Genomic DNA, 57,671 nt, shown 5'->3' with positions numbered 1-57,671 from the left:
TATGGAGAATTCATCCGTGTAGATTTTAATGGAAATTATGGCGGACTTGGTTCTGCAATGCAGGCTGTTGAATGGACATACTATGGAAATGATGGTACTTATACAAATCCGGTAAGAGTATTTGGAACGAAATTTGCAGCAGATAACTGGATGCATAAATCAATGGGGATCCAGCTTGGACTTACTGATTCTTTAAGATGCCAGCTGCCGGAAAATACAGATGGAACCGGTTACTGGAAGATTACGATTTATGGACTTGGTTATGCTGATTACAGCTATAATTTTGAGGTTGGAACAGAGAATATTGCCACATTAAAAACAGCAAGTGCAGAAGAAATAGCGGCATTGCAGGCCAAGATCGATGAAGCAAAAGCCTTGAATCAATCTGCGTATACTACTGATAGCTGGAAGAAGATGCAGGATGAACTGGAAGAATCAGAAGATCTCCTTAAGTCAGAAAATCCATTGAAGTCAGAAGTAAACGAACAGGTTAAACATCTGACAGATGCAATTGGCTCTCTTGTGAAAGCGCAATATGTTCTCATGAACATCCCATACGCAGAATTCTACAAAGCTGAAACAACAGGTAATGATATTGCGGTAGATGCATTTACTTCTGCGACAAAGAACAAGACCAGAACCAAAGGTCTTGCAGGTGGATCATACCATGAAAATGCAGATGGATCCAAGATTGATGGCATCACTTATGCTGTAAAAGTAGACCCTTCGGTAGATCTTTCAAAATATAAAGAAGTGAAAGACAGTGATTCCGTAGAAATTACAGTTACAAACAGAGGACAGACAACTACCACAACACTGACTGGAAAAGACACATTATTTGAGAATGCATCTTATGCATACTATCCACTTACAGAAGCACCGGCAAACTATAAAGAAGCTTCTGTCGATGCAGATGGAAATCTTGTGTTCAGTGAAGTAAAAGGTCAGGAAGCAACGAAAGTAGAAGGAGTTACAGCTGAACTTTCAACCGAAACATCTTATGGAGATTATGAGCTTGATCTTGCTGGACTTCCAGAAGAAATCACATCAGATAATGTAAATGCAGTTGTAGTAAAGACAACAGACGGAACCGCTTATGGTATGCGTCATCTGGAAAATATCTGGAGAGGTAATGAAATCGCATGGAGTACCGGATTTACAAGTGAAGTACATGGTTGCCCGACATCTTCTGAACACTATAAATCTATGATGGGTAAGACGATTGACAGCATTGAGTATTATACAACAAATGGGGTATATACAATGGATATCGAAGATATCTATGTTCCTGTAAAATCAGAAACTACAAAAGCAGAAGTTGCAGATGCAGATATTGAAGCAGGCAAGACTACAATCAATGTACAGCTTCCGGATGGATTTGATCCGGAATACAGTGTGGCTGGACTGGATGTGTCGGTAGAAGGTAATGTGCTGACTTTTAAAGCAGCGACAGAGAGCAGAGCAGCAGCTTCTGTAAAACCTGGAAAATATACTCTCACAATTAAAGATAAGAACAAGAAATATGCAGATGTTGTTACAACATTTACATTGACAACAAAAGATATGCCTGCAGCATATGATGCAGAGAACAAGAAACTTGTAGAGGCAGCAGGATTTGACACAGATGCGCTTAAAGCTTATCTTGGAAATATTACTTCTGTAAATGTAAATGGTAAAGATTATGCAGCAAGTGGAAGAGGCTCCGTAGTTATTATCAATAAGGATGGTACGATCAAGACAGATGCAGATCCATTTAAGGATGCGGTAGCTGGAACGGAATTCCAGATTACAGTAGCTTCAACAGGTTATACAACTCCGCTTACATTTACTTACAAGATAGCAGAGACTCCGGCACCGGCAGAGGTTGATACAACAGCACTGGAAGCTGCAATTGCAGAAGCTGATAACCTCAAAGAAGCAGACTACACAGCAGAAAGCTGGAGTGTATACCAGGCAGCACTGCAGAGTGCACGTACTGCACTGGAAGCAAAGGAAAGTCAGGATGCAGTTGATCAGGCACTTGCTGCTTTAAATGCAGCAAAAGATGCACTGGTTAAAGCTGAAGAAGAACCGGTTGCAATCAATACTGCTTCTCTTGAAAAAGCAATTGCAGACGCAAAAGCGCTTAAAGAAGCAGATTACACAGCAGATAGCTGGAAAGCACTGCAGAGCGCACTTTCAGATGCCCAGAAAGCACTGGAAGCAAAAGAAAGCCAGGAAGCAGTAGATAATGCAACAAACAGCCTGAACAAAGCAATCAAGGCACTTGCAAAGAAAGACAGCTCATCTGTAAAGAAAACAGATGGTACAACAAATGGATCAAAGACAAGCGGAAGCGATTCTGTGAAGACCGGAGATCCGGCAAACGTACTTGGCTGGTTAGGACTTGCAGTTTCTTCGCTCGGAGTAGGTATGGGCGGCTTTGCCTGGAAGCGCAGAAAAAGAAAATAATGCAGATTCAGTAAACTGAAAAAATCAGCAAAGGGGATGAGCAGACAGAATGCTCATCCCTTTTTAACAGAATACTAATAGAAAAATACAATTTATTTTATAAATGGAATTGATATCTTAATGCTTTAGTGAGATAATAGAGCGATGTGAAAAACATAAATAAAATCAAAGGAGTGGAAAAATGCATTTAGAATTAAGAAAAATCAAAATTCAGAATATTGCATTTGGAGAGGAAAACGTAATTCGGGATCATGTTCTTTATCTGAACAAAGAATCATTGGCCGAAGAAGTCATGAAAGATAAGAGAATTAAAAAAGTTGATTTCGATATTGCAAGACCGGGGGAATCTGTGAGGATTATTCCGGTAAAGGATGTAATTGAACCACGTGCCAAACTGGAAGGAGATATTTTCCCGGGAATTTTCAAAGAGACAATGGAAGAGGGAGGATATGGCGTTACCTATGCACTGAAAGGGTGTGCAGTAACAACGACTGGACCAATCGTAGGCTTTCAGGAGGGACTGATCGATATGAGTGGACCGGCGGCAGAATATACACCATTTTCAAAGCTGAACCATTTGGTTATGGTGATCGAAAAACAGCCGGAATTTGATGCCCATGAACATGAACAGATGGTCAGAATGGCAGGAATCCGCCTGGCAGCATTTGTGGGACAGCTTGCAGTTGGACAGGAAGAGTATGAATCAGAAGAATATACATGGGACAGCATTGGAGAGAAATATGCACAGTATCCGGATCTTCCGAAAGTAGTCTATGTCTATAACTGCATGAGTCAGGGACTTCTGCATGATACATATTTCTATGGAAGAGATTCCAAGCAGATGGTTCCGACGATGATCACACCGCTCGAAGTGATGGATGGAGCACTGGTAAGCGGTAACTGTGTATCTCCGGGATCCAAGACTACGACCTGGCATCATCTGAATAACGCTGTGATCGAAGAATGTATGAAAAAGCATGGAAAAGAAATCAATTTCATGGGAATCGTGCTGAATCCGTTGATGGTAAGTCTGAAAGAAAAATACAGAGACTGTATGCTGACAGTCCGGATGGTTGAAATGCTTGGTGCGGACGGAGTCATTATTTCGCAGGAAGGATTTGGTAATCCGACAACGGATCTGATGCTTGTATGCCAGGGCCTTGAAAAGCGCGGAATCAAGACAGTGATCATTACAAATGAAGATGCCGGTGTCGATGGAATGTCAGAATCTCTTCCGGACAGTGTCACAGAGGCAGATGCAATTGTTTCAACCGGTAACAGTAATGCAACGATCATGCTTCCGAAGATGGAGAAAACAATCGGCGTATTAAGTGATGTTGCAAAGACAACAGGTGGTAATGTAGATTCTATTCAGGATGACGGAAGACTTCTGATTGAGATCCATGGAATCATGGGTGGTCACAATCTGCAGGGAAATACTTACCTGGGAGCAATTACAATTTAAGGAGCCGTAGAAAGATGAAGAAAGTTTTATTTTATACAAACCAGTTTTTTGGTCAGATTGGTGGAGAAGCAGAAGCTTATCAGAAGCCATTCATAGAGCAGGGAGCAAGAGGAAATGCACAGGCTTTTGTTCCGCTTCTCGAAGATGCCGAGATTGTGGCAACGATCGTGTGCGGAGATAACTATTATGCCGAGAATATGGATGAGGTAAAAGCGTTTGTTGAAGCGCAGATTACGGAACTCAGCCCGGACCTTATCATTGCGGGACCGGCGTTTAATGCAGGTAGGTTTGGAATCGCCTGTGCAGATATCTGTAAGGATGCCGTGCAGAAGATGCACGTAGAAGCAATCACAGGTCTTTATGAAGAGAATCCGGCAGTTGAGATGTACCGGAAAGATATCTATATTCTGAAAGTTGGTAAATCGGCAGCTGCAATGCGTAAGGCAGTAAAGCTTATGGCAGGATTCGCAAATAAGCTTCTTGCAGGGAAAGAAATTGGTCTGCCAAAAGAAGAAGGATATTATCCAAAAGGAAAGAGAGTGAATGTATTCCGTCAAAAGAATGGCGCTGAGCGTGCGATGGATATGTTGCTGAAAAAACTGAAAGGTGAACCATATGAAACAGAGCTGGAAATTTCTGTTTATGAAAAAGTAAAACCGGCAGAAGGACTGGATACTCTTGCAGGAAAAAAGATCGCACTTTGTACTTCCGGTGGAATTGTCGCATTTGGCAATCCGGACCATATGCCTGCTGCGACAGCAAAATTTTTCAAACAGTACAGTATTGAAGGCATGGATGGCTTAAAAGCGGGAGAGTTTGAATCTGTCCATGCAGGATACGACCCGGTCTATGCAAACCTGGATCCAAACAGAGTAGCACCGCTTGATGTGCTTCGCATGATGGAAAAAGAAGGAAAGATAGGAAGTATTTATCCATATCTGACTACAACCACCGGAAATTCAACTTCAGTAGCAGATGCAACCCGCATGGGAATGGAGATTGGTGCAATCCTGAGTAATGCAGGAGTAGATGGTGTAATTCTCACCAGTACCTGAGGTACCTGTACACGTTGCGGTGCAACGATTGTAAAACAGATTGAAAAAGCAGGAATTCCGGCAGTTCATGTATGTACAGTAACACCTATTTCCAATACAGTTGGTGCAGCAAGGATTTCCGGTGCAGAAGCAATCCCTTACCCAACAGGAAATCCGAATCTGACACCGGAAAAAGAACTTATCAGAAGAAGAGAGATTGTCGAGACAGCATTGGCAAAATTATTAAAATAACGGGGGGAAAAAAGATGGACTATGGTATTTTATCTTTAGCACCGGCGATCATTGCGCTGGCACTGGCATTTGCAACAAAGAATGCGTTGTTTTCTATATTGATCGGAGTTGTAGTCGGAGTTGCGATCACCGGTAATAATTTATTATTCGGATTTTCGGATCTGATGCAGAATGCACTTGGAAATGCGGATTTTATCTGGATCCTTGCACTGGAAGTATTTGTAGGAATCCTGGTGGCATTATTTCAGAAATCAGGTGCGATCCAGGCATTCTCGAATGTCGTTGGAAAAAAGAACCTGAAGCAGAGAGGAGCACAGTCTCTTGCGTTTCTGCTTGGTATTTTTATTTTCTTCAGCGATTACTTCAGCCCACTTTATGTAGGAACTGTTATGAAAGGAATTACAGATAAAGCACGCGTGTCAAGAGAAAAGCTTGCATACATCTGTGATTCGACATCAGCACCGGTTTGTACAGTTATTCCATTTTCTTCATGGGGAATTTATATGGCAGGTCTTCTGGTTGCACTTGGAACCAAGAATATTCCGGATACAAATGCAGCACAGAAAGTGATCATCCATATGGTGCCATATAACTTTTACGGAATTGCAGCTGTTCTGATGTGCGGACTGATCGCAGTGGGAATTATCCCGGATTATGGTCCTATGCGTAAAGCAGAAAAAAGAGCAAAAGAAGAAGGAAAAGTAATCAGCGATAAAGCAAGGCCAATGATGAGTGATGAGCTTGATAAAATCCAGTTAAAAGAAGGATGCAAGCCGAATCTGTTTCTGAATTTTCTGATGCCGGCGCTCATCATTATCGCAGTTACGATCGGAACTTATGTGTGTATGGGAAGTGCCAAAACACTGGAAGCATTTATCGCAGCCGTTGTATACCAGTTCATTGTAATGCTGATCCAGAAAATGGGAACGGTGAATGAACTTGTTGACACAGCAGTAGAAGGAATTAAGAGTGTTATGTCTGCGATGCTGATCCTTGCAATGGCATATTGCCTGAATTCTATCAGCAGCACACTTGGAACTGCAGATTATGTAATTTCTATTACAGAAAGCTGGATGACACCGACGATCCTTATGACATTGACTTTTGTAGTATCTTCTTTTATAGCATTCTTTACAGGAACTTCATGGGGAACCTATGCGATTGTTACACCGATCTGTGTACAGATGGCTCTGAATATATCGGGTGGAGCTTTAACACCGGTCGTATATGCTACAATAGCAGCTGTAATGGGTGGAGGATGCTTTGGTGATCATTGCTCACCGCTTTCTGATACCACGATTTTATCATCACTTGCAACCGGATCTGATCATATCGATCATGTAAAGACGCAGCTTCCATATGCACTTACGGCAGGAGTAGTTGCATGTATCGGTTTTCTGATTATTGGAGTGACCTGTGCATAGTTAAAAGTTGAATTTATAGAAAGTTGTTACTTGTACAAATTTGTAGAAGTAACGGCTTTTTTTAATTTCTTGCTATTTATTTTTCTAAAATGTATAATTTTTGGTAAAAGTATGATTTTTTGCATCGGAAGTATAGTTTTTGATAAATTCTTTATCATGTCTTATCTAAAATAAGAAGTAGGAAGATTATCAGGAATGGGGAAAAACGGTATGAAATTATTAAAACTTGTGATCGTAGATGACGAACCAATCCTTCTGCAGGGACTGGTTAAGACGTACAACTGGAACGAAATGGGATTTGAAGTTGCCGGTCAGGCACAGAGTGGGGAGCAGGCAATCGAAGTGATCAAAAAAGTGAAGCCCCATGTAGTACTGACGGATATCCGGATGAAACAGATTTCCGGTCTGATGGTGATGGAAGAGATCCAGAAGACAGAGCTGGATCCGGTTTTTATTGTACTCAGTGCATACCGTGACTTTAATTATGCACAGCAGGCGTGTGATCTTGGTGCATATGCATATCTGCTGAAACCAATCGAGGAAAATAAACTACAGGAGACTATGCAAGGTGCATACCAGACCTGTATGGAGAAACTGGAAAGCGAAGAGCGTTATGAAAGCTGGGAAAATATGGTCCGAAAAGATTCCACCAGTTTTCTCCAGGTTGTTGTACAGAAATATTTACAGAATAAAATTTCCTATGAAAAGATGCAGGAAGTATTTGCAATCCTGAAGGATGTGATCGAAGAGGGCGACCGTTTTATCGCAATATGTGTGGATCTTGATCTTACATATAAGATTACGGATGCACTGAATTACGAAGCAGCCAGGCTGGAATTGATACAATCTCTGGAAGAAAAGTTTTCAGAGCGGTATTTTTTCTGGCATTTTGAAAAGGCAGAAGGCTGTCATGTATTTCTGATCAAGACAAAGGAAAATGCGACGGTGCGCGAGATTGCACAGATTCTGGATCAGGTTAAGAAGGAACAGAAAAGCCCGGTTACTGCGTCGATTTCCAAACCGTATAAAGGACTGGATGGAATCCGCCGGAGTTACGAAGAGGCACAGGGACTTTTCGAGCCAATCTGCAACAGAGCCACAGATGAGAATACTTTTTCCATACCTGTGAAAAAGGAAGAAAAAGCGGCAAAGAGTGATTGCGAAGAGGCAGGCCTTACGATCGTCAATGCTGTACGGAAGAATGTGTTTAAAGAGTTAAAACAGGCTTTTATTGCGTTGATCTACGCACTTCCACATGAGGAAGAGTTACAGATCCGTTATATACATAAGGTTATGCTACAAGCGGAGATGATGCTGAACGATACTTACGGAATGACGGAAAAACTGCAGAAACAGTTCCGGAATTATTATTCTAATATGGAGAGTCTGACAGCGGCACAGGCGGTAGATGTCAGTTATAGGATCCTCGGAGAAGCAATTGAGGAACGGGAAAAATACGCAGAAAGCGGAGAAAATAAATGTGCAAAGGAATACATGACAGTGGCACTTTCTTATATCAGTGAGCATTTGCAGGATGAAGAACTTTCTATTGTTCATGTGGCAACGCAGATTTACCTGAATCCGGTATATTTCGGCCGTGTATTTAAAAATACATTTCATATGACCTTTAAAAAGTATCTCTTGCAGCAGAGAATGGAGAAAGCAAAGCGGCTGATCCAGGATGGATGTGAGAGTATAGGAACGGTATGTGAGCAGGTGGGAATCAGCAATGCATCCTATTTTTCGCATTTATTTAAAGAATATACAGGAAAATTACCGAGTGAATACAAAAAGGATTACGAAGAATGAAGAATTGGGTGATTAAATCCGGAATACAGAAAAAATACCTTCGATATACGATGGGGCTTCTGTTGCTGGCAATTTTGCTGTCAAGCATCGGTGTCTGGATCTATGTAAGGCAGAGTCTGACCACAGAGGTTACAGATAAATATGAATTTTTAAATGAGAAGATGGGGCTGGCTCTGGATACACTGTCAAAAGAGGCGGATGAAGGGACGGCAGAATGTATTACTTACGATCTGGTTCAGGAAAGTCTGAAAAAAGCTTCACTTGCAGATGTGGAAAAGAACTCACTTCAAAAATATTTTGCCTATATGAATCTGGATCATGTGGCAGAATACTGTTATGTGGACAATAAAAATAATGTTTATGCCAGATCCTATTCTAATATAGATTATGAAGATTTTTTAGACAGCCATCTGGAAGATTACATGGGAGATTCTTATGCGAAAACACAGTGGTTCTGGGCGAAGGATACTCTGTTTGGAACGGAGAAAGAAACATTGTTTATCGGAAGATATGTACACAGTATGGAATACGCCAGCAAACCAGGGCTGTTGCTTATCAAGATGAATGACAGCTTTCTGGAAACGATACTTGGAAAGGATCGGAGTATGACAGATGACGTGCAGATCGGAATTCTGGATAAGGAGGGGAATTTATGCGCTGCCTGGTGCCCGAAAGGGACGAAGATTGCGGATGCGGTAAAACAGGAAGTCTATAGGATCAGCGCACAGGAAACAAGCGGTATCCTTGCAAAGAGCCGGAAAGTAAGCGGTGGTGTTTGCTCGGTTTATAAAGAGAGCGGATCGGGAATGACCGTTTTTACAGTTGTTCCATCGAGTATTATGACACAGGGGACTATCCGGGTAATTACGGTGCTGGCAGGGATCTATTTGTTTGTAGCGGTTGTGGCAGTGGTACTGAGTATTTATTTCTCCAAACGTTTTACCAGTCCTATCCGGGAAATTAGCGAAGAAATGACGCAGTTTGATGGGAATGATTTCAGCCGTCTGATCGAATTGAATACGAATACGGAGCTGGATCAGATCGGTCATTCGTATAATAAGATGCTGGAAAATATTGAGAATCTTCTGGCGGAGATCAAAGACCAGGAGGGGGAACTCAGGAGAACTGAGCTGAATATGCTTCTGGCGCAGATCAATCCACATTTTCTTTATAATACGCTGGATACGATCTATATGCTTGCGCGGATCAATGGCGAAGAGACGACCATGAAAATGATTCAGGCACTTTCCAGATATCTGCGTCTGTCACTCAGTAAAGGCAGCGATATCGTAACGGTAGAAGATGAACTGGAAAATGTAAAAAGCTACATGGAAATCCAGCAGATCCGGAATGCAGATCTGTTCCATTATGAGATCGCGTGTAGTGTAGAAGAAAAAAATACATGGATCCTGAAGCTGATCCTGCAGCCACTGGTGGAGAATGCGATCAAGTATGGATTTTGTGAAATCTATGAAAATGGTCTGATCCGGATTGAGATTTCAAGGGAGGATCAGCAGTTGAAGATCGTGGTATTTAACAATGGAAAGCCGATTGACCGGGAAATGATGGAGAAGATCAATGCCTTAAACGGGCAGTCGATCCTTAAGGCGAAGAAATGTTTCACGGACAAAGAGCATGGATATGGTGTGGTGAATATACTGACCAGGCTGCGGCTGAAATATGGGGAGGATGTGTTGTTTTATTATGAGGCAGAGGAAAATGGAACCCGGTGTACGATCAGGATTCCGGATGACGGAAAGGAGAACCGTGATTTATAGAAAATATATGCGATCTGTGCTATGTATTGTTCTGATTCTGACACTTTTGTCCGGATGCGGCAGGGATACGGATCGGACCAGTCAAAGCGCGAAGAAGAAAGAAATTGATATACCGATCATTCTGACGGTAGACCCGACTTCTGGAAAGAAAACGGAACAGGATGTGATCGATGCATTTAACGAAGAGTATGCCGGCACTTATCATATGAAAGTGGAATGGATCATGGAAACGGAAGAGGAATATCGTAAGAATCTGAAACGATTAAATGTAACGGATGAGCTTCCGGCAGTCATCTATGATGTGCGCACTCTGCCGTCTTTTTATCAGATGATGGTTGCCGATGGCAGGATTGAGAATCTGACTCCTTATCTGGAAGCGGATGAAAAGTGGAGAGAGATGATCGAACCGGCAGTTATGGAAGGCTGTACGGATGAAGATAGCAATGTCTATCTTGGACCGATCAGTACCGCAGCGTTTGCCTGTTCTGGTATGTTCTGGAACCCGGAACTTTTCGAAGAGGCAGGAATTGATAAATTTCCGGAGACCTGGGAAGAATTCTGGGAATGCTGTGAAAAGCTTCAGGAACATGGGATCATACCGCTTGGCCTTCATACAGAAGGAACCGGATGGGCACCAATGCTGATCGCAACTGCGGAAGCGGCATCCACGGAGGAAGGATACAATTTTATGAAAGAACTTCTGCCGGAGAGCTATGCTAATGATACTGGTCTTGAAATCGCAGAGACACTTCAGAAATTATTCCAGTATACAACGGAAGATGCATTTCATGCAGACTATGATGTGGCATACAATAATTTTGTTTCCGGGAAAGTAGCCATGATTCCAAACGGGTACTGGATGATCAACCAGCTTCCGGAAGAATGGCAGGAAAAGATAAGATTTTCCGCATTTCCGGAAAATAAACTGATCGCTTCGCCGGAAACTTTTGGCTGGGCGGTAGTGTCTACATATAGTAGAGAAATCAAAGAAGGAGCTGTAGAATTTCTGAAATTTCGCACCAGATTCAACCAGGAAGAGAAAAAGGAACTGATGGATAAGAACGGGCGGAATGGCAGCAGCCAGCTCCTTCAGGATTATGTAAATGCCTATAATAACAATCCGCAGATCGTTCCGAACTATCAGGTAAAATGGAATTCCATCCTCCAGGAAGAAACACTCGGGGAGTGCCTTCCGGAGCTTGCCGCAGGGAAAATAACACCTGCACAGGTTGTGGAGGCTGCAAATGAGAGTATCCGGGAGTATGAAGCGGAGAGGTAGGAGAAGACGGACGCGACCGCCCTGAAGTCTTGGCGTCCCTTTATCAATAACAAATTTTTTACATACCCCAAAGTATATTTTTTGGTATATGAGGTTTTCTATTTGCTACATCCTTTGCCTGGATTCTTGCTATTATCTAAGCATAGAAAAGAAATCCAGACGAGGAGGAACGGAAATTATGAAAAACAAAAAAAGATGGCTGGCACTGGGGCTGGTAGGAATCATGACACTTGGATGCTTTGCAGGATGTGGAAGCAAGAGCGATGACAAGAGTGCAGACAGTAAAGGGGACAGCAGCAAAGGATCTGTATATTATCTGAACTTCAAACCGGAGCAGGATGAACAGTGGCAGCAGCTGGCAAAGGATTACACAAAAGAGACAGGTGTAGATGTAACGGTTGTTACAGCAGCTTCCGGAAACTATGAAACCACTCTGATGAGTGAAATGGGAAAGAGCGGAGCACCAACATTATTCCAGGTAAACGGACCTGTAGGACTTGCAAACTGGAAAGATTACTGCTACGACTTATCAGATTCTGATATTTACAAAGAACTCACAAGTGATGATTATGCACTGAAAGATGGAGATTCTGTAGCGGGTATCGGATATGTTATTGAAACATACGGAATTATCACAAATAAGACATTATTAAAAGAAGCAGGATATACACCGGATGACATCAAATCCTTTGCAGATCTGAAGAAAGTAGCAGAAGACATTACAAAGAGATCTTCTGAACTTGGATTCTCTGCATTTACTTCAGCAGGTATGGACGGATCTTCAGACTGGAGATTCAAGACACACCTTGCAAACCTTCCAATCTACTTTGAATATCAGGATGAAGGAATTAACACAACAGATGCAATCAAAGGTACATATCTTGACAATTACCGTGATATGTGGGATCTGTACATCAACAACAGCACATGTGCTCCAAAAGATCTTGCTGCAAAGACAGGCGACGATGCAAGAAATGAATTCCTGAATAAAAAAGCTGTATTCTATCAGAATGGTACATGGGAATATACACAGCTGATCGATGGCGGTCTTACAGATGATGATCTGACCATGCTTCCGATTTACTTTGGTGTAGGCGATGAAGCAAACCAGGGACTCTGCACAGGTACAGAAAATTACTGGTGCGTAAATAAAGACGCAGACGAAGCTGATATTCAGGCTACATTAGATTTTATGGACTGGTGTGTAACTTCAGATGAAGGAACAAAATGTATGGCAGACGATATGGGATTCAATATTCCGTTTAAGAAAGCTCAGGAATCTCAGAATCTCTTTATCAAAGAAGACAAACAGATGACAGAAGACGGAAAGACTCCGGTAGCATGGAACTTCTCAACAATGCCTTCAGAAGAGTGGAAAAATGGTGTTGGATCTGCACTGACAGCTTATGCAGCAGATCAGACAGATGCTAACTGGGATGCAGTAGTAAGCGCATTCGTAGATGGATGGGCATCAGAATACAAGCTTGCAAATGAATAAATAAGTTGCATAAAAAGAACTGACCTAGGGGCAGGCGGTCTGCCTGCCCCTTTTTTAATTTCATAGGAAATTCCAAAGGAACTTCCTATGAAATTAAAGGCACTGCGTGCCGGAGATGCGCACTCGCACGAAGATGAAGAATGTCGCAAGCGGTCTACGCTCCGCTTCGGTCGTTGCTTAACGAGCGCCACTGGCGCTCAGCAACGCGCTCGGCGCGAGAATGTGCTGAGGCACATTCTTTCTTAAAATGAAATGAGAGTTAACCTGGTAGGGAGATCCTTCCGGGCAAAAGGAAAAGAGGAGGATTTCTATGGAAAAGGCACTGAAAAAACATGCACCAATATTTGTTCTCCCAACATTTCTTGCATTTGTGATCGGATTTATCATTCCGTTTGCACAGGGATTTTATCTTTCTTTCTGTAAATTTACAACAGTAGGAAATGCAACATTTGTTGGAATATCAAATTATACAGCAGCGATCAAGGATACATCATTCACAAGTTCATTTAAATTTACAGTATTATTTGCGATTGTATCGATCTTACTGATCAACGTACTGGCATTTGGTCTGGCACTGCTTCTGACACAGAAGTTAAAGGGAACCAATATTTTCAGAACTATTTTCTTTATGCCGAACCTGATCGGTGGAATCGTACTTGGATATATCTGGCAGATCCTGATCAACTGTCTTCTTACGATCATCGGCCAGCCGCTTCTGGCACTGAATTCTTCAGCCGGTTACTGGGGACTTATCATTTTGATGTGCTGGCAGCAGATCGGATATATGATGATTATTTACATCGCAGGTCTTCAGAATGTACCGGATGATCTGATCGAAGCAGCAGAGATTGACGGAGCAGCAAAGTGGGATATCCTCTGGAAGATCAGAGTTCCGATGGTAATGTCTTCCATCACGATCTGTGTCTTCCTGACACTTACCAATTCATTTAAATTGTTTGACCAGAACCTTGCTCTTACAGGTGGAGATCCAAACCATGCGACAGAAATGCTGGCACTGAATATTTACCAGACATTCTACGCACGTGCCGGAATGCAGTGGAAAGGTTATGGGCAGGCAAAAGCAGTGATCTTCTGTGCTCTGGTTATCATTATTTCACTGGTACAGCTGAAAGCAACAAGATCTAAGGAGGTGCAGCAGTAATGAAAAAGAAGAAAAGTATTGCAAATACAATATGGACAGTTATTTTAACAATTGCGGCACTCGCCTGGATTTATCCGATCATTATGATCCTGATGAACTCTTTGAAAAAAGAATCAGCGATCAGTACAGGAACTGCATTTAAACTTCCAACTGCAGATGCATTTGCAGGAATCACAAACTATGTAGATGCCATTGCTTCAAAAGGATTTTTAAGCAGTCTTGGATACAGTACATTTATTACGATTACTTCTGTGGTTGCTATTCTTGTATGCTGTTCAATGTGTGCATGGTATATAACCCGTGTAAATAGTCCGATTTCAAAGATTTTATATTATCTGTTTGTATTTTCCATGGTTGTTCCTTTCCAGATGGTTATGTTCACCTTGTCACAGACAGCAGATACCTTACATCTGAATATGCCATGGAATATCTGGGTGATCTATCTCGGATTTGGTGCAGGTCTTGCGGTATTTATGTTCTGCGGATTTGTAAAATCCATTCCGGTAGAGATCGAGGAAGCTGCGATGATCGATGGATGTAATCCGCTGCAGACTTTCTTTTTGATCGATATCCATATCCTGAAGCCTACCATGATATCCGTAGGTATTCTGGAAGCAATGTGGGTATGGAATGACTACCTGCTTCCAACTCTTGTACTTGATATTAAGAAATATAAAACGATTCCAATGCTGATCCAGTATTTCCGCGGAAGTTACGGAAGAGTTGAAATGGGACCGATGATGGCAAGCATTATGCTTACAGTAATCCCGATCATCATTGTATATCTGGCAGGACAGAAATACATCATCAAGGGTGTTGCTGCCGGAGCTGTAAAGGGATAGAAAAATATAGTATAAATTTGGCGGACAGGTTGCTTGTCCGCTTTTTTTATATTGACATTTTGTTTGAAAAAATTAATATTTTTACAAAGTGATTGGGGACGAAATGACAGGGAATAAATAGAAAAAGCTTGCAAATTTTGAGAGTTTCCGTTAAGATATTGCGAAAATGGTAGAAAACATTGAGAAAGGAAAGAAGGTATGTTTCAGAAAATTATTGGGGCGGTCAGTTCATTTATGTACAGCAAACTTCTGGTGATTATGCTGATCGGAGCAGGTTTATATTTTACAATCCGGACAAGATTTCCACAGGCGCGTTTATTTAAGAGAGCTTGTGAGTCCGTGATGGAGAAGCCGGACGACAAAGAGGCAATCTCATCATTCCAGGCGCTTATGGTTTCAACGGCATCGAGAGTAGGAACGGGAAATATTGTCGGGGTGTCATCGGCAATCTGTATTGGGGGATTTGGTTCTGTATTCTGGATGTGGGTGATTGCGATTATCGGAAGTGCGTCTGCACTGATTGAAAGTACGCTGGCACAGATTTACAAGAAAAAGGGAGAGGATGGGAAATGCTATGGTGGTCCGGCTTATTATATCGAGGCGGCGCTGCATTGCAGACCACTGGCGATCGTGTTCTGTATTGCCATGATCATGACTTATGCGTTTGGATTCAATATGCTGGCATCCTACAATCTGCAGTCTACATTTTCCGGATTTTCTTTTTATGATCCGAAGATAAGCCCATGGATCATTGGCGGGATTCTGGCAGTTATGACCGGATGGTGTCTGCTTGGCGGCGGAAGCCGTATTGTAAAGGTGACATCGACGCTTGTGCCGGTGATGGGACTTGCATATATCGGGATTGCGCTGATTGTGGTTATCATCAATATCCGCAATGTACCGGAAATGTTCCTCCGTATTTTTGAGGAAGCGTTTGATTTCAAAGCAATTTTCGGAGCATTTGCAGGCTCCGCAATGATGCAGGGAATCCGCCGGGGGCTGTATTCCAACGAAGCCGGAATCGGTTCGGCGCCGAATGCATCCGCTTCTGCAAACGTCAGCCATCCGGTCAAACAGGGACTGGTTCAGATGCTGTCTGTCTTTATCGACACGCTGTTGCTGTGTACAGCAACAGCGATGATGTGTATGTCATCCGGCATTGATCCGACAAAAGAAATGCAGGGCGCGCCATGGGTTCAGGCTTCCCTTCAGGAGTCACTGGGAACAGTTGGACCGGTATTTATCACGGTGGCTATGGTATTTTTTGCGTTTACAACGTTGCTTGGAAATTGCTTCTATTGCGACAACCTTCTGACCTATATCCATAAAAAGGAACCAGACAGAAATTTTATGCGAGGGTTCCGTCTGGTATCGGCATTTGTTGTATTTCTGGGGGCAGGTATGGAAATGTCGCTTTTGTGGGATCTTTCGGATGTGCTGATGGGCGTGATGGCTCTGATCAATATTCCGGTGATCCTGATTTTGTCCGGGACGGCATTTAAGGCAATCCGGGATTATGAGGATCAGTTGAAGCGGGGAGTTAATCCGGTGTTTAAAAGTGCAGATATTGAGCTGGAGCAGAAGACGGATTTCTGGAATTAGGGAATCTGCGAGAGTGGTTCGGAAAATGATGGAAGGCTGCGAATTGGATTTGACAAAAGTTGTTTTGTGATAATTTGGTATGAAATCCGGCTTGACAAATTTTGAAGGATACGGTAGTATGACAAAAGAAGAGAAAATTACAGGCTATGAAGAGAACAAGTAGCAGATGACAAGGCTCAGACAGAAAGTAACCGGTTGATGAGAGGTGCACGAAGAGTCAGATGCGAATACATCTTGGAGCTTCACACCGAACGCGCGGAAGCGCAAGTAAGCTGTGACGGAGTGGCGGACGTTATACCTGCTGCGGTAATGTTAGTTACTGACTGAGGCATTCGGTGCGAGCCGGGTGTGAATTAAGGTGGTACCACGAGAGAATATACCTCGTCCTTAAAGGCTGATTGGCCGGAGGACGAGGTTTTTTTATTGGAAAAATTGAAGGGGTTCAGGACGGACGCTTTTTGAAGATTTTTCCAATTGTCTGCGGTTTCGGGAGCTGATACTTCTAAGTTTCTGAAGATTTGCTAAAAGCATCAGTGAAAATCCATAACTCGCTGCGCTCAGACAGATGGATTTTTACTGATAACGCAAATATTCAGAAACTAAAAAGTATGAGGCAACTCCCTGCAAAGGCAGAGCAATTGGAAAGATCTTCAAAAAGCTGACAGTCCAAAATACTTCAAAGAGTTCCAGACAGGAATACCGCCTCCGTCTCCGGGGGAGAAGATTGGCTGTGACTAAGATATAGGTTTTGAAAAAGAAAGGAAAGATTAGAAATGGGTATTTATGAAGAGCTGCAGGCTAGAGGATTGATTGCACAGGTTACGGATGAGCCGTTAATTAGGGATCTGGTGAATAATGGGAAGGCTACGTTTTATATTGGGTTTGACCCGACGGCGGACAGTCTGCATGTTGGACATTTTATGGCACTTTGTCTGATGAAGAGACTGCAGGAGGCTGGAAATAAGCCGATCGCTCTGATCGGGGGCGGTACTGCTATGATCGGGGATCCGTCTGGCAGAACGGATATGCGTCAGATGATGACTCCTGAGACAATTCAGCACAACTGTGATTGCTTTAAGAAGCAGATGAGCCGTTTTATTGATTTTTCAGACGGGAAAGCACTGATGGTAAACAATGCAGACTGGCTGATGGATCTGAATTATGTGGAAGTACTTCGTGAAGTCGGAGCACACTTCTCCGTAAACCGTATGCTGACAGCAGAATGCTACAAACAGCGTATGGAAAAGGGACTGAGCTTCCTTGAATTCAACTACATGATCATGCAGAGCTATGACTTCTATATGTTATACCAGAAATACGGCTGTAACCTTCAGTTTGGTGGAGATGACCAGTGGAGCAACATGCTTGGTGGTACAGAACTGATCCGTCGTAAGCTTGGTAAGGATGCAAGTGCAATGACAATTACTCTGCTTCTCAACTCAGAAGGTAAGAAGATGGGTAAGACACAGTCCGGTGCTGTATGGCTTGATCCGGAAAAAACGTCTCCGTTCGAATTCTACCAGTACTGGAGAAATGTGGCAGATGCAGACGTTCTGAAATGCCTGCGTATGCTCACATTCCTTCCACTTGAGCAGATTGATGAGATGGACAAATGGGAAGGTGCACAGCTTAACACAGCAAAAGAAATCCTTGCATTCGAACTGACAAAACTGGTTCACGGCGAAGAAGAAGCTACGAAGGCACAGGAAGGTGCACGTGCACTGTTCAGCTCAGGAAATGCAGCAGATATGCCGACCGAAGAGCTTTCTGATGAAGATTTTGCAGATGGAACTATCGATATCCTGACACTGCTTCACAAGAGTGGACTGGTTGCTTCCAAGTCAGAAGCACGCCGTGCTGTACAGCAGGGCGGAGTTGCTGTTGACGGAGAAAAGGTTTCTGATATTGCAGCAACATTTGCAAAAGCAGACTTTGAAGGTGACGGAAAGGTTGTCAGAAAAGGAAAGAAGAACTTCCGTAAAGTAATCGCAAAATAAGAGGGAAAAAGAATGAGTTTTGTAGAAATAAAATCAGAAGAAGTAAAAGAGAATCCATTTGATCTGATCGGAAAACAGTGGATGCTCATTACAGCAGGAAATGAAGAAAAATGCAACACCATGACTGCAAGTTGGGGCGGTGTTGGAATCATGTGGGGAAAACCAACTGCAACAGCCTATATCCGTGATTCCCGTTATACCAAAGAATTTGTGGACAGAGAAGATTATTTTACACTGGCATTCTTTGGAGAAGAGCAGAGAGAAGCATTAAATCTCTGTGGAAGAGTTTCCGGAAGGGACGAAGATAAGATTAAGGAAGCCGGTCTGACACCATATTATGTAGATGGAACAGTTGCGTTTGAAGAAGCAAAAATGATCTTTGTATGCAAGAAGGTTTATGTACAGCGCATGGGAGAAGAAAATTTTGTTGAGAAAGAGAATCTTGACAAATGGTATGCTGACAAAGATATGCATAACATGTATATGGGAGAAATTAAGAAGATTCTTGTGAAAGAGGATTAATCTATGTGTAGTAGAATACAGAAGCTGACTGTAGTTCTGGCCTCTGCATCACCGCGCAGGACAGAACTGCTGGAACAGGGAAATATAAAGCATGTAGTCATGCCGTCACACAGTGAGGAAGTAATTACATCCCAGGTTCCAAGCCAGGTTGTGGAAGAACTTTCTGCGCAGAAAGCAGAAGATGTCTACCAGCAGTATGAAAAGAAAAATGCAGGGGATTTTCTGGTGATCGGTTCGGATACGGTGGTTGCAGCAGATGGAAAGATTCTCGGAAAGCCAAAGGATAAAGAAGAGGCATATCAGATGATTTCCATGCTTCAGGGAAAAGCGCATCAGGTTTACACCGGTGTTACACTTCTGATAAAGAAGGATGGGAAAAAGATCCGGAAGACATTTCATGAATGCAGTGATGTGCATGTATATCCGATGTGCAAGGAAGAAATCCGGGAATATATTGCAACAGGAGAGCCGATGGACAAGGCAGGAGCCTACGGGATCCAGGGTGCATTTGGCATGTATATCCGTGGGATTGAAGGCGATTATAATACGATCGTGGGTCTTCCTCTTGCGAGAGTTTATCAGGAAATGAAGGAATATATTTATTAAAAAAGAAACTGGGAGAGATGACTTGTTGGAAAAGTCATCTCTCCCGGTTTTTTAGGAAGAAAAAGTTTTATTTCAGATACTGCACACTGTATGGTGGTATTTCGAGCTGTCCGTTCATCTGGATTTCATTTCCGGTGAGCAGGTCGGTCATTGTGCCTCCGAGTTCTCCATTGTGCGCAGTAAACGGTGCGTCCGATGCATTGATCGCAACCAGCATCCGTTCATCATCAGTCCGACGCTCAAAGATGAGCTGATGGTTGGTCAGGACAACATTACGGTAGCTTCCGTGGCAGAGTGCATTGCTTCCGGTTCTGACGTGGATCATTTTTTTGATCTCTTCGGTCAGTTCATTTGGCTTTGGTTCTTCAAAGCATGGACGAAGGGCGTAGTCATTATTTGGTGCTTTTACCCCTTCCTCACCCCATTCACTTCCATAATAAATACAAGGAACACCCGGCATACCAAGAAGAAGTCCGTAAGTCAGCGGCAGGTGGTTCTTGTTGGTCAGGATACTTGCAATTCGGGTTACATCGTGGTTGTCAACAAAAGACATCAGATGTTTTCCGCGGTAAATGCACCATTGTTCCGGTCCGTACTGACGATTCAGAGAGTGCGCAATCTCAAACATGTTCATGCTGTTGAAGCTGGAATAAATACCTTTATAGCATTCATAGTTGGTGCAGCTGTGCAGCAGTTCGTCATTGACGATCTGATTGTAGTCCCCGAAGAGAACCTCTCCGATCAGGGCAAAGTCAGGTTTTAATTCCTGGCAGAAACTGCGCAGACGTTTCATAAAATTGCGGTCCAGGCAGTATGCAACATCAAGCCGGAGACCGTCGATGTCAAATTCATCGATCCAGCCTTTTACACATTCCAGGAGATAATCTACAACAGCAGGATTGGCAAGATTCAGTTTGACCAGTTCAAAATGTCCTTCCCATCCCTCATACCAGAATCCATCATTATAACAGGAATTACCGTCAAAATTGATGCAGAACCAGTCCTTGTATGGAGAATCCCATTTCTTTTCCTGTACATCCTTAAATGCCCAGAAGCCGCGTCCTACGTGATTAAACACACCGTCAAGAACGATTTTTACATTGTGTGCATGGAGATCTTTGCATACTTCTGCGAAATCTTCATTGGTTCCGAGACGGCAGTCGATTTTTTTATAATCCCTGGTATCATAACCATGATTGTCTGATTCGAAAATTGGATTTAATAATATAGAAGAGATACCTAAGGATTCCAGATAACTGCTCCAGTCCTTTAATTTTAAAATCCGGGATACGGTTTTGCCGTCATTTGCGGTCGGAGCGCCACAGAATCCAATTGGATAGATCTGATAAAAAATTCCTTCATAAGCCCACATATTTTAGTACCTGCCTTTTAGTCAAAATTTGGATAAAAATCCCATACATCTATTGTATCAGATAGAATCAAATGATGGTATACTATTTAAAGCAAAAGTGGAATTTGTAAAAAATGTAATGATATGGTAATGTTTTTGAAAAAAGGGGAAAGGGAAGACATTTTTTGGTTGCAATTTATAGTAGCTTTTATTATAATTTAGAGTGCGTGAAAAGGTATTTGTGCATAATAATGCACAAATCATGGAGAGAAAAATGTGGCAGTTTATACTAGGAAGTACAGGATTTATTCTGTATTTTATTTATGATATCAACAGTGTTCGGATGAAGAATGCAGTATTACAAAAATTTTTTGCAGCTGGGAGTATTCTCGTTGTAGTATCGCTGATTGCAGAGCTTTATGCAGCATGGGGGAGCTGCCATCGAAAGATTGGAACAATGATCGGATTTGGATTAGGAGGATTCCTTTTCCTTTGTCTGCTCATTTATACGTTGTTTTTTGCGCTTCCCTTTGAAGAAACCTATTGTGAAGAAAATAAACTGCGTGCGGCTTATACGGAAGGTATGTATGGATTATGCCGCCATCCTGGTGTTTTATGGTTTGCAGGAGCGTATCTGTGCATGTGGGGAATGGTCGGTGGATGGAAGCATGGGATTTATTTTTTACTCATGATTTTCTGGAATTATCTGTATATTATTTTTCAGGATCTGTGGACATTCCCACGGACATTTTTTAACTATAAAGAATATCAGCAAAGTACGCCGTTTCTGATACCGAACAGAAAAAGTATACTGGTGTGCCTGCGTACTATCAGAAAAAATGATTGATCTGGAGCGGACAGTCTATGAATTTAAAAGAAAAATTAAAAAAACAACAGTATAATGAAATATGGCAGCAGTACTGTGGATTTCTGGATCTGTCGATGGACGGTTACATGAAAATCCAGCGGCGGCTGATGGAAGAACAGATCCAGCTGTGGAGTAACTGTGGACTTGGACAGTCGATTTTGAAAGGAAAACATCCCCGAAATCTGGATGAATTCCGCAAAATGGTACCGCTGACGGAGTATGAAGATTACGCAGACATTCTTCTGACCAAGCAGCCTGATATGCTTCCGGGGAATCCGGTGATCTGGATTCAGACAACCTGGGAAGGCGGGAAACATCCGATTAAGGTTGCACCATATACAAGAAGTATGCTGGATACCTACCGGAATAATGTGACAGCATGTCTGATTTTATCGACCAGCAGGAAAAAGGGTTCTTTTGATGTTGCTTCTACGGACAAATTTCTGTATGCGCTGGCACCGCTTCCGTATGCTACCGGACTTTTCCCACTGGCACTCGGGGAAGAAATCGATATCGAGTTTCTTCCGGCAGTAAAAGATGCTGTGAATATGAGTTTTAGCGAACGAAACAAGCTGGGATTTAAAATGGCGATGAAAAAAGATCTGGGATTTTTCTTTGGTCTTGGAAGTGTGGCTTATGCGGTAAGTCTGAGCCTTTCTTCGATGACCGGTGGCGGCGGTATCCAACTATCAAGTCTTCTGAAATGCAGACCGCATATGATCTTCCGTATGATACAGGCAAAATACCGCTGCAAAAAGGAGAACCGGCAATTACTCCCAAAGGATTTATTCCATTTGAAAGGGTTCATGGTAGCAGGTACGGACAATCAGTGCTATAAAGATGATCTGGAAGAACTCTGGGGAATCCGGCCGATGGAATTGTTTGCCGGTACGGAACCATCTATAATGGGGACGGAGACCTGGACGAGAAAAGGAATGTATTTCTTCCCGGATACGGCATTTTATGAATTTATCACAGAGAAGGATATGTTGAAAAATCATGAAGATCCGTCTTATATTCCGCCGACATATCTGATGGATGAAGTCCAGCCGGGAGAAAAATATGAGCTCGTATTTACGATTTTGAAAGGCGGTGCATTCGCGAGATATCGCTGTGGTGATATGTACCGGTGCGTTGGACTGGAAAACAGGGAAGATGAAACACAGATCCCACGTTTTGAATATGTGGACCGGGTACCATGGATTATTGATATAGCAGGATTTACAAGGATTTCAGAAAATGGGATCCGAAATGTCATTCGTCTGTCAAAGCTCCCGATCACAAACTGGGTTGCGGCAAAGGAATATAATGAACAGAACCGCCCATATCTGCATATGTATGTAGAACTGGAACGGGAATCCTTGCTGAACAGTGCCATGAGCGCCGATATTTTAAAAGAGTTACTGAGTACATATTTTAAATATATTGATCAGGATTACCGTGACTTGAAGAAAATCCTGGGAATGGATCCTTTACAGGTTACAATTTTTACGTGCGGAACATTTGAAACTTATGAAAAAAAGACTGGGAAAAAACTGCATCAGATGAATCCTTCTTATTATGATTTGAAGGCGTTGCTGGAAGTGCAGGAATGTTTGAACAAAGTGAGATAAGAGGGAATTATGGGAACCTATGGATATATTTCAATCATAGCAATGGTGTGCTATGGATTTATGCTGCTGATGTTTCTGACAGCGAAGCGAAATAAAATTGTAAATAGCTTTCTGGTAGTGCTGGTTGGACTACTTTTCTGGGCTGGAGGATCGGCATTTATGCGTGTCCATCTGTGGCCAAGTTATGAATTCTGGTATCAGGTTTCCCTGCTTGGAATTTTACTACTGCCGTATGCATATTATTGCTTTATCCTGGCATTTGGCGGGGTGAAAAAAAGTCTGCCAGGGAAAATATATCTGGCTGTTATGCTGATCTGTTTTGTGGTAAATATCCGGCATGGGGTATTCCTGGGATGCCCGAATGTGGTGGAAAAGAATGGGCTTCCTACTTTTGTGTATGAGATTAAACCTACTATATTAGTACTCTTTTTCCCGGCGGGTATTTTTTTGATTTATCTTTTTCTTATTCTTGTGCGGATCTGCAAAGCGAATCCCAATATGAAAGTACAGTATGAACCGGTCATGGCAGGGGTTCTGGTGTTGTTTGCAGGGAATATGTTGCTTGGAATACCATTCTTCAGTGGATTTCCGATTGATATTTTAAGTGGCATTGTAAATGTATTTTTTCTGTTTTATGCACTGATACGCAGACGTCTGTTCCGATTGCAGATGCTGGCATCGCCCAGTCTGTGTTACGGTGTAGGATTCTTATTTTCTGTTATTGTATTTTTAAATATAATTCCATATTTGCAGAAAATCTTCCATATACAGATGGATAAGAATACAACGCTTTATGCCCTTGTTTTTGCAATTGTGTTTCTGGTGATTTATGCGCTGTTTACTTTTTTGTGGAAGCTTCTGGTACGCAGTGTGTTTGTCAAGGAAGAAAATTATCAGACAGAAAAAATCAGGGAGTTCAGCTCTGCAATTTCGAAGACGCTGGATTTAAATGAAATTCTGGATAAAACGATCAGTGTCATGAAAGAACTGATGGATGTTGGAAATATCTATATTTGTATGCAGGATGCACCAGGACAGCCATATCGGGGAGTGGCAAGTGATCAGCCACTGAATGATCTGACATTTACGATGGAAGAAGAAAACCCGATGATCCAGTGGCTGAAAGAACATGAAGAGCCGATCATTTACCGGGATTTTCGTTATACTGTGGAGTATAAGTCGATGTGGGAGAGTGAAAAACACCGGCTGGATAAGACGCATATCCGTTACTGTGCAGGACTGAAAGATGGAGAATGCCTGGTTGGTGTGATTCTGATCACAGATGCTTCGGCAAAAAAACGGCTGGTATATGATGAGGTGCAGCTGATCTCATCTGTTACGTCGGTTGCATCGATTGCGATTAAGAATTCAAGATTGTAAGAGAGAGCCCGTCAGGAAGCCAGAACAGATGAGATGACCGGATTACTGAACCGGAAGTATTTCTACGAAGTGCTGAATGAAGAGCTTGAGAAAAACAGGGAGGCATCGCTGGCACTTGCGATCATCAATGTAGATGATTTTAAATTGTATAATCAGTTGTATGGGGTGAAAGAAGGAGATCTGTGTCTGCAGCGGATTGCAGATATCATCAGAAGCAGTGTCGGAGAAAGTGGATACACCGCCCGCTATGGAGGAAAGGAATTTGCGGTTCTTTTACCGGGATATGATCTTTTTTCTGCCAGAAATATGGTGGAATCTATTGCAAAACAGATTTACGTTATGAATAACCGCAGAACGGATATGAAGCTGAAAGCGGTAACTGTGAGTGCCGGTATCAGTGCGGCTCCTTATGCGGCAAGGAATGTGAAAGAGCTGATGGAAAATGTAGATCTGGCAGTTTATCATGTGAAACATAATGGAAAAAATGGGATCCAGGTCTTTGATATGATGTTCCAGAACAACAGTGTGGGGAACAATACAAGGAATCGTACCCATATTTATCAGGAGTATGAGTCTACGATTTATGCGCTGACGGCGGCAATTGATGCGAAGGATCACTATACGTTCAGCCATTCCAACAACGTAGCTTATTATGCAACGGCACTGGCATCTGCCCTTGGAATGAACGAAGATATGATAGAGATTATCCGGCAGGCAGCACTTCTGCATGATGTCGGTAAAATCGGCATTCCGGAGTATATACTCAATAAAGAGGGAAAACTGACAGATGAAGAATATGAGGTCATTAAAGGGCATGTAGAGGCATCGATCGATATTATCCGTCACCTTCCATCGCTGGATTATGTAATTCCGGCAGTCATCGGTCATCATGAGCGGTATGATGGAAAAGGATATCCACGCCGGATCGCAGGAGAAGATATTCCACTGACTGCGCGGATTTTGTGCGTGGCAGATTCTTTTGATGCCATGACATCCGAACGATGCTATAAAAAAGCATTTCCTGTTGGAGTGGCACGGGAGAAGCTTCTTCAGGATGCAGGCAGACAGTTTGATCCTGACCTGGTATGTAAGTTTGTTGAATGCCTGGATCATGGCAGTATTACACTGGTGAAGGCAGAAGAAACTGTGGACAGTCTGAAAGAAATGCTGTAGAAAATTCCTACAAAAAAGTGACGAAAACCAGCAAGAAACAGTTGACAAAAGCTTGTCAGTATAATATAATATGCAAGTATGACGTGAGAAGAAACAGTTTGCACCAAAGCCCCGGAGTGAACTTGTTTTCTATAGAATCTACAATGAAAATAATTAGTAAACCGAAATTCATAGGAGGTCAACCAATGAAAACTTACATGGCTAATCCAGATAAGATTGAAAGAAAATGGTATGTAGTTGACGCTGAAGGACAGACACTTGGACGTCTTGCAGCAGAAGTCGCTAAAGTTTTAAGAGGAAAAAACAAACCGGAATTTACACCGCACATTGATACAGGTGACAACGTAATTGTTATCAACGCTGAAAAGATCAAAGTTACAGGAAAGAAATTAGATCAGAAAGTATACTATCATCACTCAGATTATGTAGGAGGAATGAAAGAAACTACATTAAGAGAAATGATGGCAAAGAAACCGGAACAGGTTATCGAACTTGCTGTTAAAGGTATGCTTCCAAAAGGACCTTTGGGAAGAACAATGATCAAGAAACTTCACGTATATGCCGGAGCAGAACATGCTCATCAGGCACAGAAACCAGAAGTTTTAACATTTTAGTCAGAGGTTTGAAAGGAGGAAATAAAAGTGGCAACAGCTAAATTCTACGGAACAGGAAGAAGAAAAAAATCTATCGCAAGAGTATACCTTGTACCAGGTACAGGTAAGATCACAATCAATAAAAGAGATATCGATGAATATTTAGGACTTGAAACTCTTAAAGTTGTAGTTCGTCAGCCATTAGTTGCAACTGAAACAGTTGATAAATTTGACGTTCTCGTTAACGTACGTGGTGGTGGATACACAGGACAGGCAGGAGCAATCCGTCACGGAATCGCAAGAGCACTTCTTGAAGCAGATTCTGATTACAGACCGGTGCTTAAGAAAGCCGGATACCTTACACGTGATCCACGTATGAAAGAACGTAAGAAATACGGTCTCAAAGCAGCTCGTAGAGCACCACAGTTCTCTAAACGTTAATTTGGAGCAAAGTGTCAGCGAGAAAGACGAAGTTTTTCGAGTTCATTTTCAAAAATACAAACCTCAGAAACCTTGTGTTTCTGGGGTTTTTTGTCTGCTTATATTGAAAGAACATCAGTTTCCACATATAATAAAAGACAATGTGTAAAGAAATGAATCAGGGAGAATAATAAAATATGAGTATATTAAATGTAGAACATCTGACACACGGTTTTGGTGACCGTGCCATTTTTGATGATGTATCGTTCCGCCTTTTAAAAGGGGAGCACATCGGTCTTGTAGGAGCAAACGGAGAGGGTAAATCCACTTTTATGAGTATCGTTACCGGGAAACTTACGCCGGACGAGGGAAAGGTAGAATGGGCGAAGAATGTACGCGCAGGCTATCTGGATCAGCATGCAGTCCTTCAGAGCGGGATGACGATCCAGGACGCACTGAAAAGTGCATTTGATCCGCTTTTACAGAAGGAGCAGCGAATGAACGAGATCTGTGAGAGGCTTGGCGAAGTAGACGAGGATGAGATGAATCTTCTGATGGAAGAGCTTGGAACGATCCAGGATGAGTTGACACTGCATGATTTTTACACGATTGATGCAAAGGTAGAGGAAGTGGCAAGGGCACTGGGACTTCTGGATCTGGGGCTTGACCGTGATGTTACAGATCTAAGCGGAGGTCAGAGAACAAAGGTCCTTCTGGCAAAGCTTCTGCTTGAGAAGCCGGACATCCTGCTTCTGGATGAGCCGACCAATTATCTGGATGAAGAACATATTGCGTGGCTGAAAAGGTATCTTCTGGATTATGAAAATGCATTTATTCTGATTTCCCATGATATTCCGTTCCTGAATGAAGTGGTAAATATCATCTATCATATGGAGAACCAGGAACTGAATCGCTACGTGGGAGACTATGATCATTTCCAGGAGGTCTATGCAGTCAAGAAGGCACAGCTTGAGGCAGCATACCGCAGACAGCAGCAGGAGATCAGTGAACTGAAGGACTTTGTGGCAAGAAATAAAGCCCGTGTTTCTACAAGAAATATGGCGATGTCCAGACAGAAGAAGCTGGATAAAATGGATGTCATTGAGCTGGCAGCGGAAAAGCCGAAACCGGAATTTAAGTTCCGTTACGGACGGACTCCGGGAAAAATGTTATTTGAGACCAAAGATCTTGTAATCGGTTATGATGAACCACTTTCCAAGCCGCTGAATTTCCAGATGGAAAGAGGACACAAGATTGCGATTGTCGGAACCAATGGTATCGGAAAGACTACATTTTTGAAGAGTGTACTTGGTCTGATCCCGTCAATTTCCGGCGAGTGTGAGCTTGGGGAAAATCTTCAGATCGGCTATTTTGAACAGGAAGTTAAAGGAGAGAACAAGACAACCTGTATTGAAGAACTGTGGCAGGAATTTCCGTCATTTACCCAGTATGAGGTGCGTTCTGCCCTTGCAAAATGCGGACTCACTACGAAGCATATTGAGAGCCAGGTAAGGGTACTAAGTGGTGGTGAACAGGCAAAGGTAAGACTCTGTAAGCTGGTCAACAGGGACACGAATCTGCTGATCCTGGATGAGCCGACCAATCATCTTGACGTGGATGCAAAGGATTCTCTGAAAAAAGCGCTTCAGGAATACAAAGGAAGTATTCTTCTGATCTGCCATGAGCCGGAATTTTATCAGGATGTGGTAAATGAAGTGTGGGATATGAGCAAGTGGACGATGAAAGTATTTTAAAAGTGTTGTGCAGAAGACCTTTCGGGACTATCCTGAAAGGCCTTTTTGTGTTACTATTTATTTAGAGCGTATCATTTTGTCATTACTTTTTACAAAGCCGTTATATAAGCTTTACAGAAGTAAGATAGAGCCTGCAAAGTGCAACGTCTATAATAAAACGTGTTTCAGAAAAGAAAGGATGGGATAATATGCCGTCAACCTATGCACATTACATTTTCGGACAGCAGATCAGGGGCAGATTAAGCGGATATGAGAGAAAAGTTATTGATAAATACCCGGAGCTTTTTAATATTGGACTTCATGGACCTGATATTCTTTTTTATTACAGACCGCTTGGCAAGAACAAGGTCAATCAGTTGGGAAGCCGTATGCATAGCGAGAGCGGGGGAAAGTTCTTCGTTCATGCAGCGAAGGTTTTACATACACACGACCAGTATGAAAAGCATCTGGCTTATGTATATGGAGTGCTCTGCCATTTTGCGCTGGATGAGACCTGCCATGGTTACGTGGAACAGGCAGTAAAAGAAACTGGTCTTGCACATATTGCAGTGGAGGGCGAGCTGGACCGTAAGCTGATGATTATGAATGGAGAAAATCCAGTGAGCAGGAGACTGACCGGACATATTGTTCCTTCTATGAAAAATGCGGTAATTATAAAAGATTTTTATCGCGGAATTACAGCAAAGGAAGTCAAAAAAGCACTGAATGGAATGGTATTTTATGACAGGATTCTTGTCTGTCCATCTAAAATAAAGCGGATGGCACTTTATGCAGCACTTAAAGTGGCAGGACTTTATTATGATTTTCATGGGTTTATTATCAAGTATCATGAGAATGAATCCTGCAGGGAACAGATAAGAAGACTGCTTCATCTTTATGAAAAAGCAGTTCCGCTGGCAGACAAACTGATCTGCGAATACAAACCGTTTTTGGAAGGAAGCGCCACATTAGATTCTGTATATGCCTACACATTTGGTTCTCAGCTTCCGGGCAAGGAGGATACGCTAAATGAAAACAAAACTGACAAAACAGGAGAAAAACTGGATACTTTATGATGTCGGAAATTCTGCATTCACACTTCTGGCAGCAACCATTTTACCGATTTATTTCAACTATATCGCAGGAAAACAGGGACTTTCGGATGTACAGTATCTGGCATACTGGGGATATGCAGTGTCCATTGCAACCTTGCTTACAGCGCTTGCAGGACCGGTATTTGGAACTGTTGCAGATACAAAAGGCTATAAAAAACCAGTTTTTACAATTGCACTTGGAATCGGGGCAATTGCTTCGGTCGCTCTGGGTTTTGCAAAATACTGGCTGGCCTTTCTGGTAGTTTTTGTCATTGCAAAGGTCGGATATTCCGTAACGCTGGTATTTTATGATTCCATGCTTGTCGATGTGACATCGGAAGACCGGATGGATGAAGTCTCTTCTCAGGGCTATGCGTGGGGATATATCGGAAGCTGTGTACCGTTTGTAATCTGTCTTCTGGTTGTGTTAAATGCAGGGAAGATTGGAATTACAATGGAAATAGCAATGATGGTTTCCTTTGTGATCATCACGGTGTGGTGGGTAATTATGACATTACCACTTCTGAAAACTTATCACCAGAAGTATTATGTAGAAAAGAAGCAGCATGCTTTTTCAGAAAGCTTCAAAAGAATCGGCATTACACTGAAAAATGTAAAAAAGGAGAAGAAGGTTTTCCTGTTCCTTCTGGCGTTTTTCTTTTATATTGACGGGGTTTATACGATTATTGATATGGCAACTGCATATGGATCTGCACTTGGGCTTAGCAGTACAGGACTTCTTCTTGCATTGTTGCTTACGCAGATCGTAGCTTTCCCGTTTGCGATTATTTTCGGAAGACTGGCACAGAAATATTCTGCAGAAAAGCTGATCACAGTATGTATCGTGGCATATCTTGGAGTGGCAATTTTTGCGATTTTTCTGCATTACCAGTGGCAGTTCTGGGTTCTTGCAGTCTGGGTAGGTATGTTCCAGGGAGGTGTGCAGGCGCTTTCAAGATCTTACTTTACGAAGATCATACCGGCGAACCAGTCAGGTGAATTCTTTGGATTAATGGATATTTGCGGAAAAGGTGCGTCCTTTATGGGAACAACGATCGTGAGCCTGATCTCGCAGCTTACCGGCAATATCAATATTGGTGTGGGGATGATCGCTGTCTTGTTTGTGATCGGAATTATTTTATTCCGGAGAGCGGCAGCGCTAGAATAAAAACAAAGGATACAATAGATTTATGATGACAGAGCTTGAAAAATATTATAACAAATTCAACGAAGAGAAGCGGCTTAAGAGCCGCCATGGACAGGTAGAATTTATCACCTCAATGAAGTACATTCACAAATATCTTCCTAAGCGGGAGCATGGACAGGTAAAGATTCTGGATGTAGGAGCCGGAACCGGGCGCTACAGTGTTGCGCTTGCCGAAGAAGGGTACGATGTGACGGCGGTAGAGCTGGTGAAATACAATCTGGGAATTCTGAAAAAGAAGAACAGCTCTGTGAAAGCATATCAGGGAAATGCGCTGAAGCTGTCACGTTTTCCGGATAAGGAATTTGACCTGATCATCCTGTTTGGGCCGATGTATCATCTTTATACAAAGGAAGATAAAGTGAAGGCGCTGATGGAGGCGAAGCGTGTTCTGAAGGATGAGGGCACGATCCTGGTGGCTTATACAATGAATGAGTACAGTGTTCTGATGTATGGATTCCGGGAGAACCATATACAGGAATGTCTGGAAAATGGCAAGCTGGATGCGAATTACCGGGTATGTCCTTCACCGGAAGATTTGTATGATTATGTGCGCCTGGAGGATATTGACAGCTACAATGAAGCAGCAGGAATGGAACGGATCCAGATTATTTCGGCGGATGGACCATCCGATTATATGCGTCAGGTGTTAAATACGATGGATGAAAAGACCTTCCAGACGTTTATTGACTATCATCTGACTACGTGTGAACGCCCGGAACTGGTTGGTGCGGGATCACATACGGTAGATATTATAAGAAAGAAAAAAGATGGGGGAATAGAAAATGAAAGTAGCAGATATGCATTGTGATACGATTTTAGCGATTCTGAGAGGAAAGGAACAGGGAAAAGAGATTTCACTTCGTAAAAATAACTTAAATGTGGATCTTGAACGGATGAAAAAGGGGGATTATCTGATTCAGAATTTTGCCATTTTTCTGGATCTGGAGGATCCGATGCTTGCAGGAAGTCCATTCCGTTATGCAATGAAAATGGCGGATGTATTTTATCGGGAAATGGAGAAAAATAAAGACTGGATCCGGCCGGTCACGAAGTATGAAGAGATTGAAGAAAACCGGAAGAATGGAAGGATGTCGGCGTTGCTGACATTGGAAGAAGGAGAAATCTGTGAGGGCGATCCTGCCCTTTTAAGAGATTTTTACAGGATGGGGGCAAGGATGATGACTCTGACCTGGAACTATCCGAATCAGCTTGGATATCCGGCAAAAGCGACTGGCGGAGAATTTGCCGGAAAAGCCTTTTCAGAAGCCGGATATGGGCTTACAGCGCGTGGGATTGAGTTTCTGGAAGAGATGGAGAACCTGGGAATGATCATCGATGTGGCACATTTAAACGATGCAGGAATCCGGGATGTATTAAAGTTCACAAAGAAGCCTTTTGTAGCAAGCCATTCCAACGCGAGACATTTGTGCAGTCATCCGAGGAACCTGAATGATGAACTTCTGAAAGCGATCGGGGAAAGAGGCGGTGTGATCGGGCTGAATTATTATGCATATTTCCTGCGCGACTGGAAAGACGGAGAGACGGTTGTGAGCAGAGCGGAGGATATTGTGGCACATGCAAAATATATCCGTGATATGGCGGGAATAGAGGCTTTAGGACTTGGTTCAGACTTTGATGGTATGAATGGAGAACTGGAGATTGCATCCCCGGCAGATATGGAAAAGCTGGAAGATGTATTTAAAAAGAATGGATTTGCAGAGAGCGAGATCGAGAAGATATTCTATAAGAATGTAATTCGGATATATAGAGAACTGCTTGGGTAATTCCGGCAAAGCACATTTATAACATAGAAAACCCGGCTGTGGAGTGATCCACAAGCCGGGTTTTTTACTCTAGCATCTTTTGCAGTGATTACGCAACTGTTACATTAACAGCCTGAAGTCCGCGGTTTCCTTCTGTGATATCGAAAGTAACGTTCTGTCCTTCTTCAAGAGATTTGTATCCTTCTCCCGCGATTCCTGAAAAATGTACGAATACATCTTCTCCGGTGCTTTCGTTTGTGATGAATCCGTAGCCTTTCTGTGCGTTGAACCACTTAACTGTACCCTTGTTCATTAGTAGTACCTCCTAAAAAAATTGATGATGCCGATAAAAATAAAAATCACATATTTTTGTAAGTCATCAGACAGATGTTAATGATTTACAAAAATATGTGAAATCTAAATCTTATCTAAAACACAATTTCAGAATATCACGTGGTAGGACAAATGTCAAATCAAAATAGGAAAAAATAAATGTCTTTTTATTGACAGGAAGAAAAAGGAATGCTATTATTTTTAACATATTTAAAGAGTGAAAATATTTGTACAAAGAGGTACTTTACTGTCGAGAAGAACGCAGGGAGTACCTCTTTTTTGACTTACAAGAGGGTTTTTGACCTTTTGACCCCAACATCTTCTTTGATGTGAGAGTCAAAAGTATAAATGGGATGTAAGAAAGAGGTAGTGCAGATGAAAAATCATGAACTGGATGCAGTGGATCGTACAATTTTGAATATTTTACAGAGAAATGCCAAATGCCCATTGAAAGAGATTGCAGAGAAGGTGTATCTGTCTACACCGGCGGTATCGGCGCGGATTGAAAAGATGGAAAAAGAAGGATATATTCTCGGTTATCAGGCACAGGTGAATCCGGAAGCACTTGGATATCATATCAAGGCACTGATCAATCTGGAGGTTTCGCCGGAGGAAAAAAATGTGTTTTATCCGTTTGTGAGAAAGTGTTCAAATGTGATCGAATGCAACTGTGTGACCGGAGAATATTCTATGGTGTTAGAAGTGCTGTTTCCAAGCACAACAGAGTTGGATAAATTTATTGGAGAATTGCAGCGATTTGGAAGAACAAAGACACTGATCGTATTTTCGACTTCGGTTGAACACAGAGGAATCAATGCGGATATAGAAGAAACACTGGAGTGAGAAATATAATTTCCCGTAAATTGAAAAAGACCCGGAAACAAAAGTTTTCGAGTCTTTTTCTTCTTTAAGGGCTATATAAACAAGCAGTTTGAAATAGTCATTTTGATTATTCAGCAGCGATAGCAACTTCCGGAACAATTGTTTCGGTAGCTTTTTCAGATGCTTTGATATCTGCTGGTGTTTTTGCAAAACCTTTAAACACGATAGAACCAACAAATCCAGCTAAAGATCCGCCGATCGCAGCAAGTACGATTGCAGCAACAACCTTAAGCGGTGGATTAAATCCGAATGGAGCTAAAAGTCCAGGAATCGGAGATGCTGTTCCAGGAGCGTTATTGATGATGCCGAGCATAGCTGCTGCAAGTCCGGCAAGTCCGCCGCCAAAGAAGTTTGATCCGTAAATCGGGATCGGATTCTGTGTAATAATATCGGCCTGTGTAAGAGGTTCAAGCATTACCGCGATAACATTACTGCGCTCGCCAAGTTTTAAACGGTCGAAAATGATACCGTTTGTGAAAGAACCACCAACACATGCAATTGCTGCAATACCCATTGCAAGTCCATCAAGTCCGAGCATAGCAGTCAGGGCCATAGAACTAAGTGGTGAGGTACAGATCATCTTCATAATACCACCGAGCAGGAATCCCATGATAATTGGAGACTGTTCAGCAGCTGCAGAAATCATACGACCGATGTTGAGCAGTGTTGAATTAACGACCGGATCAACTGCGATGGCAATAATTCTTGCGAGCGGTGCGATTGCAAGAGCACCAACGATCAGATTCAGACCCTCTGGAAGTTTCTTTTCCAGGAACGGAGCTACAAAGCCTACAATATAACCTGCTACAAAACCAGGAAGGATTCCGTATCCTCCGACTGCGACACCTGCAACGACTGCAAGTACCGGATTACATCCCATACTGATCGGAACTAAAGTAGCTGCAGCGATTCCCCCGAAGCTGCCGGATACGGTTCCGAGTTCTGAGAAAAATGCAATTCCTAATAAATCACCTGTGATGTAATGGTGAACAGCTTCTACCAGGAACGAAGCAACAGCTGCATTAGCCATTCCGGACATTGCTTCTGATCCTTTTGGAAATTTCAGGCTGAATACAGAGAAACAGGCTAAAGTGAGAAGCAGTAAACCAATACCTTTTACGATTGTTAACATATGATATCCTCCTTAAAATTTATATTTATTCGCATCAGTTATCGTGATAACATAATAAAATGGAAGTTACAAAAAGATACAAAAAGTATCAAAATGAAATTTATTTTTGGAAAAAACTACAAATACGGGAAGGATTTATTGTATATAATGACGGTAACTATAAGTAATAATGAATTATAGGGAAAATATATAAATGATGTGAGTGGCAAAATTTACTTTTGACACTCACATCATTTATATAAAAAAGTCACATAAAGAGATGAAATAAGAAGCAGGAGAGGACCTGAAAATCAGGCTCTCTCGGTGCATTCCTGAATCAGTGCATTCAGGAAATTTTTAATTTTCACATTGCCGTGCCGTACACTTTTTCCACGGATGAAATCCATTTCCCTTCGAACCTGTTCAAAGTTATACAGGGAGTTGGCGTAGGTTGTAAACGTGTCATTGGCATAATCTTCAAGACCAAGGTTGGCAAGGTTGACCATTCCCATGTTGGCTGTCCGACGGATCCTTTGTTCCATGGATTTCGGATTGTCACTGAACCGACTGCATAGTTCGCTTAAAGTGACATTGTCAACTTTCTGGTTATGCTGGATCAGATAATCGACAAGGGAAATGATATCCTTGCTGCCACGTTCGCCGGTGATGCCAAGCTTTTGAAGAATTCCTTTTAACCGGATAATATAAGGTTTTTCAGCCGTATCATTTATAAATCCCTGTGGCTGTACAAAATTCTGCTGGGTCTGGAAAATCGTCTGTACCTGCTGCAATGTCCGGCGGGCAGTCAGGGATTCACTGACCTTCCGGAGTATGGATTCTACTTCGATACTGTTGATCGGCTTATGAATATAAAATTCGATGCCCGCAGAATAGGCATCTGCGATCATATCTTTGGAGGCAACCTGGGAAAGCATAATAAAAGTAAGATCCGGTGAATAAGATCGGGCACGTTTTACGAAAGTGATTCCGTCTATTTCGGGCATCAGAAGATCAACAATTACGATGTCTGGATTTATAAGAGGAAGATCCGAGAGGGCATCCACACCGTTTTCGGCAGTCCCGGCAATTTCTCCAAGTCCACGGTCCCGTATAATACGTTTTAATATATGCAGTACATTTTTATCATCATCAATGAGATAGAATTTCATTTATAAACCGCTCCATTTCTCTTTTGGTATAGTAAGTGTGAAAACTGTTTTTCCGGGAACGGAAGTTACCCGGATGGTTCCGCCCAGGCGGAGTTCGATAAAATCCTTTACCAGGCTAAGGCCAAGTCCCCGATTGACCTCGCCGGTTTCGTAGTTGATCTTTGTGGAAAAACCAGGTTCAAAGATTTGTTCCATATCCTCCGGATCGATTCCGGGTCCATGATCTTCAACTTCGATAACATAAGCAGAATCCGTGGAGGATTGACGGACAGAAAGCTCGACCAGATTTCCGTCTGCTGCTTCAATTGCATTGTTGAAAAGATTGCGGAAGATTGAGAGCAGAAGATAATGATTCTGTGTATAAAGATTTTCTTCCAGCTGTATATTAAAAGAAAGTCGTTTCCCTTTTGGAAGGGATGCATCCAGGCTGCTTTTCAGAATGGTGAGGATATCATCCAGGCTCATTCCGTCATTTTCAGAATTTACTTTCATTGAAGAGGAAAGTCCTCTTACGATCAGATTGTAGTCTTTTTTGATCTCGTGGACATCCCGTGCGATCTGAAGTGCAGTGCGGGTGAGGGATTCGTCTATATTCCGGTCACTCATATCGTGGTAAAGCCGGTATGCGGTGCTCATGGTGTTCTCTATCATATGTGTGCCTTTCTGCATCAGGACAACTTCACCGTTAAGCTCAGAAATCAAAAGAAGAAGGTTCTGGTATCTCCGTGCATGTTCAGCACTCAGAAGACTGAACTTGTAATGGCTGAGACAGAACAGGAAAAGACCTGCAAGTGCAGTACGCAGAAGCGCAACCAGAAGGACACCTGCCTGGGACTGAAAAGAAAAAGCGTCAATCCCCCTACGGGTCAGCAGTTCTGTTATATTTGCCAGATAGTCAAAAAGAAACATCCAGGGCAGAGAATACATCGAAAGTTCATAGTCATTTTTACGGCAGTAGAGGAAAAAAAGGATTCCGTAGACCAGATAGAAAAACATTTCCGGAAAATAGCTCTGTGGATTCCAGCTGCCAAAGCGAAGCCAGTGCATCAGCGTACGGGAAAAGAAAACACAGAGGGCACTTATCACCGTAACCGGAAGAATCGGATATTTCCCAAAAAGGATCAGAGACATGAAAATGCCAAAAATTCCGATGGAAACACGAAAATCGCTTTCAAAAAGTGAGATGCTGATCTGTGCTCCAATGATAACAGCAGCGCTGACCAGCAAAATGCGGGTATAACGTGAAAAACTTTTGGTCCACATAAGAAAGCCTCCTTTATTCAGAACATCTGTCTTACAGTCTACAGTCCGGTTAATAATTCAACCAGAAATACGCCGGCACATGAAAACAGGGAAACACAGATCAGACTTTTTCTGTTCCATGCAAGGATCAGTGCGATCGCAAAACCAATAGCGGCAGACCAGATATTAGCGGTGGCTGTCAGAATGGCCGGAAAGGTCATAACAGCCAGAGTTACATAAGGTACATAATATAAAAAAGATTTTATAAAAGTATTTTTGATCTCTTTTTGGATCAGCGTCAGTGGCAGCATACGGATCAGATAGGTGACGGCTGCCATGACGAAGATATACATATAAAGATTATGCTTCAACGGAAGAATCCTCCTTATCTTCTGGATTTGCGTCTTCTTTTACAGGGAAGAAATACGCTGCGATTCCGGCAATCAGAATCGTAAGGATAATGATTCTGAAACCAGAAGAAATCTGGCATAGCACAGAAGCCTTTGTAAAAAAGAAGCTTGCTGCCATGGAAATCACGACAATGGTTCTGATGATCCTGTTATCACGTGCCGGGGGAATAATGATTGCGATAAACATTCCATATAATGCAACGCTCAGTGCGCTGACGATCCGGTCAGGCAGGATACTTCCTGATACTACTCCGAGAAAAGTACCAAGTGTCCAGCCAGGTGCGGCAAGTGCCATCACACCGTAAGAATACCATGGAGTAATCCTTCCGGGGCGGGATACGGATACACCGAAGACTTCATCCGTTATACCGTATGCGATAAGAAAACGGTGGAAAGAAGGATAGTGGTTATCAATTTTCTGTGAAAGGGCACAGGACATCAGCGAATATCTGAGATTGATGATGAGCTGGGTGAATGCCATTTCAAAATAGGATGCGGATGCCGTAATCAGTGACAGACCTGCAAATTGTCCGGCGCTGGTCAGGTTTGTAAGGGAAATCAGAACGGCTTCCCAGGTGGACAGTCCTGCATTTTTTGCCATGATACCAAAGGTAAATGACACCGCAATATAGCCGAGACAGATGGGAATGCCATCTTGTATCCCGGCTGCAAAATCCATTTTTCTGTTTCTACTCATGAAGTAAAACCTCTCTTTTGTAAATAATCCCCAAATTTGAATTGTTATTTTACTAACATTTTACCATGGAACAGTGGTCTTGAAAATGATGTTTTAAAAGAACTTGAAAAAATTTTACAGAAAGACTGGAAATATAGTGGTATTATGAGTTATAATAAATAGTGATAAATGAATGTGCAAACATAAGTACAAGTTATAAAAGGAGATCGAAGCATGGAAATGTTATCTATTGAAAAAGAACTGCAGAGCAATTCTTATCCTGGAAGAGGGATCATCATCGGAAAGTCTGCCGACGGAAGCAAAGCGGTCACAGCTTATTTTATCATGGGAAGAAGTGAGAACAGCCGTAATCGTGTCTTTGTAGAAGAAGGAGAAGGAATCCGCACACAGGCATTTGACGAGTCAAAGCTGACAGACCCAAGCTTAATTATCTACGCACCGGTGCGTGTACTCGGCAATAAGACGATCGTTACAAACGGAGATCAGACTGATACAATTTATGAAGGTATGGACAGACAGATGACGTTTGAACAGTCCCTTAGAAGCCGTGAATTTGAACCGGATGGACCAAACTACACACCACGTATTTCCGGTATCATGCACATTGAGAACGGAAAATATAACTATGCAATGTCCATTTTGAAGAGCAATAACGGAAATCCGGATGCATGCAACCGTTACACCTTTGCATATGAGAATCCGGTAGCCGGAGAAGGACATTTTATCCACACATACAAGTGTGATGGAAATCCGCTTCCGAGTTTTGAAGGAGAACCAAAGCTTGTTGCAATTCCGGATGACATGGACACATTTGCAGACACACTCTGGAACAGTCTGAATGCAGATAATAAAGTATCTCTGTTTGTAAGATATATTGATATTGAGACAGGAACATACGAAAGCAAGATCATCAATAAGAATAAATAGTATACAAAGGTGAAGAAGGAGCAGGAATCATGAATGAATTAGAACTCAAATATGGATGTAACCCGAATCAGAAGCCGTCACGTATCTATATGAAAGACGGAAGTGATCTCCCAATCAAAGTTCTGATGGGACGTCCGGGATATATTAACTTTCTGGATGCATTTAACGGATGGCAGCTGGTATCGGAATTGAAAAAAGCAACCGGACTTCCGGCAGCAACTTCCTTTAAGCATGTGTCACCGGCAGGTGCTGCAGTCGGACTGCCGCTGGATGAAACTCTTGCAAAAATTTACTGGGTAGATGACCTTGGAGAACTTTCTCCGCTTGCAAGCGCTTATGCACGTGCAAGAGGTGCAGACCGTATGTCTTCATTCGGTGATTTTATTGCGCTTTCTGATGTCTGTGATGTTGATACTGCAAGACTGATCAAGAGAGAAGTATCGGATGGAGTGATCGCACCTGGATATGAACCGGAAGCACTGGAGATTCTTGCACAGAAAAAGAAAGGTAATTACAATGTGATCCAGATCGATCCGAATTATGTTCCGGCACCGACTGAACACAAGGATGTATTTGGTATTACTTTTGAGCAGGGAAGAAATGAACTGAAGATCGATGATGATTTCTTCTCAAATGTAGTGACTGAGAACAAAGAAATTCCGGATCACGCAAAGAGAGATCTTGCAATTTCCATGATTACTTTGAAATATACACAGTCAAACTCTGTATGCTATGTAAAAGACGGACAGGCAATCGGAATTGGAGCCGGACAGCAGTCCCGTATCCACTGTACCCGACTTGCAGGACAGAAGGCAGATAACTGGTGGCTGAGACAGTGCCCGAAAGTACTTGCTCTTCCATTTAAAGAAGGAATCAAGCGTGCAGACCGGGATAATGCAATTGATCTGTACATTGGTGAAGAATATATGGACGTACTGGCTGACGGAACCTGGGAAAATATTTTCACTGAAAAACCGGAAGTATTTACCAGAGAAGAAAAGAGAGCATGGCTTGATAAGCTGACGGGTGTGGCACTTGGATCAGATGCATTCTTTCCGTTTGGAGATAACATCGAACGTGCACATAAGAGCGGTGTTACATATATTGCAGAACCGGGTGGATCAATCCGTGATGACAATGTAATTGATACCTGCAACAAATACAACATGGCGATGGCATTTACCGGAATCCGTTTATTCCATCACTAAGATAATAAAGAAGCAAAGTTCCCGCAGAGGTAGAGAAATTACCTCTGTGGGAACTTTTTATTATTAACAGAAAAAGGAGATTTCTATTGTATAAAAAAGATTCCGGAAGAATAATCTGTTGAAAAAATAAACAGATATGCGACAAATGTGGAAAAATGTCGTTAAAAAATAAACAGAACCGATAATCTGAAGATTTATTATTTAGTAAGAGATTACATAATATATATGTAACAGCCAGCAGGAGGAGGCGAATCTATGGGTATTATTGAAATCCTTTTAATTTCAATCGGGCTTTCATTTGATGTATTTGTTGTACATATTTGTGTTGGAGCAGGATTTTCTAGGAAGCATGGAAAAGACACACTTTTATCCAGTCTGATTTTTGGAGGAATGCAGCTCTTTGCACTGATTCTGGGAAATGTTGTTGCAGATATTCTGAAGCCGGACAGGAAGATGAATGAGACGATTTCAACAGCGGCAAGCGGTTGGGAGCTTTTGTCGGTGCTGATATTTATCGGACTTGGCATTTATATGATCTGTAAAGCAAGAAATAATAAGCAGATTTTTGAGCGGAGAAACGATGAAATAAACTGGAAACGGCTTAGAAAACTGGCAGTACTTACCAGCATAGATGCGTATTTTGCCGGAATGGGTATCGGATTCTGGAGTGTGGAGATCCTGGAACAGGGAATGGTATTGCTTCCGGTTACGATCATTCAGTGCTTTCTTGGTGTGGAGGTCGGATATAGATTGGGCTGTGAATATAACTGTAAAGCTTACTGGATCGGTGGGATATTATTCCTGATCGCCGGCGCAGATATGGTGGTTACGCATTTTTTATTTTAAAAGTAGGAGGAAAAGAGTATGGGCGAATTGACACATAAAGCAGCAAGGGCAGCATTTGGCGGAGCAATTGATTTGGCAATGCGAAAAATGGATAAAGACAGAGAAAAAGGTCTGCTTGATCTTGTTGATCTGACCGAGCGTTTCATGGGAGACAATTTCCAGAAGAGCTCCTATGAAGGCGCAAGAAAGATGATACAGGATCCGGATTCGAAGTGGATGCGTTATGTGAATCGTGCATTGGATGAAATTGACCCGCATGTTATTAAACAGACAGCATTAAACCTTGGATTTGAAGCGGCGTTCCATGGAACGAAGACAATCCGCAGTATGAGAGAGGTACATCAGTGCAATATTCCGTGGCTGATCCTGATGGATCCGACAAGTGCATGTAATCTTCATTGTACCGGATGCTGGGCGGCAGAATATGGGCATAAACTGAATCTTACATATGAAGAGATGGACAGCATCATTACGCAGGGAAAAGAACTGGGGATTTATTTCTATATGTATACAGGCGGGGAACCGTTAGTAAGAAAAAAAGATATTATCAGACTTTGTGAAAAGCATTATGACTGCGAATTCCATGCATTTACAAATGGAACACTGGTGGATGATGAATTTTGCGAAGAGATGAGAAGAGTCGGCAACCTGTCCCTTTCAATTAGTCTGGAAGGATTTGAAGAGGTCAATGACATGCGCCGTGGAGAGGGTGTATTCGACAAGGTTATGGCAGCCATGGACCGGTTAAAGAAATATGGACTGATCTTCGGTACGTCAATCTGTTATACCAGAAAGAACATTGAAACGGTTACATCGGATGAATTCCTGGATATGATCATCGGAAAGGGATGTCGTTTCACCTGGTATTTTCATTATATGCCGGTTGGAAATGATGCAGCACCGGATCTGCTCCCGACAAAGGAACAGAGAGAATATATGTATCACCGGGTAAGAGAGATCCGCGGTGCAACAGGTGGAAAGCCGATTTATGCAATGGATTTCCAGAATGACGGAGAATTTGTCGGAGGCTGTATCGCAGGCGGAAGAAACTACTGCCATATCAATGCGAATGGAGATGTAGAACCATGTGTATTTATTCACTACTCTTCTGCAAATATTCGGGAAGTCACTCTGCTGGAAGCTCTGAAACAGCCACTCTTTATGGCATACAGAGACCGGCAGCCTTTTAATAACAATCATTTGCGTCCTTGCCCGATGCTTGAAAATCCGGAGATTCTTCAGGAAATGATTAAAGAGACCGGTGCAAAATCGACCGATCTGCAGTCACCGGAAAGTGCGGAACATTTGTGCAGTAAGTGCGAAGCTTATGCCTGTGAGTGGAAAAAAACAGCAGATCAACTATGGAAAGAGCATCCGCATCAGCAGAAGGGTTACACAAATTACAAAAAACGCGTGGAAAAGCAGTAAAAAAACAGAAAAAAAGCGGTTTGAAAAAGCGTTTTGTTTGTGATAGAATATTCCTCAAGAGAAATGGGCAGGAAAAAGAGGACAACACATGGAAAGAAAAAGAGAATTAACAAAAATCCTGCTTGCGGAAAGCTTTAAGGAACTACTGATAAAAGGATCTTTTGATAAGATAACGATTAAAATGATCACAGATCAGGCGGGAGTTATCAGACCGACTTTTTATAATTACTTTCAGGATAAGTATGAAGTGATGGAATGGCTTCTGGAGACGGAGGTTTTTCAGCATATCCGTGAGATGACTGAAGACGGGATGGAAAGAGAAGCCATTTATCTGCTGTTCCGGAAGATGGAGAAAGACCGGATTTATTATCAGAAAGCATTTGAAGCGACCGGTCAGAATGGGTTTGAGGAAATTCTTGAAAAGAAGATCCGTCAGCTGATCGAAGAGATGGTGGGCAGACATAAGATCAAGCTTGAGAAGCTTCAGGGAATCAAAGACAAAAAGATTTTTCTGGAGTTCCATACGATCACCGTTGTAACCGGACTCAAATACTGGCTGACCAGCCGGGATATCCATCTGTCGGCGGATGAAGCGATGGAGTATTATCTGTTCCTGATGTCGCATCCTATTTTGGAGCTGCTTGAAAAGTAAAGAACAAAATATAAATTCGAGAAGAATCTGGGAAAATCCGGGTTCTTCTTTTTGTTTTTTTGTCAGAAAATTCTGATAGAGCGTTCTGATAAATAAAAGGGAATACGTTCTGGAGAGGTATATTCTTTTGAAATTGTAGAAAATAAAAAATGTTATCTAAACTGCTTGACGGATTTCTATTACAGAGTTATTATGAACATATGAACAGTTGCGCATATGTTCAGTGAGAAAAAATTTCAGGAGGAAAGAAAGATGAAGAAAAAATTTAAAATGGTAGACCTTGATTGCGCAAACTGTGCAGCAAAAATGGAAGATGCAATCAAAAAGATTGATGGTGTAAATGATGCAACGGTAAGTTTTATGATGCAGAAGCTTACGATTGATGCAGATGATGCAAGATTTGATGAGATCATGCAGGAAGTCGTTGCTGTATGCAAGAAGGTAGAGCCGGACTGCCAGATTCAGCTGTAAAACCGGAAAAGGTATGAAAGGGGAGAGGCTTCTATGATGAAAAAACAGAAAATAATGCTGTATCGTATTATCGCAGCAGCAGTTATCTATGTTCCTCTTTTTGTACTGGAACATATGGGAAAACTGGAATTTCAGTCCGAAATGCCGGTGCAGTTTTTGTTGTTTATGATCCCTTATCTGATCGTGGGATGGGACATCATTTACCGGGCTGTACGTAATATCAGTCATGGTCAGGTATTTGATGAGAACTTTCTGATGTGTATTGCAACGTTTGGTGCACTTGGAGTAAAGGAATATTCGGAAGCGGTAGCAGTTATGCTGTTCTATCAGATCGGGGAGTTATTCCAGAGTTATGCAGTCAACCGCTCCCGCCAGTCAATCAGTGCAATGATGGATATCTGTCCGGAATATGCAAATATTGAAGAAGACGGAAAGCTCAAACAGGTTGATCCGGATGATGTAGAGATCGGTACAGAGATCGTCATCAAAGCAGGCGAGAGAGTTCCTCTCGATGGTGTGGTCGTATCGGGAACATCCTTTGTAGATACATCTGCTCTGACCGGAGAGTCGGTTCCGCGAGAAGTAACAGAAGGTTCCGAGATTATCAGCGGTTGTGTAAATGGAAGCGGACTCCTTAAGGTGCGCACAACGAAAGAGTTTGATGATTCTACAGTTGCGAAGATCCTGGAACTGGTTGAAAATGCCAGCAGCAAAAAGGCACATGTAGAGAATTTCATTACAAAGTTTGCAAAATACTATACGCCGATCGTGGTTTGCGCGGCAGTTGTACTTGCATTCCTTCCGCCAATCATTCTTGGTGGCGGATTTGCAGAATGGATTCAGAGAGCATGTATTTTCCTTGTAATCTCCTGCCCATGTGCACTGGTAATCTCCGTTCCACTTGGTTTCTTTGGAGGAATCGGAGCAGCATCCAAACAGGGCGTTCTGGTAAAGGGAAGCAATTATCTGGAAGCACTCTCTGAGATGAAAACGATTGTATTTGATAAGACTGGTACACTGACAAAGGGTGAATTCGTTGTATCAGAAGTTATTCCGAACGGATGGGAAAAAGAAGGACTGCTTGAAGTGGCAGCCCTTGCGGAAGGCTATTCCGATCATCCAATCTCAGCAGCACTCAAGAAAGCGTACGAAGAAGCAGAGCTTGGTGAGCTGTCTATGGACAGAGTGGAACAGACTGAAGAAATCGCCGGACACGGAATCAAGGCAAAGATCGACGGAAGAGTTGTCTATACCGGAAATGCAAAGCTGATGGAAGAAGAAGGCGTGGAATATGAGCCATGCGCAATCCCTGGTACGGTCGTATATCTGGCGGCTGAAAAAGAATTCCTCGGAACCATCATAATTTCTGATACGGTCAAACCGGAAGCCAAACGTGCGATCGCACAGCTCAAAAAAAGCGGTGTCAAAAAGACAGTTATGCTTACCGGTGACAGAAAAGATGTCGGTGAAGCAGTGGCAGAAAGCCTTGGAATCGATGAAGTCTACACAGATCTCCTTCCGGGGGATAAGGTAGATAAGGTTGAAGCACTTCTCGGAGAACTTGGTGAGAAAGAAAAGCTCGGTTTTGTTGGTGATGGTATCAATGATGCACCGGTACTCTCCAGAGCTGATATCGGAATCGCAATGGGAAGCATGGGATCCGACGCAGCAATCGAAGCCGCAGATGTTGTTCTGATGGATGATAATATCCTTAAGATATCCTCCATTATGAGAATTGCAGGAAAAACTCTCCAGATCGTACATCAGAATATCGTCTTTGCCCTCGGTGTCAAAGTTCTGGTCCTCATCCTGGGAGCCCTCGGCATGGCCAACATGTGGGAAGCCGTCTTTGCCGACGTAGGAGTATCCGTAATCGCAATTCTGAACTCCATGAGAACACTGAAAGTAAAATAGATGTCAAAAGCATAAAGTAAAACAAGAAAGAATTATCCTTAACGTGATGGGGATAATTCTTTTTTGTTGCTATAGAAAACGTACCGGGGCTACTGGTCTGGTTCTCACCAATAAAGTAGAAGGGCAAAGCAGCAGAAATAAATGGGATAAATTCTATTTTGTGCAATGGAGATGAAACTCAAAAATCGTGGAAGCCTTTGCTGAACACGATTTTCGCCCTAAGAGGTTCATCGGAATGGTTTGCACAACTTGAATTTATCCCATTTATTTCTGTTGCTTTGCCACACTAATTTATTCTACTTGCATTTTTGGCGGTGACAGTGTAAAATGACAAAACGGATTAGAATAGTGAAACCAAGAAGGGAGATACAAGATGGAACTGTTTATAGATATACTAAAAGATACAACAATTGACACTGTGAAACTAATACCTTTCCTTTTTCTAACATACCTTGCGATGGAATATCTGGAGAATAAAGCCGGTCAGAAGACGGTGCGGATGCTTCTTGGAGCAGGGAAAAAAGGGCCTGTGATCGGTGGAATCCTGGGCGTTGTTCCGCAGTGCGGATTTTCAGCAGCGGCAGCAAATCTGTATTCCGGCGGAGTCATCACAGTTGGAACGATGATCGCTGTTTTTCTGTCTACATCAGATGAGATGCTTCCGATCCTGATCTCAGAGCAGGCGGATGTCCGTAAGATCATGGCAATTTTAATCGGAAAGATCATCGTTGGTATTGTTGCAGGTATTCTGGTTGATATCGGAGTGCGGGTGCTGGGCAAAGGATACCAGAGAGGGCTGCATATTCATGATATCTGTGAGCATGACCACTGTCACTGCGAAGAGGGAAGCATTGTAAAATCAGCGCTCATCCATTCGGTACAGATTCTGGTATTTATATATGTAATTTCTTTTGTGTTAAATGCTATTGTGGAGTGGATTGGAATGGAACAGGTCATGAACGTGGTGACTCATTATCCGATTGCCGGAATTTTTCTGGCTGGTCTTGTCGGCCTGATCCCGAACTGCGCAGCTTCTATTGCAATTACGAAATTTTATCTTGAGGGAGTCTTAAATGTCGGAAGTATGTTTGCCGGGCTTTTGTCATGTGCCGGAATCGGACTGATCGTACTTTTTAAGACGAACCATGGTTGGAAGAAGAATATGATGATCGTCGCAACACTTTACGGAATCAGTGTAGTGTGCGGAATTATAGTGGAAATCCTGTTTGGAATGTAGTACAATATCCTTATATGGCGCAGAAGCCTAAAAGGAACGAAAGAAGAGGATTTGAGATGGCTAAGAAAGGATTTATTGCAGAATTCAAAGAGTTTATTGCAAGGGGAAATGTAATGGATCTTGCAGTCGGCGTTATTATTGGTGGTGCATTCCAGTCGATTGTGAATTCTCTTGTAAATGATATGATCATGCCGGTGATCAGTCTTCTGACTGGTGGAGTCAATTTTTCCAACTGGGTGATCCGGATCGGATCCGGTGAGAATGACACGATCAATTATGGCAATTTTATTACAGCAGTGATCAACTTTCTTCTGATGGCACTTGTTATTTTCTGTTTTGTAAAAGTGATGAACAATCTTGCTTCAAGAACAGAAAAGCTGCTTAAGAAGGAAGAAGAAGCTCCGGCAGCACCGGCTACGAAGATCTGCCCGTACTGCATGTCAGAAATCCCGATCGCGGCAACCAGATGTGCATACTGTACATCTGAGCTTCCGGCTGAGGATACGGACAAAGAAGAATAAAGAAAAGACAGGAATAATAAGACAGAGAGGAACATAAAAACAATGGAGAAAATTATTTTAACAGGTGACAGGCCAACCGGACGGCTTCATGTCGGACATTATGTTGGATCATTAAAGCGAAGAGTAGAACTGCAGAATTCCGGAGAATATGACAAGATCTTTATTATGATCGCAGATGCACAGGCGCTGACCGATAATGCAGATAACCCGGAAAAGGTACGTCAGAATATTATTGAGGTTGCACTGGATTATCTGTCATGCGGACTGGATCCGGAGAAATCCACGATTTTCATCCAGTCACAAGTACCGGAACTGACAGAACTTTCTTTTTATTATATGAATCTGGTTACGGTATCCCGTCTTCAGAGAAACCCAACGGTTAAATCGGAGATCCAGATGCGTAATTTTGAGGCAAGTATTCCGGTAGGATTCTTTACTTATCCGATCAGCCAGGCGGCAGATATCACAGCGTTTAAGGCAACGACTGTACCGGTAGGTGAGGATCAGCTTCCGATGATCGAACAGTGCCGTGAGATCGTACACAAATTCAACAGTGTATATGGAGAAGCACTGGTTATGCCGAAAGCGCTGATTCCGGAGAACGAAAGCTGTTGCCGCCTTCCAGGAACGGATGGAAAAGCAAAGATGAGTAAATCTCTTGGCAACTGTATCTATCTGTCTGATTCCGAGGAAGAAGTAAGACAGAAGATCATGGGAATGTATACAGATCCGAATCATTTGAAGGTATCTGATCCGGGACAGGTAGAAGGAAATTCCGTTTTCACTTATCTGGATGCATTCTGTACAGATGAACATTTTGAAAAATATCTGCCGGATTATAAGAATCTGGATGAATTGAAGGATCATTACAGACGTGGCGGACTTGGTGATGTTAAGGTTAAGAAGTTCCTGAATGCGGTTATGCAGGAAGAGCTTGCACCGATCCGTGCAAGAAGAAAAGAACTGGAGAAGAAGATTCCGGAGATCTATGAGATCCTTCATAAAGGAAGTGTTGAAGCTGAAAAAGTGGCAGCACAGACTTTAAAAGAAGTAAAAGATGCGATGAAGATCAACTATTTTGAAGATCAGCAGCTGATCCGGGAACAGACAGCAAGATTTGCAGAATAAAGAAAGGCTTTAAGCCGGAGGAGAGATAATAATTATGGGTAAATATTTCGGAACAGATGGATTCCGTGGAGAAGCCAATGTAGTACTGACGGTAGAGCATGCGTTTAAGGTAGGACGTTATCTTGGCTGGTATTACGGACAGGAACACAAGGCAAGAATCGTGATCGGTAAAGATACCAGAAGAAGCAGCTATATGTTTGAATATGCGCTGGCAGCAGGGCTTACTGCGTCAGGAGCAGACGCATATCTTCTTCATGTGACGACAACTCCAAGCGTGTCTTACGTGGTAAGAACCGAAGATTTTGACTGCGGAATCATGATTTCCGCAAGCCATAACCCGTACTATGATAATGGAATCAAAGTGATCAACAGTAAAGGTCAGAAGCTGGAAGCAGAAGTAGAAGCCAAAGTGGAAGCTTATATTGATGGGGAATCCGGAGAAATTCCGCTTGCCAAGAAAGAGGCGATCGGAAGAACTGTAGATTATGCAGCAGGAAGAAACCGTTATATCGGACATTTGATCAGTCTGGCAACCCGTTCTTTTAAAGATGTGAAAGTCGGACTGGACTGTTCCAACGGAAGTTCTTCAAGTATTGCCAAAAGCGTATTTGATGCACTGGGAGCAAAGACTTATGTGATCAACAATGAGCCGGATGGAACCAACATCAACACAAATTGCGGTTCTACACATATTAACGTACTTCGGGAATATGTAAAAGAAAATGGTCTGGATGTCGGATTTGCATACGATGGAGATGCAGACCGCTGTATCGCTGTTGATGAGAATGGAAATGTTGTTGACGGGGATCTGATCCTTTATGTGTGTGGCAAATATATGAAAGAACATGGTCAGTTAAAAGACGATACCATCGTTACTACTATCATGTCGAATCTTGGACTTTATAAAGCATGCGACAAGATTGGCATGAAGTACGAAAAGACACAGGTCGGCGACAAATATGTCTATGAGAACATGGTCAAGAATGGATTTATGCTGGGCGGCGAACAGTCCGGACATATTATTTTCAGTAAGCATGCAACGACAGGAGATGGTATTCTGACGTCTCTGATGCTGATGGAAGTCATTATGGAGACTAAGCAGTCTTTGGGACAGCTGACAGAAGAGGTGAAGATCTATCCACAGCTTCTGAAAAATGTGCGTGTAGCAGATAAGAAGACAGCAAGGGAGAATCCGGAAGTGGTCAAAGCAGTTGATGCAGTTGCAGAAGCACTTGGAGATGACGGAAGAATCCTTGTCCGTGAAAGTGGAACGGAACCGGTAATCCGTGTCATGGTAGAAGCGGCGACGGATGAGCTTTGCGAAAAGTATGTGGCTCAGGTAATCGATGTGATTGAAAAAGAAGGACTCATCGTAGAATAAAAAATCTGATATAGAATCGTGCAGAAAAGGATAGTTTGCAGATGAAAGTCTGTGGGGCTATCCTTTTTTTAGTTTGCGAACCATAGTCGGGATGTTTGAAAAATATTATTTGAACAGCAAAAAAGAAAAATGTTCTGCCGGTATAGATTTTCTATATTCTGACATGCTATTAAAAAAAGTATGGAGGAAAAAGAAATGGATGAAATGTTTTGCTTTCAATGTCAGCAGACCGCTCATAACACGGGCTGCGAAGGGCATGCAGGTGTATGTGGGAAAAAGTCGGATACAGCAAATCTTCAAGATGAACTGACTGGTGAACTGATCCGGCTGGCAAGGGCAGTTACTGAAAATGAAAGAAGCAGATCTTCGGATGAACTGATGTTAAAGGGTCTGTTTACTACGATTACTAATGTAAATTTCAACAGTGATACAGTGAAAAAACTGTCAGATGAAATCAGAGAAGAAGCAGAAAACAGAAAACCAGGAAAAGAAGCTTATAATGTACAGAAGATCTGGGAGGCACCGGAAGATATCCGTTCGTTAAAGTCATTGATCTTGTTTGGCTTACGAGGAACTGCAGCATATGCTTATCATGCATGGGCACTGGGATATGTGGATGCGGAGATTATGAATTTCTTTTATAAGGGAATGCGTATTCTGGGAGAAGAAAAAGGGATGGAAGAACTGCTTCCGGTAGTCATAGAAACCGGTAAAGTCAACCTGCGCTGCATGGAACTTCTGGATAAAGCAAACACGGAAAGCTATGGAGATCCAGTTCCGACAGAAGTTCCGCTTACGATAGAAAAGGGACCGTTTATTGTAGTCAGTGGTCATGATCTGCATGATATGAAGCTGCTTCTGGAGCAGACTGAAGATAAAGGCATCAATATTTATACGCACAGTGAAATGCTTCCGGCACACGGATATCCAAAATTAAAGGAATATCCGCATCTGAAAGGCAATTTCGGAACGGCATGGCAGAGTCAGCAATTTGAGTTTCATAATATTCCTGCGCCAATTTTATTTACGACAAATTGTCTGATGCCAGTCAGACAGAGCTATGCAGACCGGGTATTTACAACTTCGGTGGTGTCTTATCCGGAGATGGTTCATATTGGTGCGGACAAAGATTTCACTCCGGTTATTGCAAAAGCGTTGGAATGCGGTGGATATCCGGAAGATCATCCGATGACAGGGATCAATGGAGGAACAACCGTGATGACCGGATTTGCACACAACGCAGTTCTGGAAAATGCAGGAAAGATCGTGGATCTTGTAAAGAGAGGGAAGATTCGGCATTTCTTTTTGATCGGAGGATGTGACGGAGCGGCACCGGGACGAAGTTATTATACAGAATTTGCCAAAAAGACACCGATGGATACGATTATCCTGACGCTGGCGTGTGGGAAATACAGATTGAATGATCTGAAGCTCGGAGAAATTGAGGGGATTCCAAGAATTTTGGATATGGGACAGTGTAATGATGCGTACAGTGCGATTAAAGTTGCAATCGCTCTTGCAGAAGCGTTAGGGTGTGAGGTAAATGAACTTCCACTGTCTATGATCCTGTCATGGTATGAACAGAAAGCGGTTGCAATTCTGCTGACACTTCTGGCACTCGGAATCAAAAATATTTATCTGGGTCCGACGCTTCCGGCGTTTGTGTCACCGAATGTTCTGAATTACCTGGTGCAAGAGTATCAGATTACCCCGATCAGTACAGTAGATGAGGATCTGAAGAAAATTTTAGGTTGAAGAAGTTCACCGTGAGAGAAAGAAAGCTGAAATAAGAAATGAAAAGCATTACTTCTGGAACAGAAAGCACAAAAAGTGTGAGTAAGAAGAGGTAGTGCTTTTTTACATACTGTTTCCTTTACAAAAAGTGTCGTCTGTGCTAACATAAATATAACAATGGCGATGCCGGTACAATAGAAAAAGGAGTGCGTTTTATGCTGATTGAAATTGATTTTAACAGTGATGAGGCGATTTATATACAGCTCAGGAATCAGATTATTATGGGAATTGCCACTTCGACGATTCATGAAGGTGATACTTTGCCGTCTGTGAGACAGCTGGCAGATAATATCGGGATCAATATGCATACAGTGAATAAGGCATACAATGTCTTGCGGCAGGAAGGTTTTCTTCAGCTCGACAGACGAAGAGGTGCGGTGATCTGTATTGATGAAGATAAACTGGAAGCTCTGCAGGATCTGAAAGAGCAGCTTCGGGTACTTCTGGCAAAAGGAAGCTGCAAAAACATTACGAAAGAAGAAGTTCATGAACTGGTAGATGAGATCTATGCAGATTATGAACAGAGATAGATTGAAAAAAGGAGACTAAAATTATATGGCAGAAAAGCAATATACAAGGCAGGCGCAGGAAGCGCTGAATATGGCACGGAAGATTGCAGCCGAACTGAAGCATCCGTATGTCGGGACAGAACATCTTCTTTTCGGGCTTAAGAGGGTTTTTACCGGAGTTGCAGGGCAGGTGCTTGATAAGAATAAAGTCGATGAAGAACAGATGGAAAAAGCAATGGATATCCTTGTATCTGCTCCTGAGGCAGCTAAGAAGGAAAGAAAGTATCTGGAGTACAGTCCGAGACTTCGGTATATTCTGGAAGAAAGTCAGAATGAGGCAGCGCAGCTTGCATCTGAAAAAGTCGGAACCGAACATCTTCTGCTTGCAATGCTCAAAGATGGAGATTGTGTGGCTACCCGTATGTTGATGACCCTGAATGTAAATATTCAAAAGCTTTTTCAGGATCTTCTGCTTGCGGCGGGAATTGATCCGAAAGAGTATATGGAGAATCAGAAGGACGGGGAAACTGTTGGCGGAATTATAGACCAGTACAGTACGGATCTGACACAGGAAGCAAGAGAAGGAAAGCTGGACCCGGTTATTGGACGTGAAAAAGAAATTGCACGTATCATGGAGATCCTGAGCCGACGGACCAAGAATAATCCGTGCCTTGTGGGAGAGCCGGGAGTCGGTAAGACAGCAATCGTGGAAGGACTTGCAAGACAGATCGCGGAAGGAATTGTTCCGGAAAGCATGAAAGATAAGCGGATCATGGTGCTGGATCTTCCGGGAATGATCGCAGGCTCCAAATATCGTGGTGAATTTGAAGAGCGTATGAAAAAACTGATCCGTGAGGTAAAGACAGCGGGCAATATTATCCTTTTCTTAGATGAACTTCACACCATTATCGGTGCTGGCGGTGCAGAGGGCGCGATTGATGCATCCAATATTCTGAAACCATCTCTGGCAAGAGGGGAGATGCAGCTGATCGGTGCGACAACTCTTACGGAATACCGCAAGTATATTGAGAAGGATGCGGCTCTGGAACGAAGATTCCAGCCGGTTACGGTTGAAGAACCGACGGAAGACGAGTGTGTCCGGATCCTGGAAGGTCTGAAAGAAAAATATGAGGCTCATCATGATGTAGAAATTGAAGAGGACGCGTTGAAAGCGGCAGTACATATGTCATGCCGTTATATCAATGACCGTTTTCTTCCGGATAAGGCAATTGATGTGTTGGATGAAAGCTGTTCAAAAGTAAAACTTCGCGGATTTAAAGTGCCGGAGAATATTGTTGGGACAGAAATCCGCTGTGGAAAGCTGGAGCAGGAAAAAGAAGCGGCGCTGAAAGCAGGAAATATTGAAAAGGCATCGGAGCTCCACAGAGAACAGAAGGAAGCAGAAAAGAAATTAGAGCAGGCGAAAAAGCGTTTCAATAAAAAGAATGAAAAGAAAAAGGTTCCGGTAACCGAAGAAGATGTTGCGGATGTAATTTCTATGTGGACACGAATCCCGGTAACAAGACTGAATGAATCTGAGAGCGAACGCTTGAAAAAGCTGGATAAAACACTGGAGAAGCGTGTGATCGGTCAGGAAGAGGCAATCCAGGCACTTTCCAAAGCAGTAAAACGAGGAAGAGTGGGATTAAAAGATCCGGCACGTCCGATCGGTTCATTCTTATTCCTCGGACCTACCGGTGTTGGTAAGACAGAGCTTTCCAAAGCTCTTGCAGAAGCACTTTTTGGAAATGAAGAAGACATGATCCGGGTAGATATGTCCGAATATATGGAGAAGCACAGTGTATCCAAGATGATCGGCTCGCCTCCGGGATATGTGGGACATGAGGATGGCGGACAGCTCAGCGAGAAAGTACGCAGAAATCCATATTCGGTCATTCTGTTTGATGAGATTGAGAAAGCACATCCGGATGTGTTTAATATTTTACTTCAGGTACTGGATGACGGGCATATTACGGATTCGCAGGGAAGAAAAGTAGATTTCCGCAATACGGTTATCATTATGACATCCAATGCAGGGGCAAAGGCGATCATTGAACCGAAGAAGCTTGGATTCACCCAGCAGGAAGACCAGAAGGCGGATTACAAGCGTATGAAAGCAAATGTGATGGACGAAGTAAAGCAGTTATTCCGTCCAGAGTTCCTGAACCGTATTGATGAGATCATCGTATTCCATCCGCTGAATGAGGACAATATGAAGAAGATCGTAGGGCTGATGTGTAAAGAAGTTGTGCAGAGAGCAAAAGAGCAGCTTGAAATTACACTGATTGTGCGTGATTCTGTGAAGAAGCATATTGTTGAGACCGGAAGTGACAAGAAGTATGGTGCAAGACCGCTGAGAAGGGCAGTACAGAGCCAGCTGGAAGACAAACTTGCAGAAGCACTTCTGAATGGTGAGATCAAACGTGGAGACCATGTGGAAGCCGGTATTTCTAAAAAGGAAATAAAATTTACAGTCAGAGAGATAAACGACTAGCAAAAGAAGAAGTTTTATTATATAATAAAAAAAACGGGTCAGACGTGTGAAAATTTAACAGTCTGTAAGTCGAAAGAGAAAGACCATTAGGAGGATTTGAACAATGACAGTAGTCAAAGAGCTCATCAGAAATGAATTAGACGGAACACTTAGTTTCGGTGATTACACTCTGGATACAAAGACAAAAAAGGATGGATTTGAATTTCAGGGAGATATATATAAAGTAAAGACATTCAAAGAGATTACAAAGCTTGAGAAGAATGGAATGTTCGTATATGAATCTGTTCCGGGAACTGCAGTAGAGCATTTTGAAGTATCAGAAGATGTGATCTCATTTAAAGTATCAGGGACAGGAGATGCACAGATCACACTGGAACTTGAACCGGATACAGATTATATTGTATATATGAATGATATGAATGTTGGTGATATGAAGACAAACTTAAGCGCAAAGCTCAGTGTAAGTGCAGAACTTGGAAAAGAAAGCGTTGAGATCAAGGTCGTAAGAAAGTAGGACAATGATTACAGCAAGAATTGTCTGAAGTACATAGGTATTTAAGAAAAGTAAAAGAGTCTGCTTCGGCAGGCTCTTTCTTTACCGGAAGTATACAAACTGGGAACAGGCAAGAGAAGCAGTTGGTAATTTTTTAACATAGATAAGGAGCTGGAATATGGCGAAGGCAAAAAAATCGGTTTTTTTCTGCCAGAATTGTGGGCATGAAGAATCAAAATGGCTGGGGCAGTGCCCAATGTGCAAGGAATGGAACTCTTTCGTGGAAGAGCGTGTGACAACGTCAAAAACGGCAGCGGTTAAAGCGGCAAAAGAGATTCGTATTGTACCATTGTCCGAAGTAAAGACAGAGAATGAAGAGCGGGTGGCAACCGAGATTAAAGAACTGGATCGTGTACTGGGAGGCGGAATCGTACCGGGCTCTCTTATTTTAGTAGGCGGTGATCCGGGAATCGGTAAGTCAACGCTGCTCCTGCAGGTGTGTCAGAAACTGGCAAAAAAAGAACGAAAAGTTTTGTACATATCAGGGGAAGAATCGCTTCGCCAGATCAAATTGCGTGCACAGAGGATGGGAGAATTTAATGATCATCTGCTTTTGCTTTGTGAGACTAATCTGGAACTGATCCGCAATGTGATTGAAAAGGAAAAGCCAGATACTGTGATCATTGATTCGATTCAGACAATGTACAGTGAAGAAGTCGGTTCTGCGCCGGGAAGTGTGTCGCAGGTCAGAGAGGCAACAAATACGCTGATGCAGCTTGCAAAAGGGCTTGGAATTTCGATTTTTATTGTCGGACATGTTACAAAAGAAGGAACTGTCGCCGGACCAAGAGTATTGGAACATATGGTAGATACGGTTTTGTATTTTGAAGGAGACAGACATGCATCTTACCGGATTCTTCGAGGAGTGAAAAACCGTTTTGGTTCGACGAATGAGATTGGTGTATTTGAAATGCGAAGAGATGGACTGCGTGAGGTGGAAAATCCGTCGGAATTTATGCTGAATGGAAGACCGGAAAATGCATCCGGATCTGTTGTGGCATGTTCGATGGAAGGAACACGTCCGATCTTGCTGGAAATCCAGGCTTTGGTATGCGAAAGCAATTTCGGAATGCCGAGAAGAACAGCAGCAGGAACAGATTACAACAGGGTGAATCTTCTGATGGCAGTTCTGGAAAAAAGGATTGGATATCATCTTGGAAATTATGATGCCTATGTGAATATTGCCGGAGGTATCAAGATCAATGAACCCGCGATAGACCTTGGAATCGTGATGGCGATCGTATCAAGTTATAAGAACAGACCATTTGATGAACGGACGATTGTGTTTGGAGAAGTAGGATTAAGCGGAGAAGTCCGCGCGGTAAATATGCCGGAACAGCGGGTGGCAGAGGCGAAGAAGCTTGGATTTGAGAAATGTATTGTACCGGAAGTGTCTCTGGATAGCGTGAAGAGTATTGGTGGGATCAAAATCATTGGAGTGAAAAGTATTAACGAGGCAATTGGACTGATTGAGTAAGAGAATATGTAAAGAGGGAACCGGATGGCGGAACAGGAATACTGAACTGCAAAAATGTCAGAATATTCTGAATTGCGCAAAATATAAAAACAACATTGACAATTCAGGAAAGTCGTGATAAGATAACATTCGTTCGCTGATCGAGACAGAGACTAAGGAGTGGCATGCAGGGATCACGAAGTGGACAAAGAAAAAACTGTTGACAAGCTTAGATGGATATGGTATTCTGTTAAAGCTGTCGCGTGAGGAACTGCTTCACAACAGCAAAAAAGAAATAAAAAAGTTGTTGACAAACATGAAACGCTTTGATATAATATTAAAGCTGTCGCATGAAACGACAACAACAAAAAAGAACATTGATAACTGAACAA

47 protein-coding genes and 1 pseudogene (1 of these 48 running past the window's edge) are annotated in these 57,671 nt (G+C 42.5%); 41 read left to right on the top strand and 7 right to left on the bottom strand.

The window, feature by feature from the left end:
- The 14 genes from G4407_RS09920 to G4407_RS09855 form a co-directional block, all read left to right on the top strand.
- Positions 1-2,451 carry the final stretch of a penicillin-binding Tp47 domain C-containing protein gene (locus tag G4407_RS09920; protein WP_173688769.1) on the top strand. 2,646 nt of this gene lie to the left of the window's left edge, so only the last 2,451 of its 5,097 coding nucleotides appear in the window; its start codon lies off the left edge, out of view; its stop codon occupies positions 2,449-2,451.
- A 181-nt stretch (positions 2,452-2,632) separates the two neighbouring features.
- A complete protein-coding gene (locus tag G4407_RS09915; protein WP_173688768.1) occupies positions 2,633-3,916 on the top strand; it encodes a glycine/sarcosine/betaine reductase component B subunit in 1,284 nt (427 codons plus the stop codon).
- Between the two features lie 14 nt (positions 3,917-3,930).
- Positions 3,931-5,202 (top strand): glycine/betaine/sarcosine/D-proline family reductase selenoprotein B, encoded by a 1,272-nt coding sequence (locus G4407_RS09910; protein WP_173688767.1) that lies wholly within the window; start codon positions 3,931-3,933, stop codon positions 5,200-5,202.
- Between the two features lie 14 nt (positions 5,203-5,216).
- Positions 5,217-6,626 carry a Na+/H+ antiporter NhaC family protein gene (locus G4407_RS09905; protein ID WP_173688766.1) on the top strand — a complete coding sequence of 470 codons (1,410 nt, stop codon included), beginning with the start codon at positions 5,217-5,219 and terminating at the stop codon, positions 6,624-6,626.
- Positions 6,627-6,836: 210 nt separating this feature from the next.
- Positions 6,837-8,435 (top strand): response regulator, encoded by a 1,599-nt coding sequence (locus G4407_RS09900; protein WP_173688765.1) that lies wholly within the window; start codon positions 6,837-6,839, stop codon positions 8,433-8,435.
- Positions 8,432-10,213 (top strand): sensor histidine kinase, encoded by a 1,782-nt coding sequence (locus tag G4407_RS09895; RefSeq protein WP_243868819.1) that lies wholly within the window; start codon positions 8,432-8,434, stop codon positions 10,211-10,213. The genes G4407_RS09900 and G4407_RS09895 overlap by 4 nt, the downstream gene beginning before the upstream one ends.
- Positions 10,203-11,492 (top strand): ABC transporter substrate-binding protein, encoded by a 1,290-nt coding sequence (locus G4407_RS09890; protein ID WP_330586049.1) that lies wholly within the window; start codon positions 10,203-10,205, stop codon positions 11,490-11,492. Before G4407_RS09895 ends, G4407_RS09890 begins: the two co-directional genes overlap by 11 nt.
- A gap of 178 nt (positions 11,493-11,670) precedes the next feature.
- Positions 11,671-12,990, top strand: a complete 1,320-nt coding sequence (locus tag G4407_RS09885) for an ABC transporter substrate-binding protein (protein ID WP_173688763.1) — start codon at positions 11,671-11,673, stop codon at positions 12,988-12,990.
- Positions 12,991-13,300: 310 nt separating this feature from the next.
- A complete protein-coding gene (locus G4407_RS09880) occupies positions 13,301-14,152 on the top strand; it encodes a carbohydrate ABC transporter permease (protein ID WP_008373199.1) in 852 nt (283 codons plus the stop codon).
- Positions 14,152-14,994, top strand: coding sequence for a carbohydrate ABC transporter permease (locus G4407_RS09875; protein WP_173688762.1), 843 nt, complete (start codon positions 14,152-14,154; stop codon positions 14,992-14,994). Before G4407_RS09880 ends, G4407_RS09875 begins: the two co-directional genes overlap by 1 nt.
- A 198-nt stretch (positions 14,995-15,192) precedes the next feature.
- The gene (locus G4407_RS09870) at positions 15,193-16,596 is read left to right on the top strand and encodes an alanine/glycine:cation symporter family protein (RefSeq protein WP_173688761.1); all 1,404 of its coding nucleotides are present in this window, start codon (positions 15,193-15,195) and stop codon (positions 16,594-16,596) included.
- Between the two features lie 773 nt (positions 16,597-17,369).
- Entirely contained in the window at positions 17,370-18,593 is a 1,224-nt protein-coding gene (gene tyrS, locus G4407_RS09865; RefSeq protein WP_173688760.1) for a tyrosine--tRNA ligase, read from the top strand.
- 12 nt (positions 18,594-18,605) lie between these two features.
- A complete protein-coding gene (locus tag G4407_RS09860) occupies positions 18,606-19,115 on the top strand; it encodes a flavin reductase family protein (protein WP_173688759.1) in 510 nt (169 codons plus the stop codon).
- Between the two features lie 3 nt (positions 19,116-19,118).
- A complete protein-coding gene (locus tag G4407_RS09855) occupies positions 19,119-19,721 on the top strand; it encodes a Maf family protein (protein WP_055260817.1) in 603 nt (200 codons plus the stop codon).
- A 67-nt stretch (positions 19,722-19,788) separates the two neighbouring features.
- Here G4407_RS09855 and G4407_RS09850 read toward each other — a convergent pair whose 3' ends face one another.
- Positions 19,789-21,093 (bottom strand): alpha-amylase family glycosyl hydrolase, encoded by a 1,305-nt coding sequence (locus tag G4407_RS09850; protein WP_173688758.1) that lies wholly within the window; start codon positions 21,091-21,093, stop codon positions 19,789-19,791.
- Between the two features lie 253 nt (positions 21,094-21,346).
- On the opposite strand from G4407_RS09850, the gene G4407_RS09845 reads away from it, so the two are divergent.
- From G4407_RS09845 to G4407_RS09800, 10 genes and pseudogenes are all read left to right on the top strand, one after another.
- Complete coding sequence (locus G4407_RS09845; protein WP_173688757.1) at positions 21,347-21,919, top strand: hypothetical protein; 573 nt, start codon at positions 21,347-21,349, stop codon at positions 21,917-21,919.
- A gap of 17 nt (positions 21,920-21,936) precedes the next feature.
- Positions 21,937-23,553, top strand: a complete 1,617-nt coding sequence (locus tag G4407_RS09840; RefSeq protein ID WP_173688756.1) for a GH3 domain-containing protein — start codon at positions 21,937-21,939, stop codon at positions 23,551-23,553.
- A gap of 9 nt (positions 23,554-23,562) precedes the next feature.
- Positions 23,563-26,106: pseudogene (locus G4407_RS17180) on the top strand (HD domain-containing phosphohydrolase).
- 185 nt (positions 26,107-26,291) lie between these two features.
- Positions 26,292-26,720 (top strand): 50S ribosomal protein L13, encoded by a 429-nt coding sequence (rplM, locus tag G4407_RS09830; RefSeq protein WP_022220779.1) that lies wholly within the window; start codon positions 26,292-26,294, stop codon positions 26,718-26,720.
- A gap of 27 nt (positions 26,721-26,747) precedes the next feature.
- Entirely contained in the window at positions 26,748-27,140 is a 393-nt protein-coding gene (gene rpsI, locus G4407_RS09825) for a 30S ribosomal protein S9 (RefSeq protein ID WP_008373223.1), read from the top strand.
- Between the two features lie 176 nt (positions 27,141-27,316).
- The gene (locus tag G4407_RS09820) at positions 27,317-28,873 is read left to right on the top strand and encodes an ABC-F family ATP-binding cassette domain-containing protein (RefSeq protein WP_173688755.1); all 1,557 of its coding nucleotides are present in this window, start codon (positions 27,317-27,319) and stop codon (positions 28,871-28,873) included.
- A 188-nt stretch (positions 28,874-29,061) separates the two neighbouring features.
- Complete coding sequence (locus G4407_RS09815; protein WP_173688754.1) at positions 29,062-29,928, top strand: zinc dependent phospholipase C family protein; 867 nt, start codon at positions 29,062-29,064, stop codon at positions 29,926-29,928.
- On the top strand, positions 29,882-31,114 hold the full coding sequence (locus G4407_RS09810; RefSeq protein WP_173688753.1) for an MFS transporter: 1,233 nt from the start codon (positions 29,882-29,884) through the stop codon (positions 31,112-31,114). The genes G4407_RS09815 and G4407_RS09810 overlap by 47 nt, the downstream gene beginning before the upstream one ends.
- 22 nt (positions 31,115-31,136) lie before the next feature.
- Positions 31,137-31,961: a class I SAM-dependent methyltransferase gene (locus G4407_RS09805; protein ID WP_173688752.1), complete on the top strand. Its 825-nt coding sequence runs from the start codon at positions 31,137-31,139 to the stop codon at positions 31,959-31,961.
- Positions 31,936-32,937 (top strand): dipeptidase, encoded by a 1,002-nt coding sequence (locus tag G4407_RS09800; RefSeq protein ID WP_173688751.1) that lies wholly within the window; start codon positions 31,936-31,938, stop codon positions 32,935-32,937. The genes G4407_RS09805 and G4407_RS09800 overlap by 26 nt, the downstream gene beginning before the upstream one ends.
- Before the next feature lie 88 nt (positions 32,938-33,025).
- Here the strand turns inward: G4407_RS09800 and G4407_RS09795 are convergent, their stop codons facing one another.
- Positions 33,026-33,229 (bottom strand): cold-shock protein, encoded by a 204-nt coding sequence (locus G4407_RS09795; protein WP_008373270.1) that lies wholly within the window; start codon positions 33,227-33,229, stop codon positions 33,026-33,028.
- Between the two features lie 410 nt (positions 33,230-33,639).
- Between G4407_RS09795 and G4407_RS09790 the strand changes: the two genes are divergently transcribed.
- Positions 33,640-34,092, top strand: coding sequence for an Lrp/AsnC family transcriptional regulator (locus G4407_RS09790; RefSeq protein ID WP_044999139.1), 453 nt, complete (start codon positions 33,640-33,642; stop codon positions 34,090-34,092).
- A gap of 106 nt (positions 34,093-34,198) precedes the next feature.
- Here G4407_RS09790 and G4407_RS09785 read toward each other — a convergent pair whose 3' ends face one another.
- The 5 genes from G4407_RS09785 to G4407_RS09765 all read right to left on the bottom strand — a co-directional run bounded on the left by G4407_RS09785 (position 34,199) and on the right by G4407_RS09765 (position 38,760).
- Entirely contained in the window at positions 34,199-35,263 is a 1,065-nt protein-coding gene (locus G4407_RS09785) for a PTS sugar transporter subunit IIC (RefSeq protein WP_055260833.1), read from the bottom strand.
- 290 nt (positions 35,264-35,553) lie between these two features.
- Positions 35,554-36,411: a response regulator gene (locus G4407_RS09780; RefSeq protein ID WP_173688750.1), complete on the bottom strand. Its 858-nt coding sequence runs from the start codon at positions 36,409-36,411 to the stop codon at positions 35,554-35,556.
- A complete protein-coding gene (locus G4407_RS16565; protein WP_243868812.1) occupies positions 36,412-37,674 on the bottom strand; it encodes a sensor histidine kinase in 1,263 nt (420 codons plus the stop codon). It abuts the gene before it with no gap.
- 38 nt (positions 37,675-37,712) lie between these two features.
- The gene (locus tag G4407_RS09770) at positions 37,713-38,024 is read right to left on the bottom strand and encodes an AzlD domain-containing protein (protein ID WP_117824547.1); all 312 of its coding nucleotides are present in this window, start codon (positions 38,022-38,024) and stop codon (positions 37,713-37,715) included.
- Positions 38,014-38,760: an AzlC family ABC transporter permease gene (locus tag G4407_RS09765; RefSeq protein ID WP_173688749.1), complete on the bottom strand. Its 747-nt coding sequence runs from the start codon at positions 38,758-38,760 to the stop codon at positions 38,014-38,016. The genes G4407_RS09770 and G4407_RS09765 overlap by 11 nt, the downstream gene beginning before the upstream one ends.
- A 213-nt stretch (positions 38,761-38,973) precedes the next feature.
- Between G4407_RS09765 and G4407_RS09760 the strand changes: the two genes are divergently transcribed.
- The 16 genes from G4407_RS09760 (at position 38,974) to radA (ending at position 57,300) form a co-directional block, all read left to right on the top strand.
- Positions 38,974-39,687, top strand: a complete 714-nt coding sequence (locus tag G4407_RS09760; protein ID WP_008373293.1) for an IMP cyclohydrolase — start codon at positions 38,974-38,976, stop codon at positions 39,685-39,687.
- Between the two features lie 29 nt (positions 39,688-39,716).
- Positions 39,717-40,895: a phosphoribosylaminoimidazolecarboxamide formyltransferase gene (locus tag G4407_RS09755; protein ID WP_173688748.1), complete on the top strand. Its 1,179-nt coding sequence runs from the start codon at positions 39,717-39,719 to the stop codon at positions 40,893-40,895.
- A 255-nt stretch (positions 40,896-41,150) separates the two neighbouring features.
- Complete coding sequence (locus G4407_RS09750) at positions 41,151-41,741, top strand: manganese efflux pump MntP (RefSeq protein ID WP_173688747.1); 591 nt, start codon at positions 41,151-41,153, stop codon at positions 41,739-41,741.
- 18 nt (positions 41,742-41,759) lie between these two features.
- A complete protein-coding gene (locus G4407_RS09745; RefSeq protein ID WP_173688746.1) occupies positions 41,760-43,169 on the top strand; it encodes a radical SAM protein in 1,410 nt (469 codons plus the stop codon).
- Between the two features lie 88 nt (positions 43,170-43,257).
- Positions 43,258-43,821, top strand: coding sequence for a TetR family transcriptional regulator (locus G4407_RS09740; RefSeq protein WP_022220520.1), 564 nt, complete (start codon positions 43,258-43,260; stop codon positions 43,819-43,821).
- 252 nt (positions 43,822-44,073) lie between these two features.
- Entirely contained in the window at positions 44,074-44,292 is a 219-nt protein-coding gene (locus G4407_RS09735) for a cation transporter (protein WP_055156100.1), read from the top strand.
- 33 nt (positions 44,293-44,325) lie between these two features.
- Entirely contained in the window at positions 44,326-46,206 is a 1,881-nt protein-coding gene (locus G4407_RS09730; RefSeq protein WP_173688745.1) for a heavy metal translocating P-type ATPase, read from the top strand.
- A 373-nt stretch (positions 46,207-46,579) separates the two neighbouring features.
- On the top strand, positions 46,580-47,443 hold the full coding sequence (locus tag G4407_RS09725; RefSeq protein WP_173688744.1) for a putative manganese transporter: 864 nt from the start codon (positions 46,580-46,582) through the stop codon (positions 47,441-47,443).
- 56 nt (positions 47,444-47,499) lie between these two features.
- Positions 47,500-47,964 carry a large conductance mechanosensitive channel protein MscL gene (gene mscL, locus G4407_RS09720; RefSeq protein ID WP_173688743.1) on the top strand — a complete coding sequence of 155 codons (465 nt, stop codon included), beginning with the start codon at positions 47,500-47,502 and terminating at the stop codon, positions 47,962-47,964.
- Positions 47,965-48,006: 42 nt separating this feature from the next.
- A complete protein-coding gene (gene trpS / locus G4407_RS09715) occupies positions 48,007-49,092 on the top strand; it encodes a tryptophan--tRNA ligase (RefSeq protein ID WP_173688742.1) in 1,086 nt (361 codons plus the stop codon).
- Between the two features lie 34 nt (positions 49,093-49,126).
- Positions 49,127-50,473 (top strand): phosphoglucosamine mutase, encoded by a 1,347-nt coding sequence (gene glmM / locus G4407_RS09710; RefSeq protein ID WP_173688741.1) that lies wholly within the window; start codon positions 49,127-49,129, stop codon positions 50,471-50,473.
- A 204-nt stretch (positions 50,474-50,677) separates the two neighbouring features.
- A complete protein-coding gene (gene hcp / locus G4407_RS09705) occupies positions 50,678-52,228 on the top strand; it encodes a hydroxylamine reductase (RefSeq protein WP_420315001.1) in 1,551 nt (516 codons plus the stop codon).
- Positions 52,229-52,422: 194 nt separating this feature from the next.
- The gene (locus G4407_RS09700) at positions 52,423-52,797 is read left to right on the top strand and encodes a GntR family transcriptional regulator (protein ID WP_008368566.1); all 375 of its coding nucleotides are present in this window, start codon (positions 52,423-52,425) and stop codon (positions 52,795-52,797) included.
- Positions 52,798-52,822: 25 nt separating this feature from the next.
- A complete protein-coding gene (locus tag G4407_RS09695; RefSeq protein WP_173688739.1) occupies positions 52,823-55,270 on the top strand; it encodes an ATP-dependent Clp protease ATP-binding subunit in 2,448 nt (815 codons plus the stop codon).
- Between the two features lie 103 nt (positions 55,271-55,373).
- Positions 55,374-55,784, top strand: coding sequence for an endosialidase (locus G4407_RS09690; protein WP_173688738.1), 411 nt, complete (start codon positions 55,374-55,376; stop codon positions 55,782-55,784).
- Positions 55,785-55,941: 157 nt separating this feature from the next.
- A complete protein-coding gene (gene radA, locus G4407_RS09685; protein ID WP_173688737.1) occupies positions 55,942-57,300 on the top strand; it encodes a DNA repair protein RadA in 1,359 nt (452 codons plus the stop codon).
- Positions 57,301-57,671 lie beyond the last annotated feature (371 nt).

The sequence above is a fragment of the Allocoprococcus comes genome (assembly GCF_013300725.1).
GTDB classification, from domain to species: domain Bacteria; phylum Bacillota; class Clostridia; order Lachnospirales; family Lachnospiraceae; genus Allocoprococcus; species Allocoprococcus comes_A.
This window is presented reverse-complemented; position numbering and strand designations above follow the sequence as displayed.

What these genes read in the sequence shown, in the direction of transcription:
- G4407_RS09735 (WP_055156100.1), top strand. Translation starts at nt 44,074, where the DNA reads ATGAAGAAAAAATTTAAAATGGTAGACCTTGATTGCGCAAACTGTGCA.
- G4407_RS09815 (WP_173688754.1), top strand. Translation starts at nt 29,062, where the DNA reads ATGCCGTCAACCTATGCACATTACATTTTCGGACAGCAGATCAGGGGC.
- G4407_RS09845 (WP_173688757.1), top strand. Translation starts at nt 21,347, where the DNA reads ATGTGGCAGTTTATACTAGGAAGTACAGGATTTATTCTGTATTTTATT.
- G4407_RS09765 (WP_173688749.1), bottom strand. Translation starts at nt 38,760, where the DNA reads ATGAGTAGAAACAGAAAAATGGATTTTGCAGCCGGGATACAAGATGGC.
- G4407_RS09875 (WP_173688762.1), top strand. Translation starts at nt 14,152, where the DNA reads ATGAAAAAGAAGAAAAGTATTGCAAATACAATATGGACAGTTATTTTA.
- mscL (WP_173688743.1), top strand. Translation starts at nt 47,500, where the DNA reads ATGGCTAAGAAAGGATTTATTGCAGAATTCAAAGAGTTTATTGCAAGG.
- G4407_RS09905 (WP_173688766.1), top strand. Translation starts at nt 5,217, where the DNA reads ATGGACTATGGTATTTTATCTTTAGCACCGGCGATCATTGCGCTGGCA.
- glmM (WP_173688741.1), top strand. Translation starts at nt 49,127, where the DNA reads ATGGGTAAATATTTCGGAACAGATGGATTCCGTGGAGAAGCCAATGTA.
- G4407_RS09880 (WP_008373199.1), top strand. Translation starts at nt 13,301, where the DNA reads ATGGAAAAGGCACTGAAAAAACATGCACCAATATTTGTTCTCCCAACA.
- G4407_RS09745 (WP_173688746.1), top strand. Translation starts at nt 41,760, where the DNA reads ATGGGCGAATTGACACATAAAGCAGCAAGGGCAGCATTTGGCGGAGCA.
- hcp (WP_420315001.1), top strand. Translation starts at nt 50,678, where the DNA reads ATGTTTTGCTTTCAATGTCAGCAGACCGCTCATAACACGGGCTGCGAA.
- G4407_RS09850 (WP_173688758.1), bottom strand. Translation starts at nt 21,093, where the DNA reads ATGTGGGCTTATGAAGGAATTTTTTATCAGATCTATCCAATTGGATTC.
- tyrS (WP_173688760.1), top strand. Translation starts at nt 17,370, where the DNA reads ATGGGTATTTATGAAGAGCTGCAGGCTAGAGGATTGATTGCACAGGTT.
- G4407_RS16565 (WP_243868812.1), bottom strand. Translation starts at nt 37,674, where the DNA reads ATGTGGACCAAAAGTTTTTCACGTTATACCCGCATTTTGCTGGTCAGC.
- G4407_RS09870 (WP_173688761.1), top strand. Translation starts at nt 15,193, where the DNA reads ATGTTTCAGAAAATTATTGGGGCGGTCAGTTCATTTATGTACAGCAAA.
- G4407_RS09860 (WP_173688759.1), top strand. Translation starts at nt 18,606, where the DNA reads ATGAGTTTTGTAGAAATAAAATCAGAAGAAGTAAAAGAGAATCCATTT.
- G4407_RS09795 (WP_008373270.1), bottom strand. Translation starts at nt 33,229, where the DNA reads ATGAACAAGGGTACAGTTAAGTGGTTCAACGCACAGAAAGGCTACGGA.
- G4407_RS09805 (WP_173688752.1), top strand. Translation starts at nt 31,137, where the DNA reads ATGATGACAGAGCTTGAAAAATATTATAACAAATTCAACGAAGAGAAG.
- G4407_RS09740 (WP_022220520.1), top strand. Translation starts at nt 43,258, where the DNA reads ATGGAAAGAAAAAGAGAATTAACAAAAATCCTGCTTGCGGAAAGCTTT.
- G4407_RS09820 (WP_173688755.1), top strand. Translation starts at nt 27,317, where the DNA reads ATGAGTATATTAAATGTAGAACATCTGACACACGGTTTTGGTGACCGT.
- G4407_RS09800 (WP_173688751.1), top strand. Translation starts at nt 31,936, where the DNA reads ATGAAAGTAGCAGATATGCATTGTGATACGATTTTAGCGATTCTGAGA.
- G4407_RS09840 (WP_173688756.1), top strand. Translation starts at nt 21,937, where the DNA reads ATGAATTTAAAAGAAAAATTAAAAAAACAACAGTATAATGAAATATGG.
- G4407_RS09900 (WP_173688765.1), top strand. Translation starts at nt 6,837, where the DNA reads ATGAAATTATTAAAACTTGTGATCGTAGATGACGAACCAATCCTTCTG.
- G4407_RS09785 (WP_055260833.1), bottom strand. Translation starts at nt 35,263, where the DNA reads ATGTTAACAATCGTAAAAGGTATTGGTTTACTGCTTCTCACTTTAGCC.
- G4407_RS09695 (WP_173688739.1), top strand. Translation starts at nt 52,823, where the DNA reads ATGGCAGAAAAGCAATATACAAGGCAGGCGCAGGAAGCGCTGAATATG.
- G4407_RS09750 (WP_173688747.1), top strand. Translation starts at nt 41,151, where the DNA reads ATGGGTATTATTGAAATCCTTTTAATTTCAATCGGGCTTTCATTTGAT.
- G4407_RS09730 (WP_173688745.1), top strand. Translation starts at nt 44,326, where the DNA reads ATGATGAAAAAACAGAAAATAATGCTGTATCGTATTATCGCAGCAGCA.
- G4407_RS09690 (WP_173688738.1), top strand. Translation starts at nt 55,374, where the DNA reads ATGACAGTAGTCAAAGAGCTCATCAGAAATGAATTAGACGGAACACTT.
- G4407_RS09895 (WP_243868819.1), top strand. Translation starts at nt 8,432, where the DNA reads ATGAAGAATTGGGTGATTAAATCCGGAATACAGAAAAAATACCTTCGA.
- G4407_RS09885 (WP_173688763.1), top strand. Translation starts at nt 11,671, where the DNA reads ATGAAAAACAAAAAAAGATGGCTGGCACTGGGGCTGGTAGGAATCATG.
- radA (WP_173688737.1), top strand. Translation starts at nt 55,942, where the DNA reads ATGGCGAAGGCAAAAAAATCGGTTTTTTTCTGCCAGAATTGTGGGCAT.
- G4407_RS09725 (WP_173688744.1), top strand. Translation starts at nt 46,580, where the DNA reads ATGGAACTGTTTATAGATATACTAAAAGATACAACAATTGACACTGTG.
- trpS (WP_173688742.1), top strand. Translation starts at nt 48,007, where the DNA reads ATGGAGAAAATTATTTTAACAGGTGACAGGCCAACCGGACGGCTTCAT.
- G4407_RS09760 (WP_008373293.1), top strand. Translation starts at nt 38,974, where the DNA reads ATGGAAATGTTATCTATTGAAAAAGAACTGCAGAGCAATTCTTATCCT.
- G4407_RS09780 (WP_173688750.1), bottom strand. Translation starts at nt 36,411, where the DNA reads ATGAAATTCTATCTCATTGATGATGATAAAAATGTACTGCATATATTA.
- G4407_RS09755 (WP_173688748.1), top strand. Translation starts at nt 39,717, where the DNA reads ATGAATGAATTAGAACTCAAATATGGATGTAACCCGAATCAGAAGCCG.
- G4407_RS09915 (WP_173688768.1), top strand. Translation starts at nt 2,633, where the DNA reads ATGCATTTAGAATTAAGAAAAATCAAAATTCAGAATATTGCATTTGGA.
- G4407_RS09700 (WP_008368566.1), top strand. Translation starts at nt 52,423, where the DNA reads ATGCTGATTGAAATTGATTTTAACAGTGATGAGGCGATTTATATACAG.
- rplM (WP_022220779.1), top strand. Translation starts at nt 26,292, where the DNA reads ATGAAAACTTACATGGCTAATCCAGATAAGATTGAAAGAAAATGGTAT.
- G4407_RS09810 (WP_173688753.1), top strand. Translation starts at nt 29,882, where the DNA reads ATGAAAACAAAACTGACAAAACAGGAGAAAAACTGGATACTTTATGAT.
- G4407_RS09855 (WP_055260817.1), top strand. Translation starts at nt 19,119, where the DNA reads ATGTGTAGTAGAATACAGAAGCTGACTGTAGTTCTGGCCTCTGCATCA.